This is a genomic window from Streptomyces sp. Y7, from assembly GCF_043195415.1.
Lineage (GTDB): Bacteria > Actinomycetota > Actinomycetes > Streptomycetales > Streptomycetaceae > Streptomyces.
Genome location: NZ_JBIDDQ010000044.1, coordinates 1 through 52205, shown reverse-complemented (window position 1 = coordinate 52205; position 52205 = coordinate 1). Strand labels below are relative to the sequence as shown.

Annotated in this window: 52 protein-coding genes and 1 pseudogene; 32 read left to right on the top strand and 21 right to left on the bottom strand. The window is 71.1% G+C overall.

Annotated features, from left to right (window positions below; all coding sequences use genetic code 11):
- Positions 1 to 112: 112 nt before the first annotated feature.
- The 3 genes from ACGFW6_RS44110 to ACGFW6_RS44100 all read left to right on the top strand — a co-directional run bounded on the left by ACGFW6_RS44110 (position 113) and on the right by ACGFW6_RS44100 (position 2777).
- Positions 113 to 1024, top strand: coding sequence for a sortase (locus ACGFW6_RS44110; protein WP_393523144.1), 912 nt, complete (start codon positions 113 to 115; stop codon positions 1022 to 1024).
- 44 nt (positions 1025 to 1068) lie between these two features.
- A complete protein-coding gene (pstB, locus tag ACGFW6_RS44105; RefSeq protein WP_393523141.1) occupies positions 1069 to 1983 on the top strand; it encodes a phosphate ABC transporter ATP-binding protein PstB in 915 nt (304 codons plus the stop codon).
- Positions 1984 to 2348: 365 nt separating this feature from the next.
- Positions 2349 to 2777 carry a hypothetical protein gene (locus tag ACGFW6_RS44100; RefSeq protein WP_393523138.1) on the top strand — a complete coding sequence of 143 codons (429 nt, stop codon included), beginning with the start codon at positions 2349 to 2351 and terminating at the stop codon, positions 2775 to 2777.
- 199 nt (positions 2778 to 2976) lie between these two features.
- On the opposite strand, the gene ACGFW6_RS44095 is transcribed toward ACGFW6_RS44100, so the two are convergent.
- From ACGFW6_RS44095 to ACGFW6_RS44080, 4 genes are all read right to left on the bottom strand, one after another.
- Positions 2977 to 3201 (bottom strand): hypothetical protein, encoded by a 225-nt coding sequence (locus ACGFW6_RS44095; protein ID WP_393523135.1) that lies wholly within the window; start codon positions 3199 to 3201, stop codon positions 2977 to 2979.
- Between the two features lie 212 nt (positions 3202 to 3413).
- Positions 3414 to 5045 carry a phospho-sugar mutase gene (locus tag ACGFW6_RS44090; protein WP_393523132.1) on the bottom strand — a complete coding sequence of 544 codons (1632 nt, stop codon included), beginning with the start codon at positions 5043 to 5045 and terminating at the stop codon, positions 3414 to 3416.
- 524 nt (positions 5046 to 5569) lie between these two features.
- The gene (locus ACGFW6_RS44085; RefSeq protein WP_393523129.1) at positions 5570 to 6394 is read right to left on the bottom strand and encodes a purine-nucleoside phosphorylase; all 825 of its coding nucleotides are present in this window, start codon (positions 6392 to 6394) and stop codon (positions 5570 to 5572) included.
- A 131-nt stretch (positions 6395 to 6525) separates the two neighbouring features.
- Positions 6526 to 6963, bottom strand: coding sequence for a gamma-glutamylcyclotransferase (locus ACGFW6_RS44080; RefSeq protein ID WP_393523127.1), 438 nt, complete (start codon positions 6961 to 6963; stop codon positions 6526 to 6528).
- A gap of 90 nt (positions 6964 to 7053) precedes the next feature.
- Here ACGFW6_RS44080 and ACGFW6_RS44075 point away from each other — a divergent pair.
- Both ACGFW6_RS44075 and ACGFW6_RS44070 read left to right on the top strand, forming a co-directional pair.
- A pseudogene (locus ACGFW6_RS44075) lies at positions 7054 to 8508 on the top strand (NAD(P)H-quinone dehydrogenase); the annotation flags it as partial.
- Positions 8509 to 8674: 166 nt separating this feature from the next.
- Complete coding sequence (locus ACGFW6_RS44070) at positions 8675 to 9631, top strand: DeoR/GlpR family DNA-binding transcription regulator (RefSeq protein ID WP_093747101.1); 957 nt, start codon at positions 8675 to 8677, stop codon at positions 9629 to 9631.
- 79 nt (positions 9632 to 9710) lie between these two features.
- Here ACGFW6_RS44070 and ACGFW6_RS44065 read toward each other — a convergent pair whose 3' ends face one another.
- Entirely contained in the window at positions 9711 to 10259 is a 549-nt protein-coding gene (locus tag ACGFW6_RS44065; RefSeq protein WP_393523157.1) for a TetR/AcrR family transcriptional regulator, read from the bottom strand.
- A 185-nt stretch (positions 10260 to 10444) separates the two neighbouring features.
- Positions 10445 to 12217, bottom strand: coding sequence for an acetyl/propionyl/methylcrotonyl-CoA carboxylase subunit alpha (locus ACGFW6_RS44060; protein WP_393523124.1), 1773 nt, complete (start codon positions 12215 to 12217; stop codon positions 10445 to 10447).
- A gap of 395 nt (positions 12218 to 12612) precedes the next feature.
- Here ACGFW6_RS44060 and ACGFW6_RS44055 point away from each other — a divergent pair, with 395 nt between their 5' ends.
- Entirely contained in the window at positions 12613 to 13143 is a 531-nt protein-coding gene (locus ACGFW6_RS44055) for a hypothetical protein (protein WP_393523121.1), read from the top strand.
- On the opposite strand, the gene ACGFW6_RS44050 is transcribed toward ACGFW6_RS44055, so the two are convergent.
- Both ACGFW6_RS44050 and mmpB read right to left on the bottom strand, forming a co-directional pair.
- Positions 13112 to 13732 (bottom strand): Maf family protein, encoded by a 621-nt coding sequence (locus ACGFW6_RS44050; protein ID WP_393523119.1) that lies wholly within the window; start codon positions 13730 to 13732, stop codon positions 13112 to 13114. The two genes, ACGFW6_RS44055 and ACGFW6_RS44050, sit on opposite strands and share 32 nt — an antisense overlap.
- 31 nt (positions 13733 to 13763) lie before the next feature.
- Complete coding sequence (gene mmpB, locus ACGFW6_RS44045; RefSeq protein ID WP_093747104.1) at positions 13764 to 13892, bottom strand: morphogenic membrane protein MmpB; 129 nt, start codon at positions 13890 to 13892, stop codon at positions 13764 to 13766.
- A 120-nt stretch (positions 13893 to 14012) separates the two neighbouring features.
- On the opposite strand from mmpB, the gene ACGFW6_RS44040 reads away from it, so the two are divergent.
- A complete protein-coding gene (locus tag ACGFW6_RS44040) occupies positions 14013 to 15143 on the top strand; it encodes an SGNH/GDSL hydrolase family protein (RefSeq protein WP_393523117.1) in 1131 nt (376 codons plus the stop codon).
- 82 nt (positions 15144 to 15225) lie between these two features.
- Here the strand turns inward: ACGFW6_RS44040 and ACGFW6_RS44035 are convergent, their stop codons facing one another.
- Together ACGFW6_RS44035 and ACGFW6_RS44030 are read right to left on the bottom strand one after the other, a co-directional pair.
- Positions 15226 to 15435 carry an acyl-CoA carboxylase epsilon subunit gene (locus ACGFW6_RS44035; protein ID WP_393523114.1) on the bottom strand — a complete coding sequence of 70 codons (210 nt, stop codon included), beginning with the start codon at positions 15433 to 15435 and terminating at the stop codon, positions 15226 to 15228.
- 17 nt (positions 15436 to 15452) lie between these two features.
- On the bottom strand, positions 15453 to 17075 hold the full coding sequence (locus ACGFW6_RS44030) for an acyl-CoA carboxylase subunit beta (protein ID WP_393523111.1): 1623 nt from the start codon (positions 17073 to 17075) through the stop codon (positions 15453 to 15455).
- Positions 17076 to 17185: 110 nt separating this feature from the next.
- Between ACGFW6_RS44030 and ACGFW6_RS44025 the strand changes: the two genes are divergently transcribed.
- Together ACGFW6_RS44025 and ACGFW6_RS44020 are read left to right on the top strand one after the other, a co-directional pair.
- Positions 17186 to 18046, top strand: coding sequence for a biotin--[acetyl-CoA-carboxylase] ligase (locus ACGFW6_RS44025; protein WP_393523108.1), 861 nt, complete (start codon positions 17186 to 17188; stop codon positions 18044 to 18046).
- Between the two features lie 194 nt (positions 18047 to 18240).
- Positions 18241 to 19371, top strand: coding sequence for an adenylate/guanylate cyclase domain-containing protein (locus tag ACGFW6_RS44020; RefSeq protein WP_393523106.1), 1131 nt, complete (start codon positions 18241 to 18243; stop codon positions 19369 to 19371).
- A gap of 328 nt (positions 19372 to 19699) precedes the next feature.
- Here ACGFW6_RS44020 and ACGFW6_RS44015 read toward each other — a convergent pair whose 3' ends face one another.
- Positions 19700 to 20317: a hypothetical protein gene (locus ACGFW6_RS44015; protein WP_393523103.1), complete on the bottom strand. Its 618-nt coding sequence runs from the start codon at positions 20315 to 20317 to the stop codon at positions 19700 to 19702.
- 475 nt (positions 20318 to 20792) lie between these two features.
- Here ACGFW6_RS44015 and ACGFW6_RS44010 point away from each other — a divergent pair, with 475 nt between their 5' ends.
- The 3 genes from ACGFW6_RS44010 to hutH all read left to right on the top strand — a co-directional run bounded on the left by ACGFW6_RS44010 (position 20793) and on the right by hutH (position 24823).
- Entirely contained in the window at positions 20793 to 21602 is an 810-nt protein-coding gene (locus tag ACGFW6_RS44010; protein ID WP_393523100.1) for an enoyl-CoA hydratase/isomerase family protein, read from the top strand.
- A 428-nt stretch (positions 21603 to 22030) separates the two neighbouring features.
- The gene (locus tag ACGFW6_RS44005) at positions 22031 to 23179 is read left to right on the top strand and encodes a diguanylate cyclase domain-containing protein (protein ID WP_393523097.1); all 1149 of its coding nucleotides are present in this window, start codon (positions 22031 to 22033) and stop codon (positions 23177 to 23179) included.
- 105 nt (positions 23180 to 23284) lie between these two features.
- Positions 23285 to 24823, top strand: coding sequence for a histidine ammonia-lyase (hutH, locus tag ACGFW6_RS44000; protein WP_393523155.1), 1539 nt, complete (start codon positions 23285 to 23287; stop codon positions 24821 to 24823).
- A gap of 54 nt (positions 24824 to 24877) precedes the next feature.
- Here hutH and ACGFW6_RS43995 read toward each other — a convergent pair whose 3' ends face one another.
- Both ACGFW6_RS43995 and ACGFW6_RS43990 read right to left on the bottom strand, forming a co-directional pair.
- Positions 24878 to 25642: a hypothetical protein gene (locus ACGFW6_RS43995; protein ID WP_393523094.1), complete on the bottom strand. Its 765-nt coding sequence runs from the start codon at positions 25640 to 25642 to the stop codon at positions 24878 to 24880.
- A gap of 42 nt (positions 25643 to 25684) precedes the next feature.
- Positions 25685 to 25981, bottom strand: a complete 297-nt coding sequence (locus tag ACGFW6_RS43990; RefSeq protein ID WP_393523152.1) for a hypothetical protein — start codon at positions 25979 to 25981, stop codon at positions 25685 to 25687.
- A 190-nt stretch (positions 25982 to 26171) separates the two neighbouring features.
- On the opposite strand from ACGFW6_RS43990, the gene ACGFW6_RS43985 reads away from it, so the two are divergent.
- The 6 genes from ACGFW6_RS43985 to ACGFW6_RS43960 all read left to right on the top strand — a co-directional run bounded on the left by ACGFW6_RS43985 (position 26172) and on the right by ACGFW6_RS43960 (position 34815).
- Positions 26172 to 26486 carry a hypothetical protein gene (locus ACGFW6_RS43985; protein WP_393523092.1) on the top strand — a complete coding sequence of 105 codons (315 nt, stop codon included), beginning with the start codon at positions 26172 to 26174 and terminating at the stop codon, positions 26484 to 26486.
- A gap of 220 nt (positions 26487 to 26706) precedes the next feature.
- On the top strand, positions 26707 to 27948 hold the full coding sequence (locus ACGFW6_RS43980) for an Ig-like domain-containing protein (protein ID WP_393523090.1): 1242 nt from the start codon (positions 26707 to 26709) through the stop codon (positions 27946 to 27948).
- Between the two features lie 158 nt (positions 27949 to 28106).
- Positions 28107 to 29582: an ABC transporter permease gene (locus ACGFW6_RS43975; protein ID WP_393523088.1), complete on the top strand. Its 1476-nt coding sequence runs from the start codon at positions 28107 to 28109 to the stop codon at positions 29580 to 29582.
- 116 nt (positions 29583 to 29698) lie between these two features.
- Positions 29699 to 30382 carry an ABC transporter ATP-binding protein gene (locus tag ACGFW6_RS43970; protein ID WP_393523085.1) on the top strand — a complete coding sequence of 228 codons (684 nt, stop codon included), beginning with the start codon at positions 29699 to 29701 and terminating at the stop codon, positions 30380 to 30382.
- Between the two features lie 268 nt (positions 30383 to 30650).
- Complete coding sequence (locus ACGFW6_RS43965; RefSeq protein WP_393523149.1) at positions 30651 to 33902, top strand: S8 family serine peptidase; 3252 nt, start codon at positions 30651 to 30653, stop codon at positions 33900 to 33902.
- Between the two features lie 142 nt (positions 33903 to 34044).
- Complete coding sequence (locus ACGFW6_RS43960) at positions 34045 to 34815, top strand: group II truncated hemoglobin (protein WP_393523082.1); 771 nt, start codon at positions 34045 to 34047, stop codon at positions 34813 to 34815.
- A 31-nt stretch (positions 34816 to 34846) separates the two neighbouring features.
- Here the strand turns inward: ACGFW6_RS43960 and ACGFW6_RS43955 are convergent, their stop codons facing one another.
- The gene (locus ACGFW6_RS43955) at positions 34847 to 35230 is read right to left on the bottom strand and encodes a VOC family protein (protein WP_393523080.1); all 384 of its coding nucleotides are present in this window, start codon (positions 35228 to 35230) and stop codon (positions 34847 to 34849) included.
- A 243-nt stretch (positions 35231 to 35473) separates the two neighbouring features.
- Positions 35474 to 36514 carry an NAD(P)-dependent alcohol dehydrogenase gene (locus ACGFW6_RS43950; RefSeq protein ID WP_393523077.1) on the bottom strand — a complete coding sequence of 347 codons (1041 nt, stop codon included), beginning with the start codon at positions 36512 to 36514 and terminating at the stop codon, positions 35474 to 35476.
- A gap of 181 nt (positions 36515 to 36695) precedes the next feature.
- Here ACGFW6_RS43950 and ACGFW6_RS43945 point away from each other — a divergent pair, with 181 nt between their 5' ends.
- On the top strand, positions 36696 to 37613 hold the full coding sequence (locus tag ACGFW6_RS43945; RefSeq protein WP_393523075.1) for a helix-turn-helix domain-containing protein: 918 nt from the start codon (positions 36696 to 36698) through the stop codon (positions 37611 to 37613).
- Positions 37614 to 37623: 10 nt separating this feature from the next.
- Here the strand turns inward: ACGFW6_RS43945 and ACGFW6_RS43940 are convergent, their stop codons facing one another.
- Positions 37624 to 38088 (bottom strand): SRPBCC family protein, encoded by a 465-nt coding sequence (locus ACGFW6_RS43940; RefSeq protein ID WP_393523073.1) that lies wholly within the window; start codon positions 38086 to 38088, stop codon positions 37624 to 37626.
- Between the two features lie 180 nt (positions 38089 to 38268).
- Between ACGFW6_RS43940 and ACGFW6_RS43935 the strand changes: the two genes are divergently transcribed.
- From ACGFW6_RS43935 to ACGFW6_RS43905, 7 genes are all read left to right on the top strand, one after another.
- The gene (locus ACGFW6_RS43935; RefSeq protein ID WP_393523071.1) at positions 38269 to 38688 is read left to right on the top strand and encodes a YciI family protein; all 420 of its coding nucleotides are present in this window, start codon (positions 38269 to 38271) and stop codon (positions 38686 to 38688) included.
- A gap of 5 nt (positions 38689 to 38693) precedes the next feature.
- Positions 38694 to 39848, top strand: a complete 1155-nt coding sequence (locus ACGFW6_RS43930; protein ID WP_393523146.1) for an RNA polymerase sigma factor — start codon at positions 38694 to 38696, stop codon at positions 39846 to 39848.
- A 115-nt stretch (positions 39849 to 39963) separates the two neighbouring features.
- On the top strand, positions 39964 to 40182 hold the full coding sequence (locus tag ACGFW6_RS43925) for a hypothetical protein (RefSeq protein WP_393523068.1): 219 nt from the start codon (positions 39964 to 39966) through the stop codon (positions 40180 to 40182).
- A gap of 33 nt (positions 40183 to 40215) precedes the next feature.
- Positions 40216 to 40773, top strand: coding sequence for a DUF6233 domain-containing protein (locus ACGFW6_RS43920; RefSeq protein ID WP_393523066.1), 558 nt, complete (start codon positions 40216 to 40218; stop codon positions 40771 to 40773).
- Between the two features lie 153 nt (positions 40774 to 40926).
- Positions 40927 to 41370, top strand: coding sequence for a hypothetical protein (locus tag ACGFW6_RS43915; protein ID WP_393523063.1), 444 nt, complete (start codon positions 40927 to 40929; stop codon positions 41368 to 41370).
- 23 nt (positions 41371 to 41393) lie between these two features.
- A complete protein-coding gene (locus tag ACGFW6_RS43910; protein WP_393523060.1) occupies positions 41394 to 41888 on the top strand; it encodes a MerR family transcriptional regulator in 495 nt (164 codons plus the stop codon).
- Positions 41889 to 42048: 160 nt separating this feature from the next.
- Complete coding sequence (locus ACGFW6_RS43905; RefSeq protein WP_393523058.1) at positions 42049 to 42891, top strand: hypothetical protein; 843 nt, start codon at positions 42049 to 42051, stop codon at positions 42889 to 42891.
- Positions 42892 to 42987: 96 nt separating this feature from the next.
- On the opposite strand, the gene ACGFW6_RS43900 is transcribed toward ACGFW6_RS43905, so the two are convergent.
- A complete protein-coding gene (locus tag ACGFW6_RS43900; RefSeq protein WP_393523056.1) occupies positions 42988 to 43509 on the bottom strand; it encodes an AAA family ATPase in 522 nt (173 codons plus the stop codon).
- A gap of 344 nt (positions 43510 to 43853) precedes the next feature.
- Here ACGFW6_RS43900 and ACGFW6_RS43895 point away from each other — a divergent pair, with 344 nt between their 5' ends.
- The 6 genes from ACGFW6_RS43895 to msrA (ACGFW6_RS43870) all read left to right on the top strand — a co-directional run bounded on the left by ACGFW6_RS43895 (position 43854) and on the right by msrA (ACGFW6_RS43870) (position 47522).
- Complete coding sequence (locus tag ACGFW6_RS43895; RefSeq protein ID WP_393523054.1) at positions 43854 to 44078, top strand: hypothetical protein; 225 nt, start codon at positions 43854 to 43856, stop codon at positions 44076 to 44078.
- Positions 44079 to 44151: 73 nt separating this feature from the next.
- Complete coding sequence (locus ACGFW6_RS43890) at positions 44152 to 44430, top strand: hypothetical protein (RefSeq protein ID WP_393523051.1); 279 nt, start codon at positions 44152 to 44154, stop codon at positions 44428 to 44430.
- Positions 44431 to 44559: 129 nt separating this feature from the next.
- Complete coding sequence (locus tag ACGFW6_RS43885; protein WP_393523048.1) at positions 44560 to 44964, top strand: amphi-Trp domain-containing protein; 405 nt, start codon at positions 44560 to 44562, stop codon at positions 44962 to 44964.
- A 143-nt stretch (positions 44965 to 45107) separates the two neighbouring features.
- A complete protein-coding gene (locus ACGFW6_RS43880; RefSeq protein ID WP_393523045.1) occupies positions 45108 to 45725 on the top strand; it encodes a hypothetical protein in 618 nt (205 codons plus the stop codon).
- A gap of 332 nt (positions 45726 to 46057) precedes the next feature.
- Positions 46058 to 46864, top strand: coding sequence for a DUF1963 domain-containing protein (locus ACGFW6_RS43875; RefSeq protein WP_393523043.1), 807 nt, complete (start codon positions 46058 to 46060; stop codon positions 46862 to 46864).
- 145 nt (positions 46865 to 47009) lie between these two features.
- Positions 47010 to 47522 (top strand): peptide-methionine (S)-S-oxide reductase MsrA, encoded by a 513-nt coding sequence (msrA, locus tag ACGFW6_RS43870; RefSeq protein ID WP_393523041.1) that lies wholly within the window; start codon positions 47010 to 47012, stop codon positions 47520 to 47522.
- A 323-nt stretch (positions 47523 to 47845) separates the two neighbouring features.
- Here the strand turns inward: msrA (ACGFW6_RS43870) and ACGFW6_RS43865 are convergent, their stop codons facing one another.
- From ACGFW6_RS43865 to ACGFW6_RS43850, 4 genes are all read right to left on the bottom strand, one after another.
- A complete protein-coding gene (locus ACGFW6_RS43865; RefSeq protein ID WP_393523038.1) occupies positions 47846 to 48445 on the bottom strand; it encodes a hypothetical protein in 600 nt (199 codons plus the stop codon).
- A gap of 109 nt (positions 48446 to 48554) precedes the next feature.
- On the bottom strand, positions 48555 to 49481 hold the full coding sequence (locus ACGFW6_RS43860) for a hypothetical protein (RefSeq protein WP_393523036.1): 927 nt from the start codon (positions 49479 to 49481) through the stop codon (positions 48555 to 48557).
- A 604-nt stretch (positions 49482 to 50085) separates the two neighbouring features.
- Positions 50086 to 50748, bottom strand: coding sequence for a peptide-methionine (S)-S-oxide reductase MsrA (gene msrA, locus ACGFW6_RS43855; protein WP_393523034.1), 663 nt, complete (start codon positions 50746 to 50748; stop codon positions 50086 to 50088).
- Positions 50749 to 50893: 145 nt separating this feature from the next.
- Positions 50894 to 52012: a hypothetical protein gene (locus ACGFW6_RS43850; RefSeq protein WP_393523031.1), complete on the bottom strand. Its 1119-nt coding sequence runs from the start codon at positions 52010 to 52012 to the stop codon at positions 50894 to 50896.
- Positions 52013 to 52205: the final 193 nt, after the last annotated feature.

Here is a 52205-nt window from a genome sequence, read left to right as displayed (position 1 = left end):
GGCCCCCCCCGGGCGCGGCCCCGACCCACCCCCACCCCGCAGGCGCTACCCGCACCCCCACCCAAACCCGCACAGGCCGCCGCAGGCATCCAGCCCCCCCCCCGGAGATCCCGTGACCACACTCGCCCCACCCCCGGCCGTCGCCGCCCCACCGGAACCCCCGCATGAGCCGACCGCCCGCCCCGCCCTCGCGCTCGCCGGCGCGGCTCTCTGCGTGCTCGCCGCGGTCCTGCTCGGCTTCGCCGCGAACCTCACCGTCGTCGGCCACCTCCAGCACGCCCGGGACCAGCAGACCGCCTACGACGAACTCCGCCGCCAACTCGCCCTGGGCATCGCCCCCGTGGGCCAGCGCGACTACGAGGGCAAGCCGCTGCGGACCGGCGCTCCCGTGGCCCTTCTCCGCATCAGGGCGCTCGACATCAAGGAGGTCGTCGCCGAAGGCACCACCTCCGAGGTGCTGATGTCGGGCCCGGGCCACCGCCGCGACACCCCCCTCCCCGGCCAGGCCGGCACGGCCGTCGTCATGGGCCGCCAGTGGGCCTACGGCAGCCCCTTCAACGACCTGCACAACCTCCCCACCGGCACCCGCATCGAACTCACCACCGGTCAGGGCAAGGCGGTCTACGAGGTCACGGGCCTCCGCCGAGCCGGCGACGAACTGCCCGCCCCGGTCACGGGTGGCCAGGGCCGGCTCACCCTCATCACCGCGACCGGAGCGCCGTACACCCCCAACGGAGTGCTCCGCGTGGACGCCAAGCTGATCACCCCGGTCCAGCCCAACCCGCCACGCGACCTGCGCGCAGGCTGGATCACCTCGGCCGAAGAGGCCCTCGGCACCGACGACGGAGCCTGGCTGGCCGTCTTCCTCTGGACCCAGGGCCTGCTGCTCGCCGCTCTGCTCACCGTGATCGCGTACCGGGTCTGGGGCCGCTGGCAGACCTGGATCTGCGCGGGCCCCCTCCTCGCCGCACTCGGCATCGCGGACGCCCAGGCCATCACCGCGCTACTGCCGAACCTGCTCTGACCACCCGGAAGTACCCCACCTCACAAGGGAGTTGACACCACCTCATGTCCAGCCCCGACGTCACCCCCACCCTGCCGCTGCCCCAGCCCGAACCCGAGCCCGAGCCCGAGACCCAGACCCGGTCCCAGATCCCACGCGGCCACATCACCGACCGGATCCCCGCCGGGCGGCCCGGCACGGGCGCCGCCGCCACCCTCCGGGCCGACGCCGTCTCCGCCTGGTTCGGCGACCACAAGGTCCTCGACCGGGTCTCGCTCAGCATGCCCGCCAACCAGGTCACCGCCCTCATCGGCCCCTCCGGCTGCGGCAAGTCGACGTTCCTGCGCATTCTCAACCGCATGCACGAACTGATCGCCTCGGCCTCCCTCGCCGGACGCGTCCTGCTCGACGAGGAGGACATCTACGACCGCGGCCGCCGCATCACCCACGCCCGCAGACAGATCGGCATGGTGTTCCAGAAGCCGAACCCGTTCCCGGCCATGTCGATCTACGACAACGTCGTCGCCGGTCTGCGGCTCAACGCCATCAAGGCCACCCGCGACGGCAAGGACGACCTGGTCGAGGAGTGCCTCACCAAGGCCGGCCTGTGGAACGAGGTCAAGGAACGCCTCCGCCAGCCCGGCGGCGCGCTCTCCGGCGGCCAGCAGCAACGCCTGTGCATCGCCAGGTCGTTGGCCGTACGACCCCGGGTGCTGCTCATGGACGAGCCGTGCTCGGCGCTCGACCCGACCTCCACGCGCCGTATCGAGGAGACCATCGCCGAGCTGAGGTCCGAGGTCACCATCGTCATCGTCACCCACAACATGCAGCAGGCGGCCCGAGTCTCCGACACCTGCGCCTTCTTCCTCGCCTCCCAGGGCACACCGGGCGTCATCGTCGAGCACGGCGCCACCGATGCGATGTTCAACTCCCCGCAGGACGAACGCACTTCGGACTACGTGAACGGGCGTTTCGGGTGACCCGGGGAACCCTCGCAGCCGTACCGATCGCACTGGCCCTGCTCACCGGCTGCGGCAGCGACGGCCCGATGCCGGCGGCCGGATCCTCCCCACCCGCGCCCCACCCCTCCGCGCCGACGACCCCGACCACCTCGACGCCCACGGCCCCGGCCCCCGCTCACCCGACCCCCTCCACCCCCGCACACGCACCCGCACCCCTCACGCCCACCTCACCCGACCGCCCACCCGCTTCCACCACCCCTGGCGGCCCAGTCACCTCGGCCACCCCTCCGCCCGCCGATCCCTCGACCGCCCGCCTACGCGGCCCCGACCTCTCCCGACCCCCGGCCCCCTCCGCCGAGGCCGGCCGCACGGCCAGGCACTCCGTGCCCACCACCCGCCCCCCGAATCCGGCGCGGACGCCCCGGCGGGAGCGAGCGGACCGCCCCGCGCGCACGACGATCCGTATCGGCACCTGGTCCGCGCAGGTCGTGCGCGGCGGGCAGGACGAGGTCGACGCCTGCCGGGACGCCGTGCAGTGGGCCGGGCCCGAACTCGGCACGGAGAACGGCTACGAGATGCGGACGGCCGTGATCGTCGGCCACGACTACTGCGGGTTCGACCGCTTCGCCACCCTGCCCGTCGGCACCACCGTCAGCATCAGCGGCCCGCGCGGCACCTGGCGGTACGAGGTGTACGCCCACTACGTCACACCCGGCCGTGGCGCCCCGTCCGCCGGGCTCTACTGGGGCGACCTCACCCTTCAGTCGTGCGTGGGACCGGACACGGGGTTCAGCTACCTCACGCGGATCTGATCCCGTGCCCGGCCCGTACGCGGCATCCCGCTTCGTGGGTGAAGGGGGCGCGGGACACCCGGAGGGGCGGATGCCTCCGAGGGGGGACAAGGAGCGCATCCGCACTGCCCGTCCAGCATGCGGCGCACGGGACGGAAGCAGGCAGCCGGGAAGCGTGCGACAGCCCAACTCGCCGTGAACCGGCCCGGCTCGCCGTGCTTCAGGGCGCTCTGGACCACACCGGCGCCATGTACGCGCCCCCGTACGCCGAGTCGGCCACCGCCACCGCCACCGTCAGCGCCGGCGCGCGGCAGCGGCGGGAGGCCCGGGACAGCTGCAGGGCCACCGGCAGCAGCAGCGGAAAGGCGGGCAGGAGGAAGCGGGCGCGGGGGAAGTAGACGCCGCCGCTGCCCAGGACGATCGCCAGCAGTATGGAGGTGGTCACCGGGCGGGGCGGTCGCTCGGGGGTTCGGCCGGGATGCGGTCGTGGACACGGCGCGGCTCCGGGCGGTTCGGCGCGGACGGTCCCGTCCACCGTTGCCCGGGGGCCCGGGCGGGCCGTGGAGCGCGGGTCGGCCGGCCCGGGGAAAACGCCCGAAAGGGTGCCTCCGTATGGGGGCACCCTTTCGGGAACGGGTCACGGCGACGGCGTACGGCTCAGATGCCCGCCGCAGCCGACAGGTCGCGCTTGATCGCCGCCAGCAGGCCGGCCGCCTCGGTGCGGGCGGCCGGGAGACCGGCGTGCTCGGCCACCGGCACGACGACCTCCAGGTAGCACTTCAGCTTGGGCTCGGTGCCGCTGGGGCGGACGATGACGCGGGCGCCTTCGAGGGTGTAGCGCAGGCCGTCGGTGGGCGGGAGCGTCTCGGTGCCCCGGGTGAGGTCCTCGGCGCGGGTGATGGCCAGGCCGGCCAGCTCCGTCGGCGGCTGCTCGCGCAGCCGGCGCATGGCGTCGGCGATGACCGACAGGTCCTCGACGCGCACCGAGAGCTGGTCCGTGGCGTGCAGGCCGTGCTCCACCGCGAGGTCGTCCAGGAGGTCGAGGAGCGTGCGGCCCTCGGACTTGAGGACGGAGGCCAGCTCCGTGATCAGCAGGGCGGCCGTGATGCCGTCCTTGTCGCGTACGCCCTCGGGGTCGACGCAGTAGCCGAGGGCCTCCTCGTAGCCGTAGCGCAGGCCGTCGACGCGGGCGATCCACTTGAAGCCGGTGAGGGTCTCCTCGTAGGGGAGCCCCGCCTTCTCGGCGATCCGGCCGAGGAGGGAGGAGGAGACGATCGACTCGGCGAAGGTGCCGCGTGCGCCGCGCTCGACCAGGTGGGCGGCGAGGAGAGCGCCGACCTCGTCGCCGCGCAGCATGCGCCACTCGTCGTTCTCCTTCACGGCCACGGCGCAGCGGTCGGCGTCGGGGTCGTTGGCGATGACGAGGTCGGGGTCCGTCTCGCGGGCCTTCGCGAAGGCCAGGTCCATCGCTCCGGGCTCTTCCGGGTTGGGGAAGGCGACGGTGGGGAAGTCCGGGTCGGGGTCGGCCTGCTCGGCGACGAGGGCGGGGGCGGGGAAGCCGGCGCGCTCGAACGCGGCGAGGAGGACGTCCTTCCCGACGCCGTGCATCGCGGTGTAGACGGTGCGGGCGGTGCGGGGGGAGTCGGGGGCGAGGACCTCGTCGGTGCGGGCGAGGTAGGCGCCGAGGACGTCGTCGCCGAGGGTCTGCCAGCCGGACTCCGGGCGGGGGACGTCGTTGAGGGACCGTACGGCGTCGATCTCGGCGGCGATGTCGGCGTCGGCGGGCGGGACGATCTGGGAGCCGTCGCCGAGGTAGACCTTGTAGCCGTTGTCGCGGGGCGGGTTGTGGCTGGCGGTGACCTCTACGCCGGCCACCGCGCCGAGGTGCCTTATCGCGTACGCGAGGACCGGGGTGGGAAGGGGGCGGGGGAGTACGGCCGCGCGCAGGCCGGCGCCGGTCATGACGGCGGCCGTGTCGCGGGCGAAGTCCTCCGACTTGTGGCGGGCGTCGTAGCCGATGACGACGAGGCCGTCGGTGTGGCCCTGCTTCCTGAGGTAGGCGGCGAGGCCGGCCGCGGCGCGGATGACGACCGTGCGGTTCATACGCATGGGGCCGGCGCCGAGTTCGCCGCGCAGGCCGGCGGTGCCGAACTGGAGGGTGCCGCTGAAGCGGGCGGTGAGCTCTTCGACGTCGGCCTTGTCGATGAGGCCGGCGAGCTCGTCGCGGGTCTCCGGGTCGGGGTCCTCGGCGAGCCATGCCTGGGCCCGGGCGATGAGGTCGTCGTGCACGTCGGGGTCAGCCTCTCGTTGTCGGTCGTGATGCCTGCGGCGGCCTGTGGGGGTTGGGTGGGGGCTTGTGTAGCGCCTGCGGGTGGTGGGTGGGTCGGGGAGGGGGGGGGGGGGGGGGGGGGGGGGGGGGGGGGGGGGGGGACGTGCCGGGGGGTGTCCGTCCTCGGTCGGGCGGTGCTCTCTCGCAAGAGGGTGCCCTGCGTTGACGCCCGCCGCTGCGGGCGGACACCCCCCGGCACGTCCCCTTCTCGCCGTCGGCGACCGCAGGTGCTTCGTGGCCCACCTGCTTTCAGGGGCGCGGGGAACTGCGCGAACGGTTGCTACGGTGGCGGTCACGTGGCGCGACCCCCTTCTTTCAGGGGCGCGGGGAACTGCGCGAACGGTCGTGGCGGCCGCGTTCACGGCTTGGCGCAGCTCCGTTGCAACCCCCTTCTCTGGGGGGCGCGGGGAACTGCGCGATCAGCCGCTGCGGACCCGCAGCCGCCGGACGACAGGCCGAGGCACCCCCGTGGGCGCGGCGCCCCCTACAGGCGGCCGAGGACCTGCGCCAGCAGCGAACCCATCTGCGTCGCACTGTCGCGGCCCGCCTGGAGGACCTCCTCGTGGTTGAGGGGCTCGCCCGTCATACCCGCGGCGAGGTTCGTCACCAGGGAGATGCCCAGAACCTCCGCGCCCGCCTCACGCGCCGCGATGGCCTCCAGGACCGTCGACATGCCCACCAGGTCCGCACCGATCACGCGGGCCATGCGGATCTCGGCCGGCGTCTCGTAGTGCGGGCCGGGGAACTGGGCGTAGACGCCTTCCTCGAGGGTGGGGTCGATCTCCTTGCACAGGGCGCGCAGGCGGGGGGAGTAGAGGTCGGTGAGGTCGACGAAGTTGGCGCCGATGATGGGGGAGGTGGCCGTGAGGTTGATGTGGTCGCTGATCAGGACCGGCTGGCCGGGGCGCATGCCCTCGCGCAGGCCGCCGCAGCCGTTGGTGAGGACGATCGTCTTGCAGCCGGCCGCCACCGCGGTGCGCACGCCATGGGACACGGCGGCCACGCCGCGGCCCTCGTAGTAGTGGGTGCGGCCGAGGAAGACCAGGGCGCGCTTGTTGCCGATCCGGTACGAGCGGATCTTGCCGCCGTGCCCTTCCACCGCCGGCGGGGGGAACCCGGGCAGCTCGGTGACCAGGAACTCGGCCTCGGGTGCGCCGAGGGCGTCCACGGCCGGAGCCCAGCCGGAGCCCATCACGAGGGCGACGTCGTGGGTCTCGGCGCCGGTGAGTTCGCGCAGGCGCGCGGCGGCGGCGTCGGCGGCGGCGTGGGGGTCGCCCTGGATGTCGTCCGGAAGAAGAGATGCGTTCACGCGACTGAGGGTAGCCGGTTTGGGCCTACGCGCGTAGATGACAGAGCTCACGGGATGGCGATCGTTGTCTTGTCGTTTCCAACGAAACCTGTGAACGCGGGGACTGGAGGGATGGGGGTGACCGGTGAGCCTCAGCAGGGGCGCTTGCGCAGCTCCATCACGTAGTCGTGGGGCGCACCGGCCGACTCGGCGGCGTCCGCGATCTCGCCCAGATAGCGGGCCGACGGCAGCCCGCCCTCGTAGGCGTTCAGCACGTACGCCCAGGCCGGCTCCTCGCCCTCCAGCGTGTGCACCCGGACCCGCAGCCGGCGGTATATCCCGAGGCCGACGCCCTCCCAGCGGTCCAGGGACTCCTCGTCCATGGGCGCGATGTCGTACAGCGCGACGAAGACCTGCTCCAGGGGGTCCTCGACGAGTGTCGCCAGCGCACCCTCCCAGCCGAGCTGCTCGCCGCCGAACGTCAGCCGCCACCCGTTCAGCCAGCCGGTGGCACGCAGCGGCGAGTGAGGGGCGCGGCGGGTCATCAGCCGCGCGTCGAGATTGCCGGCGTACGCGGCGTAGAGCGACATGGAGAGAGGGTACGGCAGGGACATCGTGTGCCCCTCCCGTAACGGTGGTGTCTCGGGCGGGCCCCCAGGCGGTACCACGGTCAGGCGTGCGGGACAATGGAGTACGTGACTCGGATCGTGATCATCGGTGGCGGACCCGGCGGATACGAGGCGGCCCTGGTGGCCGCCCAGCTCGGCGCGGAGGTGACCGTCGTCGACTGCGACGGTCTGGGCGGGGCGTCGGTGCTCACCGACTGCGTGCCGTCGAAGACTCTCATCGCCACGGCCGAGGTGATGACCACCTTCGACTCCTCCTACGAGGAGCTGGGGATCATCGTCGCCGACGACACCCCGCACATCGACACGCCCGCCCGGGTGGTGGGCGTCGATCTGGGCAAGGTCAACCGGCGTGTGAAGCGGCTCGCCCTGGCGCAGTCCCATGACATCACCGCCTCCGTCACGCGCGCCGGTGCGCGGGTGATGCGGGGCCGGGGCCGGCTGGAGGGCATGCAGGGCCTCGACGGGTCGCGCAAGGTGGTCGTGCGGGCCGCCGACGGGAGTGAGGAGACGCTCGTCGCGGACGCCGTTCTGATCGCGACCGGCGGTCATCCGCGTGAGCTGCCCGACGCCCAGCCCGACGGCGAGCGCATCCTGAACTGGACCCAGGTCTACGACCTCGACGAGCTGCCCGAGGAGCTCATCGTGGTCGGCTCCGGTGTCACCGGTGCCGAGTTCGCCGGTGCCTACCAGGCCCTCGGGTCGCGGGTCACCCTCGTGTCGTCGCGGGACCGCGTGCTGCCGGGTGAGGACCCGGACGCCGCCGCCGTTCTGGAGGACGTCTTCCGGCGCCGTGGCATGAACGTCATGGCGCGCTCGCGTGCCGCCGCCGCCAAGAGGGTCGGCGACCGGGTCGAGGTCACCCTCGCCGACGGACGCGTCATCAGCGGCAGCCACTGCCTCATGGCCGTCGGCGCCATCCCGAACAGCGAGGGCATGGGCCTGGAGGAGGCCGGCGTCAAGCTGCGCGAGTCCGGGCACATCTGGACCGACAAGGTGTCCAGGACGACCGCGCCGGGTGTGTACGCGGCCGGTGACGTGACCGGAGTCTTCGCGCTGGCGTCGGTCGCGGCGATGCAGGGACGTATCGCCATGTACCACTTCCTGGGTGACGCGGTGGCTCCGCTGAACCTGAAGACCGTCTCGTCGAACGTGTTCACCGACCCCGAGATCGCCACCGTCGGCTACACGCAGGCCGACGTGGACGCGGGCAAGATCGACGCCCGGGTCGTCAAGCTGCCGCTGCTGCGCAACCCGCGCGCGAAGATGCAGGGCATCCGGGACGGCTTCGTCAAGATCTTCTGCCGTCCGGGCACGGGCATCGTGGTGGGCGGTGTGGTCGTCTCGCCGCGCGCCTCGGAACTCATCCACCCGATCTCGATCGCGGTCGACAACAATCTGACGGTCGAACAGATCGCGAACGCCTTCACCGTGTACCCCTCCCTTTCGGGCTCGATCGCCGAGGTCGCGCGGCAGCTCCACACGCGCAAGTCCGGCGGCGAACTCTGACGGCCGGAACCGATTCCTCGCTGGTCACGGGGAGTTGTCGAGCATGCGTACGGCATAGGCGGCGCGACTAGGCCCTATACCACTTCTCGCCCTTGCGTGCGAACAACTTCTGTTATTCGGCGCAAACTGCTGAAACCAGACGGTCGTTGGGGTTACTGTCAGTTTCGTGTTCGCTGCAGAACGTCGCCAATTGATCCTCGAAATGGTGCGAGCGAACGGGGCCGTGTCGCTCCGTGAGCTCGCCCGCGTCGTCCAGACCTCCGAAGTGACCGTACGGCGGGACGTGCGCGCACTGGAGGCAGAAGGACTCCTCGACCGCCGGCACGGCGGTGCGGTATTGCCGGGCGGGTTCACGCGGGAGTCCGGCTTTCCGCAGAAGTCACATCTCGCGACCGCCGAGAAGACGGCCATCGCCGACCTCGCCGCGAACTTCGTGGAGGAGGGCGAGGCGATCGTCGTCGGGGCGGGGACCACCACGCAGGAGCTGGCCCGACGGCTCGCCCGCGTGCCCGGACTGACCGTCGTCACCAACTCCCTCCTGGTCGCGCAGGCGTTGGCCCATGCCAACCGGGTCGAGGTCGTCATGACCGGCGGCACGCTCCGGGGCTCCAACTACGCCCTCGTCGGCAGCGGCGCCGAGCAGTCCCTGCAAGGGCTGCGGGTGTCGCGTGCCTTCCTCTCCGGCAGTGGTCTGACCGCCGAGCGCGGGCTGTCCACGTCCAACATGCTCTCGGCGTCCGTCGACCGGGCGCTCGTCCAGGCGGCCGCGGAGGTCGTCGTCCTCGCCGATCACACCAAGCTCGGCACGGACACGATGTTCCAGACGGTGCCCACGGATGTCATCACTCGGCTCGTCACCGACGAACCGCCGGCCCATGACGACCGCGCCCACACCGAGTTGCAGGCCCTTGCCGACCAGGGGGTGCAGATCGCCGTGGCCGGGGCGAGCGGGGCGTCGGGGGGTGACGAGGTCCCGGCGCGGCGTCAGCAGCGTGCGCTGCCGGGACCGCGACGGGGGCCCTCCGGAGGTGGGCCGGGGTTGCGGCCGGCCGGTGCGGCGGTGCTCGGTGAGCAGGGGGCCGAGCGGGAGCGGGCGCGGGTCGCCGATCTGCGGCGGCGTTAGGCCGCCCGTTCGCCGTAGGGCTTGCTGTGGTCGCGCGAGCGCCGGTCGGGTGTGGCTGGTCGCGCAGTTCCCCGCGCCCCTAGCTCGGTTTCAGTCCTCGCAGTGTCAAGTGCAGCAACCGGTCCGCCAGGTCCGGGTCGTCCGGTGTCTCCTCCGCCGCCAGCGCGATCGCGTGGGTGAGCTGGAGCAGGTCGGTGATGGCCACGTCCGGGCGGACTGTCCCGGCCTCCTGGGCCCGTGACAGCAGTGCGCCGCCCGCTTGTCTGATGGGGTCGCTGCACCGGGCCAGGGCCGAGGTGCCGTCGTAGGAGACGGACATCAGGGAGCGGGCCAGCCCGCGGTACTCGCCCGCGTGCGTGACCATCTCGCGCAGCCATGTCACCAGTGCCGAGCACGGTTCCGGTGAGCGCAGGAGTTCCCGTGAGCGGGCCAGCAGATCGCCGACCGCCTCCTCGAAGACCGCGCTCAACAAAGCGTCGCGGTTGGGGAAGTGGCGGTAGAGGGTGCCGATGCCGACCCCTGCCCGGCGGGCGACGTCCTCCAGGGACGCGTCCGTGCCGTGCTCGGCGAAGGCGGAGCGGGCCTCGGTCAGCAGGCGTTCGTGATTGCGGCGGGCGTCCGCCCGCATGGCACGGGGCGGGGCCGGAGCTGCCACGCCGCCGCTTTCCGCAGCCTCGCTCGACGTCCCGCCCACCATCGCTCTCACCTGCTCTCTCGCCCGCCCGGTGTGGCTCCAGAATGCCACCGAGCATAGAACGAGGCGCCCGGTGGACCGTCTCTCCGGTCCACCGGGCGCCTCGGCTGTCGTCTGCGTCAGTCCTTGATCTCGCAGATCGCGGCGCCCGAGGTGAGGGAGGCGCCGACCTCGGCCGACAGGCCCTTGACGGTGCCGGACTTGTGGGCGTTGAGAGGCTGTTCCATCTTCATCGCCTCGAGGACGACGATCAGGTCGCCCTCCTTGACCTCCTGGCCCTCCTCGACGGCGACCTTGACGATGGTGCCCTGCATGGGGGAGGCGAGGGTGTCGCCGGAGGCGGCCGGACCGGACTTCTTTGCGGCGCGGCGCTTGGGCTTGGCGCCGGCGGCGAGGCCGGTGCGGGCGAGGGTCATGCCGAGCGAGGCCGGCAGGGAGACCTCCAGGCGCTTGCCGCCGACCTCGACGACGACCGTCTCACGGCCCGTCTCCTCCTCCGCGTCGGCATCCGCGGGGGCGGCGAAGGGCTTGATCTCGTTGACGAACTCGGTCTCGATCCAGCGGGTGTGGACCGTGAACGGGTCGGCGGAGCCGGTCAGTTCCGGTGCGAACGCCGGGTCCTTCACGACCGCGCGGTGGAAGGGGATGGCGGTGGCCATGCCCTCGACCTGGAACTCCTCCAGCGCCCGGGCGGCGCGCTGGAGCGCCTGCTCGCGGGTGGCGCCCGTGACGATCAGTTTCGCCAGCAGCGAGTCCCAGGCGGGGCCGATGACACTGCCGGACTCTACGCCCGCGTCCAGGCGCACGCCCGGACCCGACGGCGGGGCGAACAGGGTGACGGTGCCGGGAGCGGGCAGGAAGTTGCGGCCCGGGTCCTCACCGTTGATACGGAACTCGAAGGAGTGCCCGCGCAGCGGCGGGTCGTCGTAGCCGAGGGCCTCGCCGTCGGCGATACGGAACATCTCCCGGACCAGGTCGATGCCGGCGACCTCCTCGGTGACCGGGTGCTCGACCTGCAGACGGGTGTTGACCTCCAGGAAGGAGATCGTGCCGTCCATGCCGACGAGGAACTCCACCGTGCCGGCGCCGACGTAGCCGGCTTCCTTCAGGATCGCCTTCGACGACGAGTACAGCTCCGCGACCTGCGCCTCGGACAGGAACGGCGCCGGGGCCTCCTCCACCAGCTTCTGGTGGCGGCGCTGCAGCGAGCAGTCACGGGTGGAGACGACGACGACGTTGCCGTGGGTGTCGGCCAGGCACTGCGTCTCCACGTGGCGGGGCTTGTCGAGGTAGCGCTCGACGAAGCACTCGCCACGGCCGAACGCGGCGATGGCCTCACGGACGGCGGAGTCGTAGAGCTCGGGGACCTCTTCGAGGGTGCGGGCGACCTTCAGGCCGCGTCCGCCACCGCCGAAGGCGGCCTTGATCGCGATCGGCAGGCCGTGCTGCTCGGCGAACGCCACGACCTCCTCCGCGCCCGAGACGGGGTCGGGGGTGCCCGCCACGAGGGGGGCGCCGGCACGCTGGGCGATGTGCCGGGCGGCGACCTTGTCACCGAGGTCGCGGATGGCCTGCGGCGGCGGGCCGATCCAGATGAGGCCGGCGTCCAGGACGGCCTGGGCGAAGTCGGCGTTCTCCGACAGGAAGCCGTAGCCGGGATGGATCGCGTCCGCGCCGGACTCGCGGGCGGCGTTCAGCACCTTGTCGATGTCGAGGTAGCTGGTCGCCGGGGTGTCACCGCCCAGGGCGAACGCCTCATCCGCGGCGCGGACATGCAGAGCGTCACGGTCCGGATCCGCGTAGACGGCCACGCTCGCGATCCCGGCATCCCGGCAGGCCCGGGCCACGCGGACAGCGATTTCGCCACGGTTGGCGATGAGCACCTTGCGCACGATTGAGGCTCCCTCCTTGAAACAAGCCGAGTTTAGGGACTGCCGACACGACACTTCGACCCGTCCCCAGTGGTGAGCTTGCCCACACGGAGCGTGATTCCAGGCTCGCCCGACCTGCGAAATCCCTTGTCGCGCCACGGTACGCAGGTCTCTCCCGGGAAACCCTAGCTCTCCTCTGTGGTCAAGGTCTCTGTCATCACGTGCTGCGGGCCACTCGGTTTCTTTGTGGAATCCCTACGAATGGCCCAATGCATCTTTGCCATCTCCCGAACCCTTGTCCCGGGGTTTACCCGTTAGTAGCGTTCGCGATGTCTCGAACGTACTTGGGGTAACCGTCGTCGTGGTCGAATGCGGCTCGAACGGCGCTCGAAGAGCTCGGAAGTGGGTGGGGACCGGTGGTGCGCAGGCCGGTGGCGTGGGTCGTGGCGGTTGTGCTCCTCGTGGAGGCGCTCGGGATCGCGGCGCTGAACTGGTTCCTCGGGGTCGTCGTCGACCGTCAGGACATGTCCCTGGCGGGGCTGGATCCTGACGTGATGTCGGTGTCCTCGAAGGTCGGCGGTCTGGTCTTCGGCGGCTACTTCGCGCTGTGCGGTCTGGTCGCGCTGCTGGTCGCCCTGCGCGACCGCGCCCCGGCCGGCCTCGGGCGCATCCTGCTGATCAGCGCGGCCGTGGTGCACGGCCTGCTGGGCGCGTTCGCCTGGGGGCTGGTGGGCTGGACCGCGTTCCTCTTCATGATCGTCGTGCTCGGCCTGATCGTGCTGCTGCTGATGACCTACGACGGCCAGGCCGCGCCCGGGCGGCCCGCCGACGCCGCGCCCGACGGCGGCAAGGGCGGCGACGGCTCCCAGGCCGGCGGTTCCCCGGCGGAGGGCTCCCCGGCGGGCGGCTCGCCCGTCACTTCTCCGCCGGCGCCCACAACTCCGTGATGCCGATGCCCAGTTGCGCCAGCAGCCGCCGCACCAGCGGCAGGCTGATGCCGATCACATTGCCGTGGTCGCCGTCGATGCCGTCGATGAACGGGGCGGAGCGGCCGTCCAGGGTGAAGGCCCCGGCGACGTAGAGGGGCTCGCCGGAGGCGACGTACGAGGCGATCTCCTCGTCCGTGGGCTCGCCGAAGCGGACGACCGTGGAGGCGGTGGCGGAGGTGTACCGGCCGCTGGCCGTGTCGTAGACGCAGTGGCCGGTCTGGAGTGTGCCCGCGCGCCCGCGCATCGACTTCCAGCGGGCGGTGGCCTCCTCGGCGTCGGCCGGCTTGCCGAGGGCCTGGCCGTCCAGGTCGAGGACGGAGTCGCAGCCGATCACGATCGCGCCGCTGACCTCGGGCCGTGCCGCCACGACGGAGGCCTTCGCCTCGGCCAGGGCGAGCGCCAGCTCGGCGGGGGTGGGTGCGCTCACGGCGTCCTCGTCGACGCCGCTCACGATGACCTCGGGGGTCAGCCCGGCCTGCCGGAGCAGATTGAGGCGGGCGGGGGACTGGGAGGCGAGGACGAGCCGGCGGCGGGGCTGATCAGTCATGCCGTCAGCGTATCGGCGGGCCCGGCCGGTCTCACCTCAGTCCGAGCACGATCATCGTGAGCACCATGGCCAGCGCCATGAGAACGCCCAGCCGCCGCAACATCTCCTGCATGTCACGCAGTTCTTTGGGCGGCTCGTTCTCGGGGTCGGACCACAGCATGCCTTCCATCGTCGGTCGGGTGCCCGCGGCGGCGCCTGAGTACGCATACTCAACTTCTCTCTAAACGGTGCTACGGTTTCATTAACTAAAGGGACTTCAGTTCCGTTTGGAGGATGTGTCATGTTCACCGCTTCCTGGACCGCGTCACCCCAGCGCCCCAGCGAGGGCTTCACGCCCAACTGGTCCCGCGAGGGCTTCTGGCGCCAGTCGCTACGTCAGGTCGTCCGGCTGTCGGCGGCCGGTGGCCGGGTGCGGGTGCGGCTGTCCCACGCATACGGCGCCTCGCCGGTCCGGGTCGCCGGCGCGAGCGTGGGGCGCGCGGCAGAAGGGGCGGCCGTGCGGCCCGGGTCGCTGACCCGGCTCACCTTCGGGGGCGCCGACGGGGTCGCGATACCCGCGCGCGGGGAGGCCGTCAGCGACGCCGCCCACCTCGCCGTGGCCGCCGGGGAGTCGGTCGCCGTCACGCTGTACTTCGACGCCGCCACCGGTCCCGCGACCTTCCACGCCCAGGCCTTCACGGTCGGCCACCGGGGCGAGGGCGACCTGTCGCAGGCGTCCGGCGGCGAGGGCTTCGACGCCGAGACCGAGTCCTGGTACTTCCTGTCGGCCGTCGAGACCGACGCCGGCCGCACGGACGCCGTCGCGCTCCTCGGCGACTCGATCACGGACGGGTTCGGCTCGACGGTGGGCGCGGACCGGCGCTGGTCGGACGCGCTCGCGCAGCGCACGGGACGGCCCGTCCTCAACGCCGGCATCGGCGGGAACCTGCTGCTCAACGACTCGGCCTGGTACGGCGACGGGGGCGTGGGCCGGCTGCGCCGGGACGTCCTCGACCTGCCCGGTGTGGACACGCTCGTCGTTCTGCTCGGGCTGAACGACATCGGCTTCAGCGAGACGGACGAGCAGCCCACGTACAAGCCCGCGCCGGTGGTGGAGGCGGCGGAGCTGATCGCCGGGCACCGGGAGGTGCTACGGCAGGGCAGGGCGGCCGGGCTGCGGGTGATCGGCGGCACCCTGCTGCCGTTCGGGGGCTCGGACCACTGGGGCGAGCACGCGGCCGAGGTCAGTCACGAACTCAACGAGTGGATCCGGAGCTCGGGGGAGTACGACGCCGTGGTGGACCTGAACCGGGCGCTGGCCGATCCGGAGAACCCGGACCGGCTGCGACCGGCTCATGACTTCGGGGATCATCTGCACCCCAATGACGCGGGGTACGCGCTGATGGCGGAGGAGACTGCGCGCCGTTTGTGACCGCGGGTGCGTCGCGGCCGGTCGCGCCCGCGCGGCGGAGCCGCATAGCGATGCAGCCCCGCCCCTCAGGCGCGCGCTCCGGTCAGCCCGGCCAGTAGGTGCGTGCCCACGTCGCCGGGCCCGGCTGGGGCAGGCGTTGGCGCGCGATGCGGGACGGGTCCGACCACCCGTCCCGCGGCCTGGGTGCGCCGGGCGGGAGGGCTGCCTCCGCCGCGGCGCGGGCGCGGACCACCGCCAGTGCGGCGGCCAGCTCCTCCGGTGTCGGGTTGCCCCGTAGGACCTTGATGTTCATGGCGGCTCCCAGCAGGCCTAGAGGGGGATGTTGCCGTGCTTCTTCGGAGGCAGGGATTCCCGCTTCGTACGCAGCTGACGCAGCCCGCGCACGACATGGCGGCGCGTCTCGGACGGCATGATCACCGCGTCGACGTAACCGCGCTCGGCCGCGACGTAGGGGTTGAGGAGGGCGTCCTCGTACTCCTGGATCAGCCGCGCGCGCACCGCCTCCAGGTCCTCCCCGCTCGCCTCGGCCTCGGCGAGGGTGCGCCGGTGCAGGATGTTGACCGCGCCCTGGGCGCCCATGACGGCGATCTGGGCGGTGGGCCAGGCGAGGTTGATGTCGGCGCCCAGGTGCTTGGAGCCCATGACGTCGTAGGCACCGCCGAAGGCCTTGCGCGTGATGATCGTGATCAGCGGGACCGTGGCCTCGGCGTAGGCGTAGATCAGCTTGGCGCCGCGCCGGATGATGCCGGTGTGCTCCTGGTCGACACCCGGCAGGAAGCCGGGCACGTCGACGAAGGTGAGGACCGGGACGTTGAAGGCGTCGCAGGTGCGCACGAAGCGCGCGGCCTTCTCGGAGGCGTCGATGTCCAGGCAGCCGGCGAACTGCATCGGCTGGTTGGCGACGATGCCGACGGGGCGCCCCTCGACCCGGCCGAAGCCGGTGATGATGTTCGGCGCGAACAGCGGCTGCGTCTCGAAGAACTCGGCGTCGTCCAGCACGTGCTCGATCACCGCGTGCATGTCGTACGGCTGGTTCGCGCTGTCCGGCACGATCGTGTCCAGCTCGCGGTCCTCGTCGGTGAGGGAGAGGTCCGCCTCCTCCTCGAACACCGGGGGCTCGGAGAGGTTGTTGGACGGCAGGTACGACAGCAGCTGCTTGACGTACTCGATGGCGTCCTTCTCGTCCCCGGCCATGTGATGTGCCACACCGGAGGTCGAGTTGTGGGTGCGGGCACCGCCCAGCTCCTCGAAGCCGACGTCCTCGCCGGTGACCGTCTTGATGACGTCCGGGCCGGTGATGAACATGTGCGAGGTCTGGTCGACCATGACCGTGAAGTCGGTGATGGCCGGGGAGTAGACCGCGCCGCCCGCACAGGGGCCGACGACCAGGCTGATCTGCGGGATGACGCCGGAGGCGTGGGTGTTGCGGCGGAAGATCTCGCCGTAGGCACCGAGGGAGGCCACGCCCTCCTGGATGCGGGCGCCGCCGGAGTCGTTGATGCCGATGACCGGGCAGCCGGTCTTCAGTGCGAAGTCCATCACCTTGACGATCTTCTGCCCGTAGACCTCGCCCAGGGCGCCGCCGAAGACGGTGAAGTCCTGCGAGAACACGGCGACCGGACGGCCGTCGACGGTGCCATACCCGGTGACGACACCGTCGCCGTACGGGCGGTTCTTCTCCAGGCCGAAGTTGGTGGAGCGGTGCCGCGCGAACTCGTCGAGCTCGACGAAGGAGCCCTCGTCGAGGAGGAGCTCGACCCGCTCACGGGCCGTCAACTTGCCTTTGGCGTGCTGCTTTTCGACGGCGCGTGCGGAGCCGGCGTGCGTCGCTTCCTCGATACGGCGCTGGAGATCCGCGAGCTTGCCCGCGGTGGTGTGGATGTCGATCCCAGGGGTCCCTTGGATCTCGTGACGCTCTTCCGGCTCGGACATCGGGATGTGGCTCCCTGCCTGCTCAAAAGGGGGGACGGTTACTCATCCGTAGAGTAGTGGGGTGCCTACCAATCGGCAGTGCGGCGTTTACCACACCTAGGGTGGGTTGCATGACGCCGCGAGATGCATCAGACGACAGCCGTTGGTCGGATCTGGAACGGCCACCGCTCAACATCGCCGCGCTGCGGCGTGGGCTCGTGCGGGAGGGCGGACTGTGGCGCCGGGTGGAGGTGGTGGGGCGCACCGGCTCCACCAACACCGACCTGGTGGACCTGGCGACGGCGGGCAAGGCGGAGGAGGGCACCGTCCTGGTCGCCGAGGAGCAGACGGCGGGCCGGGGCCGCCTGGACCGCAACTGGACCGCCCCGCCCCGCTCCGGGCTGTTCTTCTCCGTGCTGCTGAACCCCGCAGAGGTGCCGGTGCCCCGCTGGGGATGGCTGCCGCTGCTCACCGGGGTCGCCGTCGCGACGGGGCTGTCCCGGGCGGCGGGCGTCGACACGGCACTCAAGTGGCCGAACGACGTGCTGGTGACCGTCGGCGGCGAGGAACGCAAGACCGGCGGCATCCTGGCCGAGCGCGCCGGGGAGGCCGGAGTGGTCATCGGGGTCGGCATCAACGTCACCCTGCGCGCCGACGAGCTCCCGGTGCCCCAGGCGGCCTCACTGGTGCTCGCCGGCGCGGCGAGCACCGACCGCGATCCGCTGCTGCGGGGAATGCTGCGGTCCCTGGAGGAGTGGTACGGGCGTTGGCTGGCCGCGGCGGGGGACCCGTTGGTCAGCGGGCTCCAGGAGACGTATGCGGCAGGGTGCGCGACGCTGGGGAAGATGGTGCGGGCCGAGCTGCCGGGCGATCGGTCGATCACCGGGGAGGCCGTCGCCATCGACGGCGACGGACGGCTCGTGCTGGCGACGGAGGAGGGCGTCCAGGAACCGGTGGGGGCGGGAGACATCGTGCACCTGCGTCCGGCGTGAGGAGGGACCGGCGTGCGGACACCGGCGGTGGCACGTCCCGTGACCGGGAACGCGGCCCGCACCGGCGTCAGGCACCTCACCAGCGGTAGTACGGCATTGTCGGCTTTCTCTTACGGAGTGAGCTGGCGCACACCTGCCGTAAAGTGAAGGGCCGGTCGATGACCGACCGCGGCAGATCGGAAGGGCAGCTAGGCGTGACCGTCGACGACACGGGCTCCGGCACGGGCGCGGACGGCCGGGTGGACCCCAACGCCGCCGACCCCGGCGACGACCCGCTCGCCCTGCGTCTGGAGCAGCTCATCCTCGGCGCGGAGCGGCGCTACACCCCGTTTCAGGCGGCACGCAGCGCCGGGGTCTCCATGGAGCTGGCGTCCCGCTTCTGGCGGGCCATGGGCTTCGCCGACATCGGGCAGGCCAAGGCGCTGACCGAGGCCGACGTCCTGGCGCTGCGGCGCCTGGCCGGTCTCGTCGAGGCGGGCCTGCTCAGCGAGGCCATGGCCGTGCAGGTGGCGCGGTCCACGGGGCAGACCACCGCCCGGCTGGCGGAGTGGCAGATCGACTCGTTCCTGGAGGGCCTGACCGAGCCCCCGGAGCCCGGGATGACGCGCACCGAGGTGACGTACCCGATCATCGAGCTGCTCCTGCCCGAGCTGGAGGAGTTCCTCGTCTACGTCTGGCGCCGTCAGCTCGCCGCCTCGGCGGGCCGGGTCATCCAGGCCGCCGACGACGAGGAGATGGTCGACCGGCGTCTCGCCGTGGGCTTCGCCGACCTCGTCGGCTTCACCCGGCTGACCCGGCGCATGGAGGAGGAGGAACTCGGCGAACTTGTCGAGGCCTTCGAGACCACGGCGGCCGACCTGGTGGCCGCGCGCGGCGGACGGCTGATCAAGACGCTCGGCGACGAGGTGCTGTACGCGGCCGACGATGCCGGGGTCGCCGCGGAGATCGCGCTGCGACTGATCGAGACGATGGCGGGTGACGAGACGATGCCCGAGCTGCGCGTCGGCATCGCCTTCGGCACGGTGACCACCCGGATGGGCGATGTGTTCGGTACGACCGTGAACCTCGCGTCCCGGCTGACGTCGATAGCGCCTCGGGACGCCGTGCTCGTCGACAGCGCGTTCGCGGAGGAGCTCATCCGAACGGGTGAGGCGCCGGCGTCCGAGGCGGAGGCGGCGGAGGCCGCGGCCACCGCCGAGAAGGAGGGCGAGGAGCCTCCGGTGTACCGGTTCGCACTCCAGCCGATGTGGCAGCGGCCGGTGCGTGGACTGGGCGTCGTGGAGCCGTGGCTCCTGACGCGGAGGGCTTCCGCCGACGAGGAGTGAGCGATGCCTCGCGGGGGGCCGGTGGTCGGCCGCGGGTGCGTTGTAGCCGGTTGCGCAGTTCCCCGCGCCCCTGGGGGTTTTGGTGTGGGGGTTGTTGCGTGGCCGGGTGGGGCGTCTGGGGTTGAGGTGCGGCTGCGGGTGGTCGTGGCTGGTTGCGCGGTCCCCCCGCCCCTGGGGGTTTTGGTGCGGGGGTTGTTGTCGGGGGCGGGGCGTCCGGGGTCGTGGGACGGCCGCGGGTGGGTTGTGGCTGGTCGCGCCGTTCCCCGCGCCCCTGGGGGGTTTCAGTGAGCGGGTTTGTCGGGGTGGTCCCCCGTTGCTGTGGGGTGTTTCAGTGGCGGGCGGACAGGGGGTCGACGCACAGGCCGATGATCGGGATGCAGACGGAGTTGTCGTCGGGGTGAGTCGGCTGGGCGGGCGGGGGGCTCGTCGGGGGTCGGCCGGGCGTTTCCGCCGGGGGTGAGGTCGGCCGAGGAGCCTGGGGCGCTGTCGTCGCTGGTTCGGGCGCCGGTGTGTCCGGCTGGGTGCCGGGTGCCGTGGGGGCCGTGGCGCCGCCCGGGAAGCGCGGTGCGGTCGTAGCGTTCCGAGTCGGGGTCGGTACGACGATCGAGTCCGTCGTCGGCGCCGTGCCCAGGCCGCCCATGGCCGAGGTCGCCGACGGCGTCGCCCTCGGGTTGGTCGGCGGCAGGGTGGCCGCGGCGTTCGTCGAGCGGTCCGGTTCCGCGTCCGAGCCCGGTGCCGCGGCGGGGTCGGACTCCGTCGCGCCCAGGCCGCCGACTCCGGAATCGGGCGCCATGCGTACGAGGCTCAGGGCGCCTGCCGCCAGAGCCAGCCCGCCGGCCGCGAGGAGAACCTTGCGGGGGCGGGGACGGCGGTGCCGGCCACGGGGACCGAAGAGCCGGGTGACGGCGGGGACGCCCGCGGGAACCTCCGCAGCGGACTCCAGCACCTCCCGCCGCCCCTCAGCGGCGGCCCCGTTCCCTTTCCGTCGAGCTGCGGCGGTGGTCTCCTGCGCTTGCCGTCGCGACTCCGAGGCAGTGCCCTGTGCCTCCGCAGCCGCCCCGGGCTCTCCGCGTCGGGTCTCCGCAGTGGCCTCAGGGCCTCCCCGTCGGGGCTGTGGAGTCGCTTTTGTCTTGGTTCCTTGTGGGGCCGTGCCTTCTGCTGCCCCCGTTGCGCCGTTCTTCTCCCGTGTTCTCGGACCTCGCGCCGTCCCGCTCATCTCGACCCTCCCCATGCGCTCGCGCCCCCAATGCGCCGTGGCGTGGCGCACGTTATGCGGTGCGATGGGCGGTCGGGCGGGATGTCACTCGAACGGGGTGTCGGACCTGGACACGGGAACCGCTCGTGGTGGCCCTTTCCCCGGCGGGGCCCGGCCTGCGATGATCGGGGCGAGTGTTGTTAACCCGCGTTAACCGGAGGGTGTCATGAGTGAGGAGCGGTACGGGGAGTTCGTGCTGGTGCGGCGGCACGGCGACGGAGGTGCCCGGCACGTCGCGGAGCTCGCCCTCGACCGGCCCAAGGCCATGAACGCCGTCTCGACGGAGATGGCCCGCTCGATCGCGGCGGCGTGCGCCGCGCTGGGCGCCGACCGTGACGTACGGGTGGTGGTTCTGACCTCGACGCACGAGCGGGCGTTCTGCGTCGGGGCTGACCTGAAGGAGCGGAACTCCTTCAGCGACGCGGATCTGGTCCGCCAGCGGCCGGTGGCGCGGGGTGCGTACACCGGCGTGCTGGAGCTGCCGGTGCCCACGATCGCGGCCGTGCACGGCTTCGCGCTGGGCGGCGGCTTCGAGCTGGCCCTGTCGTGCGATGTGATCGTGGCCGACGGTACGGCCGTGGTGGGGCTGCCCGAGGTGTCCGTCGGGGTGATCCCGGGCGGCGGCGGCACGCAGCTGCTGCCCCGCCGGGTGGGTGCGGCCCGGGCCGCGGAGCTGATCTTCACGGCACGTCGGGTCGAGGCCGCCGAGGCCCGGGAGCTGGGGCTGGTGGACGTACTCGTGGACGACGGGCGCGACCGGGAGGAGGCCCTCGCCCTGGGCGCCCGGATGGCGGCGAACTCGCCGGTGGGCCTGCGATCCGCCAAGCGCGCCCTGCGTCTGGGGCACGGGCTGGATCTGCGGGCCGGCCTGGACGTCGAGGACGCGGCGTGGCGCGCCACGGCCTTCTCCGGGGACCGGGCGGAGGGCGTGGCGGCCTTCAATGAGAAGCGGAAGCCGGAGTGGCCGGGGGAGTGAGGGGGCGTACTTCTCGGCGAGGGCCTTCGGTGCCGGCGGACGACGCCGCTCGGCTTCTCGGTGAGGGCCTCTCGGCTTCTCGGTGACGGCCGCTCGACTTCTCGGCGAGGGGCCTCTCGGCTTCTCGGGCGGAGGTGCGGTGAGCCTTCGCGACGGGCGCTGTGAGTGTGCGTGAGCGTGCGGTGCGGGAGGGGGCGGCGGGGGCGCGGCGAGTTCCTGCTCGGGCCCCGCGAGTTCTTGCTCGGGCCCCGTGAGTTCTTGCTCGGGCCACCCGCAAGTTCTTGCTCGGCCCCCCGCGAGTTCCTGCTGAGGCGCTCCGCGCGTTCGCCGTCCCGCGTTCGCCGTCCCGCGTTCGCCTGATCCCCCTTGACCTCCCCGTTCGCCACGCCAACGTCCCAAATCCGGGCAAAACTCCCTAGCCTGGGGTGATGGGTGAGGACAGACGGCTCACGGCCGTGGTGGCGCTGGCGCAGGGGATGGCGGCGGCGCACACTCCGCGCGAGTCCTGGCGGGCGGCGGCGCTCGGGGCGTGCCGGGCGCTCATGGGGAGCTTTGCCGCGCTGTCGGTGTGGGAGCGGGACCTCGGGCGGCTGCGGGTGCTGGTGAACGTGGGGGACCGTGCCCAGGGGGAGGAGGAGTTCCCGGGCGGGGAGACCTATCCCGTGCACCAGTTCCCGGAGATCACCGAGTTCCTGCACGAGCGGTGGGTCGCCGGCGGTGAGCCCAACGCCTGGGTCGAGACGGCCGAGGGGCCCGCCGCCGGGCACCCCGGCTACTGCCATCAGCGGGTCGCCGCCCTCCGCCGCCGTGGCCGGGGGTGCTGTGTCGTCGCTCCGATCGTGCTGAACGGGCGGGCCTGGGGCGAGCTGTACGTCGCCCGGTCCGCCGGAGCGCCGGTCTTCGGCCGCGGGGACGCCGACTTCGCGACCGTGCTCGCCTCCGTCGTGGCCGCCGGGCTGGCGCAGAGCGAGCGGCTGGAGGAGGCCCGGCGGCTGGCGTTCACCGACGCGCTGACCGGGCTCGCGAATCGCCGTGCCGTCGATGTGCGGCTGGAGGAGGCGATCGAACGGCATCGCGACCGGGGTGTCGTCGTCAGCCTCGTGGTCTGCGACCTCAACGGGCTCAAGCATGTCAACGACACCCGCGGCCACGCCGTCGGCGACCGGCTGCTGGAGCGGTTCGGGTCGGTGCTGTCGCTGTGCGGCGCGATGCTGCCGGGGGCCCTGGCGGCCCGACTCGGCGGTGACGAGTTCTGTCTGCTGGTCGTCGGGTCGCCGGCCGACGACGTGGTGAAGGCCGCGGACGAACTGTGCCGTCGCGCCGGTGAGTTGGAGCTCGGTGAGGGGGTGGCGTGCGGGGTCGCGTCGACGGAGGACCCCATCGGGCCCGTGCGCTCCGCCCGGCGGCTGTTCCGGCTCGCCGACGCCGCGCAGTACCAGGCCAAGGCGGTGCGCGCGGACCGGCCCGTGGTGGCCGGGCGGGCGGGGGAGGACGATCCGGTGGTGCGGCTCGCCGACGCCGAGCCGTCGGGGGAGGGAGCCGTGGAGCGGCGGCGCTTCAGGGGCCGGCGCCCGTGACGCCGCCCGGACGCCCGTGGTCGTGCGCCCCGGCGCGGTAAGGGGTGTACCGCCCACCCACTAGTGACATCTTCGTCTTCACTGCGTACGCTCCTGAATATGGATATGCACACTGTGGTGGTGGGGACGTCCGGGGTCACCGCGTCCGACGTTCTTGCCGTGGCGCGGGGCGGGGCCCGCGTCGAGCTGTCGGCCGAGGCGGTCGCGGCGCTCACCGCGGCCCGCGAGATCGTGGACGCGCTGGCGGCCAAGCCCGATCCCGTCTACGGCGTCTCCACCGGCTTCGGCGCCCTGGCGACCCGGCACATCAGCCAGGAACTGCGGGCCCAGCTGCAGCGCAACATCGTCCGTTCGCACGCCGCCGGCATGGGGCCGCGCGTGGAGCGGGAGGTCGTACGGGCGCTGATGTTCCTGCGGCTGAAGACCGTCTGCTCGGGACACACGGGCGTGCGGCCCGAGGTCGCGCAGACCATGGCCGACGTGCTCAACGCCGGCATCACGCCGGTCGTCCACGAGTACGGCTCCCTCGGCTGCTCCGGAGACCTCGCCCCCCTCTCGCACTGCGCGCTGACGCTGATGGGCGAAGGGGACGCCGAAGGCCCGGACGGAGTCGTGCGGCCCGCCGGCGAGCTGCTCGCCGCGCACGGCATCGCGGCCGTCGAACTGCGCGAGAAGGAGGGCCTCGCCCTCCTCAACGGCACCGACGGCATGCTCGGCATGCTGATCATGGCCCTCGCCGACCTCGACACCCTCTACAAGTCCGCCGACATCACCGCCGCCCTCAGCCTCGAAGGTCTGCTCGGCACGGACAAGGTGCTCGCGCCCGAGCTGCACGCCATCCGGCCGCACCCCGGCCAGGGTGCCTCCGCCGCCAACATGCTGGCGGTGCTGGAGGGTTCGGAGCTGACCGGGCACCACCAGGACGACGCGCCCCGCGTGCAGGACGCGTACTCGGTGCGCTGCGCGCCGCAGGTCGCCGGTGCCGGGCGAGACACCATGGCGCACGCCCGGCTCGTCGCCGAGCGCGAGCTCGCCGCCGCCGTCGACAACCCGGTCGTCCTGCCCGACGGCCGCGTGGAGTCCAACGGCAACTTCCACGGGGCGCCCGTCGCCTACGTGCTCGACTTCCTCGCCATCGCCGCCGCCGACCTGGCCTCCATCGCCGAGCGCCGCACCGACCGGCTGCTGGACAAGAACCGCAGCCACGGGCTGCCGCCGTTCCTGGCCGACGACGCCGGTGTCGACTCCGGGCTGATGATCGCCCAGTACACGCAGGCCGCCCTGGTCAGCGAGCTGAAGAGGCTGGCCGTGCCCGCCTCCGCCGACTCGATCCCGTCGTCGGCGATGCAGGAGGACCACGTCTCCATGGGCTGGTCCGCCGCCCGCAAGCTGCGCACGGCCGTGGACAACCTCACCCGCGTCCTCGCGATCGAGCTGTACGCCGCCACCCGCGCCATAGAACTGCGCGAGGGGCTCGCCCCGGCCCCGGCCTCCCGGTCGGTCATCGACGCCGCGCGGGCCGCCGGTGTGCGGGGCGCGGGACCGGACCGCTTCCTGGCGCCCGACCTCGCCGCCGCCGACGCCTTCGTGCGGGCCGGGGAGCTCGTCACCGCCGCCGAGAAGGTCACCGGCCCGCTCCAGTGACACGGAAGGGGCCCTGTCGTACGGCCGACAGGGCCCCGATACGGCGGATACGGGTTACTTCAGCTTGGCGGCCTGCGCGTCGACGACCGCGGCCGGGACGTCGTACGGCTTGTCCGTGATCATCAGGCCGAGGTTCATCGTGTAGTACGTGGCGATGGTGCTGCCGTGCCGCACCACCTCGACGTGCGTGGTGGCCACGTCGCCGTCCTCCGCGTCGCTCTTCGCGGTGAACCCGACGGACTCGTCACCGCTGCCGGACGCCTTCTCCGCGGTGATCCCGGTGACCTTCTGGTCCGTGCCCTGCATGGTGACCGGGAAGCCCCCGGAGCAGCTCTCCACCGCGTCCGACACGGACTTGAAGGTCGCCTCGGCGCCGTCACCGTCGTACGAGGAGAGCCCGACGACCGTCAGGGTCATGTCCATCGCGTTGGTGATCGAGTCCTCGATCTCGCTCTCCGTGAGGTCCTCGATGGACTTGGAGGCGTTGTCGGTGGGCTTCTTCTTCTCCTGCGTGACCATGACGGACGCTTCCGAGGCGGCCTCGCCCGGAGCCTGGCCGCCCATGGCGTAGGCCAGCGGAGCGCACTTGTCGTCGCCGCTCTTGACCTGGTCCTTGGACTTCGGCAGCTGCTTGCCGGAGGCGTCCACCTTGTAACCCTCGACATCGCCCTGGGCAATGATCGACTTCTTCAACTCCGCGGCGCTGAGGGCCTTCGCGTCGGCGCCGCCGGAGTCACCCCCGCAGCCCGTGACAAGGGCGAGCGACAGCGCGCTCACGGCAACCGTGGCGGCTACACGCACGCCCGATGATCTCTTCATGGGCGGACTATGAAGCCCAGGTCAACGGGGCGTCAAACGAATTTAAAAACCGAGGCGTTCGCGGCGGACCGAGTAGGCGATGAAGCCCGCCCCGAGGGTCAGGAAGAGCGTGCCGCCCACGACGTACGGCGTGGTGTCGAAGCTTCCGGTGTCGGCGAGCCGGGTGGCGTCCGCGGTGGTGCCGTCCGTACTCTCCGAGGCGGCCCGTGCCTGCTGGGTGACCTGCGAGGTGGGCGTCGCCGAGGGCTCGGTTCTCGCCGGTTCGTCGCCCGTCGCGTTGGCGGAGGGCACGAACCACAGAGCGCCCAGCAGGGCCCCCGCGGCGGTGGCGGTCAGCAGCGATCGGCGTGCGGTGGACGACGATCGGTGAGCGGCGGACACGGAATATCGATCCCCTTGTGGTGCTGGCGAATTGGCCGTGTGGGGCGATGTTAGTGAAAGTCGCGGGTCACGGGAAAGTCACGGGAGAAATGCGCCGTACTCTCCGGGCATGAGTACTCCAGAAACATCACGTTTTGTGCGGCTTCGCGTGGAACTCGTCCTGGAAGTGGACGACGCGGATGCCGTCACGAAGGCCGCGCTGCTGCGGATCGCCGGCGACAGCACCGTGCCGGTCGACGAACGCGTCCACGCCGAGAGCGCTGTGACGCAAGACACTGCGGAGGCCCTCGCGTATCTGGTCGATCCGTTCGACCTGGTCAGCGAGGTGCCGGGGGTGGAGCTCGCCCAGGCCTCCTGGTCCAGCGAGAGCATCGAGTACGACCCGGATTCGCCGGACTGGGACCTCGACGAGGATGATGGCGAGGAGGACTTCGACGGCGAAGGGGCCGTGCGGGCCGGCTGAGGCGTCTTGGGGAATTCGTGACCCTGGGCGGCAACCGCCGCCCGGGGTTTCGTCGTCTCATGGGGCGCACTGACCGACATCCGCACCATCCGCCCCGGCGAACGTGGTGTGCCCCACACATGCAAGGCATGGGGAACGGGACGAACCGGTCGTAGCGTTGAAGATTCTTACGGGGACTCTCGGGCGTTTTGGGGATTCGGGAAAGATGGAGAAGCGTGTGATGACGAACAGTAGGCGGCGCAAGGGCCTGACGGTCGCGTCCGCACTGCTCGGCGGTGTCCTGGTGCTCTCGGCCTGCTCCAGCGGCGGTGACGCCTCCGCGAGCGACGACGACACCTCGCAGGCCAAGGTCGACGAGGCGGCAGCCAAGAAGACCTCCGAGGCGCAGATCAAGATCACGCCAGAGGACGGCAGCGACAACGCCTCCATCAACAGCTCCGCCGTCACCGTGAGCAAGGGCACGCTCACCGAGGTGACGATGGCGACCGCCGACGGCGCCGCGGTCGAGGGGGAGATATCCGCCGACAGGACCAGCTGGAAGCCCAGCGCCCAGCTGGACCGCTCCACGACCTACAAGGTCGCGGTCACGGCGAAGGACTCCAAGGGCCTGGAGGCCCACGAGAACGCCTCCTTCACCACGGTCTCCCCGGACAACAGCTTCCTCGGCTACTTCACGCCGGAGGACGGCTCCACGGTCGGCGTGGGCATGCCCGTCTCGATCAACTTCGACAAGTCGATCAGCAACAAGGCGGCCGTCCAGAAGGGCATCACCGTCACCTCGACCAGCGGCCAGGAAGTCGCCTGCCACTGGTTCAACGAGACCCGCATGGACTGCCGGCCCGACGAGTACTGGCAGGAGGGCTCGACCGTCACCCTGAAGATGGCCCTGGACGGCGTCGAGGGCGCCAAGGGCGTCTACGGCGTCCAGGAGAAGACGGTCACCTTCAAGATCGGCCGCAACCAGGTCTCCTACGTCGACGCGAAGACCAAGCAGATGAAGGTCACGCAGGACGGCAAGACCGTCAAGACCATCCCGATCTCCGCCGGGTCCCCGGAGAACAAGACCTACCAGGGCGTCATGGTGATGTCCGAGAAGTTCAAGGAGACGCGCATGAACGGCGCGACCGTGGGCTTCACGGACGACGACGGCAAGGGCGAGTACGACATCAAGGACGTGCCGCACGCCATCCGCCTGTCCAGCTCCGGCACCTTCATCCACGGCAACTACTGGGGTGCCAAGTCCATCTTCGGCAGCGTGAACACCAGCCACGGCTGCGTGGGCCTGTCCGACACCAAGGGTGCCAACGACAAGGGCACCGCGGGCTACTGGTTCTTCAACAACTCCATCGTCGGTGACGTCGTGGTCGTCCAGAACACCGGCGACAAGACGATCGCGCCGGACAACGGCCTCAACGGCTGGAACATGGACTGGGCGCAGTGGAAGGCCGGTTCGGCCGTCTGACCCGTCCCGGGAGCCCAGCAGCCCCACAGTCGGCGCACAGCTGACCGATGCCGCCCCCAGGGGCGGCATCGGTGTTTCCGGGGGCCGTCCCAGCCTTCTCATCCATCTCTTATTTCGGCCTTATCCCTTCATCACACGCCGTCCCTACTTTGCGGCGCATGTTCTTCACCTACCTGAGGCGCGAGCTGCGCCGCCGCAGAAAGGCGGCCCTCGTCGTCGCCTCCGGACTCGCGCTGGGCATCGCGCTGGTCATCGTGGTCAACTCCGTGTCCTCGGGCATGAGCAAGGCCCAGGACAAGGTCCTCCAGTCGCTGTACGGCCTGGGCACGGACATGACCGTCACCAAGGCCGCCGAACCGGCGGCGAGCTCCTCCGAGCGACCGCGCTTCCAGTTCGACGCGCAGGCCGACGGCTCCGACGAGGAGCAGTCCACCGACCGCGTCATGGTCCAGGGCTTCCAGACCCTGTCGAGCTCGACCGTCACGAAGGTCGGCTCGCAGAGCGGGGTCTCCGACGCCGTCGGCGGGCTGAGCCTGCAGGTCATCAAGGTCAGCGGGCAGTTCACCCGCGGTCAGTTCCAGCAGGACCAGAGCGGCGGCGGCCAGCAGGGCGGCCCCGGGCAGGGCAGCGGCGGCACCGGCCAGCCGCAGGGCGAGGTGCGCGGCGGCGGCGCCGACTTCGACGTCAACAACTACTCCGTCTACGGCGCCGACGTCACCAAGCCGGCGCTCGGCCCGCTGACCTCGTCGAAGATCACCAGCGGCCGTACGTTCAAGACGTCGGAGACGAACGCGAAGGTCGTCGTCGCCGACACCTCGTACGCCAAGGAGAAGAAGCTCAAGGTCGGCTCGACCGTCACGGTCAAGGGCACCAAGTTCAAGGTCATCGGCATCGCCACGCCGGACAGCGGGGACGCGGCCGCCAACCTCTACATCCCGCTGAAGCAGGCGCAGACGCTCGCCGACGCCAAGGACAAGGTCACCACGATCTACGTCAAGGCGACCGACTCCCAGCAGATCGACGCCGTCAAGTCGACCATCCAGAAGAACATATCCGGTACGACGGTGACGACCTCCGCGGACCTCGCGGACACGGTGTCCGGCTCCCTGTCCACGGCCTCCTCCCTCGCGGCGAACGTCGGCAAGTGGCTGTCGATCGCGGTGCTCGTGGCCGCGTTCCTGGTCGCCGGACTGCTCACCTCCTCGGCCGTCTCCCGCCGGGTGCGCGAGTTCGGCACGCTCAAGGCGCTGGGCTGGAAGTCGGGCCGGGTGACCCGGCAGGTGGTCGGCGAGGCGGTCGTGAACGGGCTGCTGGGCGGGGCGCTGGGGATCGCGCTCGGCCTGGCCGGTGCCTATGTCGTGACGGCGATCAGCCCCACGCTGGAGGCGCAGTTGGGCGGCGGCGGGGGCGGCACGGGTGGCGGCCCCGGTGGTGGCGGCGGCTTCGGGGGCGGTGGGCCCATGCGGCAGACGGCGTCCTCGACGCTCGACGTCGCCCTGACGGCACCGGTGAGCCTCACGACGGTCGCGCTGGCGGTTGGCCTGGCGGTGGCCGGCGGCCTGATCGCCGGAGCGTTCGGCGGCTGGCGCGCGTCGCGTCTGCGCCCGGCGGACGCACTGAGGCGCGTCGAGTAGCGGACGCGTTGCCGCAACGCCCCAAGGGGCGCGGGGAACTGCGCGACCAGCCCCCACTCACCCGCGGCCGGACAGCAACTCCCACCACCCCGAACCCCACCCAGGAGCCACCCACCATGTACGAACTCAGAAACGTCACCAAGCGGTACACCCGGGGCAAGGACACCGTCCACGCCCTGGACGGCGTCGACCTCACCATCGCCGACGGCGACCGTCTCGTCATCCAGGGCCCCACCGGCGGCGGCAAGTCCACCCTCCTCCAGATGCTCGGCGGCCTGGACCGCCCCACCTCGGGCGAAGTCGTCCTCGACGGCACCGACCTGGCGAAGCTCTCCGAGACCCGGCTCACGAAGGTCCGCAGTGAGAACATCGGCTTCGTCTTCCAGTCCTTCAACCTGATCCCGACCCTCACCGCCCAGGAGAACGTCGAGACCGCCCTCGTGCCCCTCGGCATGAAGACGAAGGAGCGGCGCGAACGAGCCGCCGAGGCGCTGAAGTCGGTCGGCCTCGGCGAACGCCTCGCGCATCTGCCGTCCGAGATGTCCGGCGGCCAGCAGCAGCGCGTCGCCATCGCCCGCGCGCTCGTCAAGGAACCGAAGGTGCTGCTGGCCGACGAACCCACCGGAAATCTCGACGAGTCGATGCGCGACGAGATCATGGACGTACTCGAACGCATGTGGAAGGAACTGGGACTGACCTTCATCATGGTCACCCACGACTCCGCGATCGCGAAGAAGGCCCCGCGGCTGGCCACCATCCGCAAGGGCCGCATCAGTGTCAAGGAGAACGCGGGGGCGTAACCCGGCGACTGCGTAACGGAGTTCGCGCGGGCGCGTAACAGACGGCAGGCGCGCTTCTTACCTTCCTCTCATCTCTTGAGGGGCCTGATCACCCCTCGGCATACTGCGTATTCCGGGGGGTGACGCGCATGCGTACGGGACCACCCCCGGCCGGGTGAACGGGGAACTTCACCCGGACCTTCTGCAAGGGGGAAACTTGCGCAGAAAATTCAATAGAGTCGGCGCGGCCACGGTCGCCACAGCCGCCGCCGTCGCCCTCGCCGCGGGAATGACCAGCCCGGCGTCGGCCGAACCGGAGCAGCGCCCCACCGGCGCCGCCGCCTCGCTCACGTCCCCCCACCGCATCACCCTGATCACGGGTGACCGGGTCTCCGTCGACTCCAAGGGCCGCGTCGTCGGCCTGGAGCGGGCGGAGGGGCGCGAGCACATACCCGTACAGATACGTCAGGCCTACGGGCACACCCTCGTGATCCCTGCCGACGCGGCCCGGCTGCTCGCCGGCGGCAAGCTCGACCAGCGTCTCTTCGACATCACCGAGCTGAGCAAGTCCGCGACCCGCACCTCCCAGGCCAAGGGCCTGAAGGTCATCGTCGGCTACCAGGGCGCCGCGGCCGGCGCCAAGGCCGACGTCCGTGACGCGGGCAAGCTGCGCCGGACCCTGAAGTCCCTCAACGCGGACGCGGTGCAGACCCCGCACCAGGACACGCCGGAGCTGTGGGACGCGGTCACCAACGGCGACCGGGCGGCCTCCGGCATCGCGCACGTCTGGCTGGACGGCGTCCGCAAGGCCAGCCTCGACAAGTCCGTCCCGCAGATCGGCGCCCCCAAGGCGTGGGCGGCCGGCTACGACGGCAAGGGCGTCAAGATCGCCGTCCTGGACACCGGCGTCGACGCGACCCACCCGGACCTCAAGGACCAGGTGATCGCGGCGAAGAACTTCACGCCGGCCGCCACCGCCGAGGACAAGGTCGGGCACGGCACGCACGTCGCGTCCATCGCGGCCGGCACCGGCGCTGGAACTCCCGCGGGGTCCCGCGGCAAGTACAAGGGCGTGGCGCCCGGCGCCGACATCCTCAATGGCAAGGTCCTCGACGACACCGGCTCCGGTGACGACTCCGGCATCCTCGCCGGCATGGAGTGGGCCGCCGAGCAGGGCGCCCAGGTCGTCAACCTCAGCCTCGGCGGCATGGACACCCCGGAGATCGACCCGCTGGAGGCGGCGGTCAACAAACTGTCCGCCGACAAGGGGATCCTGTTCGCCATCGCGGCGGGCAACTCCGGCCCGGAGACGGTCGGTTCGCCCGGTAGCGCCGAGGCCGCGCTGACCGTAGGCGCCGTCGACGACAAGGACGCGCTCGCGCCCTGGTCCAGCACCGGCCCGCGGGTCGGCGACGGAGCGATCAAGCCGGACGTGACCGCGCCGGGTGTGGCCATCACGGCCGCGTCCGCCAAGGGCAGCCTCATCGCGCAGGAGGTCGGGGAGAACCCGCCCGGCTACGTGACCATCGAGGGCACGTCCATGGCCACCCCGCATGTCGCGGGCGCCGCGGCGATCCTCAAGCAGCAGCACCCGGACTGGACGTACGCCGAGCTGAAGGGCGCGCTCACCGCTTCCGCCAAGGGCGGCAAGTACACGCCGTTCCAGCAGGGTTCGGGCCGCATCCAGGTCGACCAGGCCATCAAGCAGTCCGTGATCGCCGAGCCGGTGTCGGTGAGCTTCGGGACCCAGCAGTGGCCGCACACCGACGACAAGCCCGTCACCAAGCAGCTGACGTACCGCAACCTCGGTACGAAGGACGTCACGCTGCAGCTCTCCGCGACGGCCACCAACCCCAACGGCCGGCCGGCTCCCGCGGGCTTCTTCAAGCTCGCGGCGACGAAGGTGACGGTCCCGGCGGGCGGGAAGGCCTCCGTCGGCTTCATCGTCGACACCAGGCTGGGCGGCACCCTCGACGGCGCCTACTCCGCGTACGTCACGGCGAGCGGCGGCGGCCAGAGTGTCCGCACCGGCGCGGCGGTGCAGCGTGAACTGGAGTCGTACGACGTCACGGTCAAGCACATCGGCCGCGACGGCAAGCCGGCCCCCGAGTACAACACCGCCCTGCTCGGCTTCGCGGGCCTGGCGGCGAACCGGGGCTACCAGGTTCCGCTCGCCGAGTCCGGCGTCACCAAGATGCGGCTGCCCAAGGGCTCGTACCTGCTGGACGCCTGGATCGCCAAGGACTGGGTGAACCTGGAGGGCGGCCTCGACTGGCTGGTCCAGCCGAAGCTGAACGTCACCAGGAACACCTCCGTGACGATCGACGCCCGCACCACGAAGTCGGCCGACATCACCGTGCCGGACGCGCAGGCCAAGCAGGTCATCGCCGGCAGCAACTACTTCTACGACCCGGCCGGCATCGGCATCGGCGTCGGCCTCGACTCCTACGCCAACCTGCGCATGGCACACCTCGGCCCGGAGGTCCCGACCGGTCTGACCCAGACCTGGAACGGCCAGTGGACCAAGGGCTCCACCGCCGAGTACGACGTCGCCACCACCGCCAAGGTCAAGAAGATCCAGGGCGACAAGGTCCGCCACTTCAAGGCGGGCGAGCTCGCCAAGGTCACCAACCACCTGGGTGCCTCGGCGTCGAACAAGACCGGGGCGCTGCTCCCGCTGGGTGTCTTCCCCGACGACATCGTGTTCGGCTCGCCCATCGAGCAGAAGCTGCCCGGGGCGCGGACGCTGTACCTGTCGACGTCCGAGAAGATCCAGTGGACGTACGACTTCGAGCAGCACGCCGGTGTGGACGCAGAAGGCTTCCCGATCATCGACGCGTACTACACGCTCGGTGTTCCGCAGACCTTCAAGGCGGGCCAGAGCTACTCGAAGACCTTCAACCGGGCTGTCTTCGGCCCGCACGTCAACAAGGACTTCGGGCTCTTCCGCGAGGGCAACGACATCTACGGCTTCCTGCCGCTGTTCGCCGACGGCAGCAAGCACGCCGGCTCGTCCGCGTTCAGCGCGGTGACCACGAGCCTGTACCGCAACGGCACCAAGCTCGCCACCAACGCGGACCCGCTGTTCGGCGAGGAGATGTTCCGTGTCCCGGCCGGGGACGCCGAGTACAGGCTGACGACCTCGGTCAAGCGGAGCGTCAAGGTCGCGGCGGCCTCCACGCGGATCGACGCGAGCTGGACCTTCCGCTCCAAGAAGCAGGCCGCGGAGCAGGTCAGGCTCCCGGCCTCCACGGTCCGCTTCGACGCGAGGACCGGGCCGGACAGCCGGGTCGAGGCCGACAAGAAGGTGACGTTCCCGGTCACCGTCGTGGGCCCGGCCGCGGGCGCGGGTCTGAAGTCGCTGCACGTGTACGTGTCGTACGACTACGGCCAGACCTGGAAGAAGCTCGAGGTCAAGGACGGAAAGATCACCGTGAAGAACCCGGCGAAGGGCAAGGGCATCTCCTTCCACGCCAAGGTCGCCGACAAGAAGGGCAACAAGGCGACCGTCTCGATCTACAACGCGTACTACGGCAAGTAGGCCCTGAGCGGATGCTGATCGCGTCCTGAGCAGGCCCTGAACAGGGAAGCCCCGCCGGAGGTACCGCCTCCGGCGGGGCTTTCACGTGGGCCGGGACAGCGGAGGACGAGCGTCCGGTCGGTTTTCGTGTTTCGGTGAGGCCATGACGGCTCACACGGTCGAATACATCAGGTACCGCATCCCCGAGCAGAAGTCGGCGGAGTTCCTCGCCGCCTACACCCGCGCCGCGGCCCAGCTCGCCGCCTCGCCGCATTGCACGGACTACGAACTCGCCCGCTGCGAGGAGGACTTCGAGCACTTCATCCTGCGCATCACCTGGACGTCGACGGAGGATCACCTCGAGGGCTTCCGCAAGTCGGAGCTGTTCCCCGACTTCCTCGCCGAGATCCGTCCGTACATCACGCACATAGAGGAGATGCGCCACTACAAACCGACGACGGTCCGCGGCGCCGGTGCCTCGGTGCCCACGCTGTACGCCTGGGCGGGCGGCGCCGAGGCGTTCGCCCGGCTGACGTCGGCCTTCTACGACAAGGTGCTCAAGGACGACCTCCTGGCCCCGCTGTTCGAGGGCCTGGACCCGCATCACGCCGAACATGTGGCGCTGTGGCTCGGTGAGGTCTTCGGCGGCCCGCCCGCCTACTCCGAGACCCAGGGCGGTCACGGCCACATGGTCGCCAAGCACCTGGGCCGCGGCATCACCGAGCCGCAGCGCCGCCGCTGGGTCAACCTCATCCAGGACGCCGCCGACGAGGCGGGCCTGCCGACGGACGCGGAGTTCCGCTCGGCGTTCCTGGCGTACGTGGAGTGGGGCACGCGGCTCGCGGTGTACTTCTCCGGCCCGGACGCGGTGCCGCCCGCGGAGCAGCCCGTGCCGCGGTGGAACTGGGGGGCGGCTCCGCCGTACCAGGGCTGACGGTCCGCCGGGCAGCGGCGGCATGGATGCCTCAGCCGCCGCTGCCGTACGGCCTCGTCAGGATCTCCAGGTTGTGGCCGTTCGGGTCCTCGAAGTAGGCGCCGCGGCCGCCGTCGTTGCGGTTGATCTCGCCGGGACGGCGGTGGTACGGGTCGGCCCAGTACGTCAGGCCGGCCTCCCTCATCCGGTCGAAGATGGTGTCGAAGTCGTCCTCCGAGACCAGGAACGCGTAGTGCTGTGGCGTGATCGCGCCGGGGGAGTCGAGGTAGTCCAGGGTCACACCGTTCGGGATCGCGACCGGGACGAAGGGGCCGTACTGCGGGCTCACCTCCAGGCCCAGGAGGTCGGCGAGGAACCGGGCCGACTCCTTCTTGTCGTGCGCGGCGACGATGGTGTGGTTGAGCTGGACGGTCATCGGGGCTGCCTCCTCGTGTGCGCGGTGCGGACTGGCTCCTTCGCCCTTCACGCTAGGCAGCGCCGCCGCACGGCACATCGGTCGCAGGGCGGGACCCGCGCTACTCCTGCGGTACTCGGCCGCGGGTCCCGGGCGTACCGGGCCGCCGCAACGGTGAGGGCCCCGGAGCAGTGCGGCTCCGGGGCCCTCGGTCCTGACTCCCGTCACGGGAGCGCGGCTGCTGCCGCGGCGGCAGCGCCGGGATCAGATCGTGGCGGTGTCGATCACGAACCGGTACCGCACGTCGCTGCCGAGCACCCGCTCGTACGCGTCGTTGATCTCGCTCGCGCCGATCAGCTCGATCTCGGCGCCGATGCCGTGCCCGGCGCAGAAGTCCAGCATCTCCTGGGTCTCGCGGATGCCGCCGATGCCGGAGCCGGCGAGGGTCTTGCGGCCCATGATCACCGAGAACAGGTTGAGCGCGACGGGCTCCTCCGGGGCGCCGACGTTCACGAAGGCGCCGTCCGTCTTGAGGAGGGACAGGTACTGGTCCAGGTTCAGCGGCGCCGACACCGTGGACAGGATCAGGTCGAAGCTGCCGCGCAGTTCCTCGAAGGTCTTCGAGTCGCTGGTGGCGTAGTAGTGGTCGGCGCCCAGCTTCAGGCCGTCGTCCTTCTTGCGCAGGGACTGCGACAGCACCGTCACCTCGGCGCCGAGCGCGTGCGCGAGCTTCACGCCCATGTGCCCGAGACCGCCCATGCCGAGGATCGCGACCTTCTTGCCGGGGCCGGTGTTCCAGTGGCGGAGCGGGGAGTACGTGGTGATGCCGGCGCAGAGCAGCGGCGCGGCGACGTCCAGGGACAGCCCGTCGGGGATGCGCAGGACGAAGCTCTCCGTGACGACGATCTGCTGCGAGTAGCCGCCGTAGGTCGGCTCGCCGTCCCTGCCGACGCCGTTGTAGGTCTGGACGTTGCCCTTGAGGCAGTACTGCTCCAGGCCGGCCCGGCAGTTCTCGCACTCGCGGCAGGAGTCGACCATGCAGCCGACGCCCACGCGGTCGCCGACCTCGTACTTCGTGACACCCGGGCCGACCTCGGCGACGATGCCCGCGATCTCGTGGCCGGGGACCATCGGGAAGGTCGCCTCGCCCCAGCCCTCACGGGCCTGGTGGATGTCGGAGTGGCAGATACCGGCGAACTTGATGTCGATCAGGACGTCGAACTCGCCGACCTCACGGCGTTCGATGGTGGTGCGCTCCAGCGGAGCCTTGGCGGCGGGTGCTGCGTATGCGGCGACGGTAGTCATGCCGGGGTTCTCCTAGCGGGGGTTTCGTGCCCGGCTGCCTTCTGTCCTGCTTTCCGTCCGGGCACGACTTCAGCCTGCCGAGATCGCCGGCGGTCACCCAGCCCTCAGTCGTTCGTACGTCGGCCGGTCCTACCACTGACGGGGACAGGCTCGTGGGCGTACGAACGGGAATACTTGAGGCATGGAAGAACAGCCCCCCGCCACGACAGGACCCGCAGCCGACGCCCGGGGCCTGGACCCGCGTGCCGAGCTCAGCGAGTTCCTGCGCACCCGGCGGGCCCGGCTGAAGCCGGAGGACGTGGGCCTGCCCGACTTCGGGCGGCACCGCAGGGTGCCGGGGCTGCGCCGCGAGGAGCTGGCGCAGCTGGCCGGGGTGTCCGTGGCGTACTACACGCGCCTGGAGCAGGGCAACGGACGCAACGTCTCGGCGGAGGTCCTCGACGCCATCGCGCGGGCGCTGCGCCTCAGCGACGCCGAGCACGCGCACCTCACGCACCTGGCGAAGCCGAAGCGGCACAAGAAGAAGCCGGCGGCCCGCACGGAACAGGTACGGCCGGTGCTGCGGCAGCTCCTGGACTCGTTCGAGGGCGTCCCCGCGTACATCTCCGGCCGGCGCTCCGACATCCTCGCCTGGAACGGGATGGCGGCGGCCGTCTTCGGCGACTGGTCGGAGCTGCCGGTCGCGGAGCGCAACTGGGCGCGGCTGGTGTTCCTGCGCCCGGAGTACCGCGAGCTGTTCGTGGAGTGGGACCAGAAGGCGTCCGACATGGTCGCCTTCCTGCGCATGGACGCCGGCTGCCACCCGGACGACCCGCGCCTGTCCGCGCTCGTCGGGGAACTCTCCGTGAAGAGCGAGGAGTTCCGGCGGCTGTGGGCCATCCACGACGTCAAGGAGAAGAGCTACGGCGTCAAGCGGCTCCGGCACCCCCTGGTGGGGGAGCTGACCTTGAACTTCGAGTCGTTCCGCCTGACCGACGGCACGGAACAGACCCTGATCACGTACCACCCGGAGCCCTGCTCGCCGTCGGCGGAGGCACTGCGGCTGCTGGCGAGCTGGGGAGCGGACGCGACGAAGGCGGGGACGAACGCCTCGGCCTGAGGCGGCCGCGTCAGGCGGCCCGGCCCTCGACCGCCGCGGCGATGTCGTCGAGGTCCTTCGCGATGGCCTTGGACACGGCCCGGGAGCCGATGCCGGCGAGAATCTTCGCGAGCACTCCCGCGACGCCCCCGGAGGTCACGCCGGTGAACGTCATCCGGACCGTCGTCGTGGACGGCCCCTCCGGCCGCAGCGCCCACTCCGACACGTAGTGGGTGCCGTGCGACTCGGCCTCCACCACATAGCGCCCGGGCGGCTCGCAGAGGGTCACCCACATCTCCTCGGTGGCCTCCTTGCCGAACATCCGCCGCGTCTCCCGCCACCGCGTGCCCACGCCGAACGCCCCCTCCGTGAGGACCTCGACGCCCGACACGCCACTGAGCACGTCCACCATGCCCCTCAGATCGGTCAGGGATTCCCACACCCGTCCCTGCCCCGCGGCGATACGCCGCTCCACGACGACGCTGGTTCTGGCCATGCACCCATGGAAGCAGCAGCCACTGACAACCGCCCGCCGATCGGACGCCACCGGCCGGAGACGTCGGCTGACGGAATCTGCGGAAGGAAATCCGCGAGCGATGTCGAGAACCCGCGCCCGGCTCCGTCCCGGGGGTGAACGCGACCACAATGGGTCGCACCCGCACCCAGGAGAAGGACGATGGCCAAGTACCTGCTGCTGAAGCACTACCGGGGCGCTCCGGCGTCGGTCAACGACGTGCCGATGGACCAATGGACGCCCGAGGAGATCTCGGCCCACGTGCAGTACATGAACGACTTCGCGGCCCGCCTGGAGAAGACCGGCGAGTTCGTCGACAGCCAGGCGCTCGCGCCCGAGGGGTCGTGGGTCCGCTACGACGGCGAGGGGCGCCCGCCGGTCACCGACGGCCCGTTCGCCGAGACCAAGGACGTCATCGCCGGCTGGATGGTGATCGACGTCGACAGCCACGAGCGCGCCCTCGAACTCGCCGGGGAACTGTCGGCGGCCCCCGGTGCGGGCGGCAAGCCGATCCACGAGTGGCTCGAGGTGCGCCCGTTCCTGACCGCCGAGCCCGGCATCACGGAGTGCTCCTTCAAGTGACGCGGATGAACGAGGCCCTGCTCAGGAGCCTCACCCCGAGCGTCCTCGGCGTCCTCGTCCGCCGCGGAGCCGACTTCGCGGCGGCCGAGGACGCCGTGCAGGACGCGCTTGTCGAGGCGGTGCGCGTGTGGCCGGCCGACCCGCCACGGGATGCGAAGGGCTGGCTGGTCACCGTGGCCTGGCGCAAGTTCCTCGACGCGCGACGCGCGGACACCGCCCGCCGTCGGCGCGAGGACCTCGTCGACGAGGAACCGGCGCCCGGGCCCGCCTCCGGGGCGGACGACACGCTCCAGCTCTACTTCCTGTGCGCCCACCCCTCGCTGACCCCGTCGTCCGCGGTCGCGCTCACGCTGCGCGCCGTCGGCGGGCTCACCACCCGCCAGATCGCCCAGGCCTACCTGGTACCCGAGGCGACCATGGCGCAGCGCATCAGCCGGGCCAAGCGCACCGTCTCCGACGTACGGTTCGACCAGCCCGGCGACGTCGCCACCGTGCTGCGCGTCCTCTACCTGGTCTTCAACGAGGGCTACTCCGGCGACATCGACCTCGCCGCCGAGGCCGTCCGGCTCACCCGGCAGCTCGCGGCCGCCATCGACCACCCCGAGGTGGCGGGGCTGCTCGCCCTCATGCTGCTCCACCACGCCCGGCGGGCCTCGCGGACCGCGCCCGACGGCGGCCTCGTACCGCTCGCCGAACAGGACCGCGGCCGCTGGGACCGCGCCCTGATCGCCGAGGGCATCGGGATGCTCCAGGCCGCGCTCGCCCGCGACCGGCTGGGCGAGTTCCAGGCCCAGGCCGCCATCGCGGCCCTGCACGCGGACGCGCCCACCGCCGGGGAGACCGACTGGGTGCAGATCGTCGAGTGGTACGACGAGCTGCTGCGCCTGACCGACAGCCCCGTCGTCCGGCTCAACCGCGCGGTCGCCGTGGGCGAGGCCGACGGTCCGCGCGCCGGCCTGGCGGCACTGGCGCCCCTGGACGCGTCACTGCCCCGCCACACCGCGGTCGCGGCCTACCTCCACGAACGGGACGGCGACCTGCCGACGGCGGCGCGCCTGTACGCCGAGGCCGCGCGGAAGGCCTCCAACCTCGCCGAACGTGACTACCTGACCCGCCAGGCGGCGCGGCTCAACACGCGCGGGGGCGGGGGAGGCGGGTAGTCGGCCGACCGCGGCCGATCAGAGGCCGATCAGAGTCCGACCGGTGGTGGCCGTCGCGGGGGCCGGCGTGGGTCGGCGATGGCGCAAAAAATCGAACACATGATTGAATCGGGGTATGCGATCGTTCCCCGACGACCTCGTCCAGGCACAGCAGGAGTGGAGCGCCACGTACCACCGGCTGGCCGACGGGCCGGGCCGAACCGAGCTGCGCCGGCGCCTGTACCGGCTCTCGACCGAGGTGCTGTTCCACCCCTATTGGCGCCAAGGCGGCCGTACGCCGGAGGCCTGGGCGGAACTGCGGAAGCTGGGGCGGGGAGGAAGGAGCTGGAGGTGACCGGCTGCATCCCGCACGAGGACGCTGCGGGCCATGGCCGAGCTACCGCCTGACGCACGACGGCTGCGGGCGATCCTCGCGTACCTCGACGAACAGATCGCCGGTCACGAGACCGTCGGCATCTACCTGCGCCTGCAGCGCGAAGCCGTCCGGGCGGCACTGACGCGCGCCGAGAAACGGCAGGTCCCCGAGGCGCCGAACTCCTCCCAGCCGCCGAAGACCCCTCAGCCGCCGATGACTTCTCAGCCGTCGGAGTCCTCCCGGTCGCCGATGTCCTCCCAGCCGTCGGAATCCTCTCGGCGTTCGATGTCCTCCCAGCGTTCGAAGTCCTCCCGGGCGCGGCAGAAGCCCGCGGCCCTGTCGCCGTTCGCGCCCTCGCGCGAGATGCGGCAGTCGACGGGCTTCGTCGTCCAGCAGAAGCGCACGCCGAACGGTCCCGAGCCCGCCGTGATCCACACCGGCGACTGCACGATGATCGAGGGCACGCCCCACCGGATCGGCGACCACGACGCCCGCGCCGCCCTCACCGACCCCAACATCGAGCCGTGCGCCTTCTGCCGCCCGGACAGCGAGCTGGGGATCCTGGACTAGGCGGCTCAGGTCGCAGGTCGCTTGCAAGCTGTACCCAGGTACAGGTTTACCGTCGGAAGTGCTCCCGGAGCGGGGACATGGACAGTGTTCCCGGGCCGGGGACATGGACAGTGTTCCCGGGCCGGGGACATGGACGACGACGGGAGTGACCTCGTGGCTTCTACGACCGGACCGGACTGGGTACCGCCGTCGTGCACCCTGCCGACCGAGGAGCAGCCGTTGCGGCTGGCCGAGTGGGACGCCCTGTTCGCCTCGCAGACGGCGGCCCCGCACCGGCCGGGACCGCTGCGGGTGCGCCTGGAGCTCCCGGCGGGGGCGGAGTGCGAGGAGCGGACCCGTGACCTGGCGGAACGTGAGAACGGCTGCTGCTCGTTCTTCGACTTCACCGTCACCGGCAGCCCGGAAGGGGTGGTGCTGGACATCGCGGTGGGCCGGGAGCACGAGCCGGTGCTGAGGGCCCTCACCGCGCGGGCGGATCGAGCGGTGCGGGCGGACCGGGTGGCGGGGGCGGATGGAGCGGTGCGGGCCGACCGGGTGGCGGGGGCGGATGGAGTGGCGGGGGCGGATCGAGTGGCGGGGGCGGGAGAGGGCGGGTGAGTGGTGTGGCTTCGGTGGGTGGTGTGACCGGTGGGTCTTCAGTGACCGGTGTGGCTGACGTGGCTGACGTGCGCGGCGGCGCGTTGCGTAGTGGGCAAGTGGCCCAGGAGGCCGGGGTGAACATCCAGACCCTGCGCTACTACGAGCGCCGCGGGCTGCTGCCCGAACCGGACCGCAGCCCGGGTGGTCACCGCCTGTACGGGGGTGAGGCCGTGACCACCTTGCGGATCATCAAGGCCGCTCAGCGCCTGGGTTTCACGCTGGACGAGGTGGCGGACCTGCTGGAGGCGGGCCGCCACCGTCACGGCCGTCCCGTCCCCGGCCTCCAGGAACGTGCGGCGGCCAAGCTCGCCGAGGTCGACGCCAGGATCGCGGACCTCACGACGATCCGTACGGCGCTCGTGGCCGCCGTGGACGCCGGTTGTGACGACCTGACGGAATGCGCCGCGAGTTCCTGCTGCCCGATCCCCTTCACCGACCTCGCCGCGGAGGACCGCCATGCCGGCCCTCGCCGCTGACCGGCGCCCTCGCCGGGGCCCAGCCGCTACCACGGCAGCCGCCGTCACGTCAGCCGCCGCTACGGCAGCCACGACAACGGCAGCCGCCGCCACGTCAGCCGCCGCCCTGGGCGGCGTTTCGCTTCGCGGGGCGGCCCGGTGGGCGATCTAGTCTCGGCGCGTGGGACAACCCGAGCAACGCGCCGAGGGCGCGGGACCGTTCACCACCCGGCTGACCTGGCATCTCCCCGGTGGCGGCACCGCCGTATGGGAGTCACGGCTCGCCCGTCGGCGTGGAGTCATCGCCGTCCGCCCGCCCGGCGCGCCCACCAGCCGGCACACCCGGGCCGACGAGATCGCACTCACCCGGCTGCGCCGGCTCAACGCCATGGCCGCGACGGCGTTCGTCATCGGCGGGGCCCTGTTCGCGGCGGGTGCCGGCGTCGCTCAGCTCGGCTCCGGTGACGCCACCACCTGCGCGTCGATCTACTTCGCCGGCGGTCTCTTCTTCAACACCGGGGGCTACGTCTCACTGCTCCAGGTCATCAACGCGCCGCGCCATGTGCCCGGCGGCGAAGGGCGACTCGTCACGCACCCCTGGCGCTGGTGGAGTTATGAGCCGGCACGGGTGGACTGGCTGAGCGCGGTCGTCCTCTTCGTCGGTACCGTGGTGTTCGCCGTCGACCTGCTGGACTCGTTCCTCCAGGGACTGAGCGTCCAGCAGATCAACCGGCTGGTCTGGGCGCCGGACGTGGTCGGCTGCGTGCTCTTCCTGATCTCGGGGCACCTCGCGTTCGTCGAGATCTGCCACGGCCGGCTCTGCTTCCGCCGCCGCAGCCTCGGCTGGTGGATCGTCGCCGTTAACCAACTGGGGTCGGTCCTCTTCATGGTCTCGGCGATCGCGGCGTTCACCCGCCCCTCCACCGGCAGCCAGATCAACGCGGACATCGCCAACTGGGCCACCCTCCTGGGCGCCACGTGCTTCTCCGTGGGCGGCGTGCTCCAGCTCTACGAACGCCCCTGACGTGCCGCGAGGCCCTTGGGCGGCGGAAGCCCGCAGCTGCCGCTGACGACGGGACGGCGCCCCGCCGACCGCCTGCGGCCCCCTGGCCTGCGGGCCTCAACCTCTGACGGCCGCCGCGATCCGTTCGGCGGCCTGGGGCGGCGTGAGGTGTGTGGTGTCGACGACCTCCGCCTCGGCGTGCAGCCAGGTGCGAGCCGCCTCGGCGTAGGGCTCGAGGTAGGTGAGGCGGAACGGGGAGGGGCCGAGCACGGTGTCGCCCTCGATGCGTCCGCGGAGGGTGTCCTGGTCGGCGTGCAGGACGAAGTGGCGTACGGGGATGCCGTGTTGGGCGAGCCCCGCGCTGATCTCGCGCCAGTACTGCTCGACGAGGACGGTCATGGGCACCACCAGGGTGCCGCCGGCGTAGTCGAGCACGTGGCGGGCGGTCTCGACGACGAGTGGCCGCCATGGCGGCCAGTGCTGGAAGTTGTCCGTCTCGGGCAGGCCCGGCCTGATGTCCATGAGTGTCTCGCCGACCTTCTCGGCATCGAACACCCGCGAATCCGGGATCAGTTGCTGGACGAGGGGGCTGGTCGTCGTCTTGCCCGCGCCGTGGGTGCCGTTGAGCCATACGATCATGGGTCCCGATGCTAGGCCCGGAGGTGCGGGCGGGGCAGGGACCCGGTGCGGCTTCGGTGGGCTCCGAGGAGGCGGCGTCGCCTTGTGGTCGCGCAGGGCCGTGAGCCGGCGACCGGCACTGCGTGCGTAAGGGCTCCCTCCGGCGGTGGTGGCCGAGAAAATCGAACACGTGCTTGAATTCGGGCCATGCAAACGTTCCCCGGCGACCTCGCCCCGGCCCGGCGGGAGTGGGGCGCCGCCCGCCACCCGCTCGCCCAGCGGCCGGGCCGCCGTACCCAGTCGCGACGGCGTCCTCGATGACGGGCTGGCATGCGGGGGCGTATGACCCGGATGATCCTGAAGGCATGTCCGGATCGATACGCGTGACCGTGCATCCGCCGTCGCCCACGGGCGGTCGGCGGGTGCGCGTGGACGGCGAGATCCTCGGCCTGGCCCACAACGTGGCCGATGTCGCGGAGTTCCTCCGCCGCGCCGGACTGGAGATCGACCCGGCGGAGGTCGCGGGGGTGCCGTGGATCGACTGGCGTGGCGTGGGGCCCGAGCGCTGGGGCCCGGAGGCGGGTGGCTGAGCCGCCCGGGGCTTCGCGGTCGCGGTCTGTGCTTCGGCGTGCGCTCGTTGCGGGGGAACGGGACATTGGAGCCGTGGCCTTGTGGATGACTTGGGAACTCGAAGAGGTCGGCAGAGCCGCGCAGGCCGTGGACAGCGTGGACGAGGCCGCTCGCTGGCTGGTCGGTTCGGCCGAGCGTTCAAAGCGGGCCTTCGATGTCGAGTGGCGCTGGCAGCGGCTGATGGACTCGGTGCTTCGGCTGCGCGCCCGGATGCTCGACGAGGGGCGCGAGAGTCTGGCCCGTGGGACGTCATGGAGTGGGGTGGACGAGGGCGTGGAGGTGCGGCTCACCGTCCGGCGCGGGAGGGGCTGAGCGCGTTCGGGGGAGGCCGCTGCGGCCGCGTGCTCGGAGGAGGGGATGTCACAAGTCCGTACGGCGGGTGAGAATGGGCTTTATTCGGTCTTTGTCCGGTGTGTCGCGTCCTGTCGGAGGGCAGCAGCCATGAAGGACCTCAAGTTCGAGCAGAAGCGCTCGCTGTCCCGCCACGAGGCCGCCGACCAGCTCACGGCCCTCGCGGACGCGCTGAGGGAAGGCGGGGACACCGAACTGGAACTCGGCGCGGGGACGCTGAGCCTGCGGATCCCCGACGACCTTCGCAGCGAGATCGAGGTCGAGATCGGTGGCGGGGAGATCGAGCTGGAGATCGAGTTCACGTGGTCGACCTCATCGACGCGGTCCGCGCCGGCGCCGGCGGGGACGGAGGCGGAGGCGGAGGCGGAGTCAGAGGCGTCCTCGTCCGCGAAGAAGGCCCCGCGGCGTAAGAGCGCGCCCGCCGGGGCGGGGCGAAGCGGCACGGTCACCAAGAAGGGCAGGAGCACGAAGCGGTCCGCCACGAAGACGTCCTGAGCGGAGGCCCGGCGCCGGTCGGGCCGACCGCCCGTGGGCGGAAGTCGGCGGCGGTGGGCGGCGATGAAGCGGTCATCGACTCCGTCCCCGAGCGCCGCCCGGTGCCCGGTGCCTGGTGCCCGGTGCCTGGCTATCATCCGCGCATGGACAGATCTGCCCAGGCGCTCGATCTCGATCGTTTCACCGTCACGGCGAAACGATGGGTCGTCGGCGCGGCGATCGGGATCTGGCTGCTGCTCCTGTTCGTGGTGATCCCCGAGATCTGGCAGCTCCTCGACCGCGCCGAAGTGCTCGGTGCGGCGGCCACCAGCGGTACGCCGTCCGAGGCGGCCGGCGACGCGGTGTACACGAAGCTCTACACGGCGGCCTACCTCGGTTCGATCGCACCGGCCGGCATCGGCGTGCTGCTGTACCTGCTGTGGCGCACACGCCATGGCGTGGAGGAGCGGCTCCCCACCGCCCTGCTCGTTTCCCTCGTGATCCTCGCGACCTGTCAGGCGGCGTCCGTGACCGCCGCGTGGGGCGACCAGTACACCGGGGCCGCGATCGGCGAGGAACTGGAAAGCGCCGGCATCAGTCTGTGGGGCCGCGCCGCCATAGAGCGGGGCTGGTACGTGGGATACGCGGCGCTGGTCGCGGGCGCGGCGGCCCTGGGGTTCGCCTTCACCCGGCCGTCTCGGCAGCAGATGTGGTGGGTCGCGGGCCTGACCCCGCCGGCCGTGGGCGTTCCGTGGGCGTTGCTCGGGGGCTCGTACCTCTGAAGGCACCTCGCGTCATGGCCGGACGCAACTGACCCGCCCACGCGCGGACGGCAGTTGATCCGGGCGACGCGGTCGGGCGGCCGAGCCCTACGGGACTGTCGGTGGTCGGCATTAACGTGCTCGCAGCGTCCTGTCGATCTTTGTACGTCGAGCCGGACTTTGTACGTCGAGCCGACCCCTCCGTCCGAGCCGACCCCTCCGTCCGAGCCGAACTCCTCCGTCCGAGCCGAACTCCTCCGTCCGAGCCGAACTCCTCCGTCCGAGCCGAACGTTGTCCGTCCGGCCCGAACGTTGTCCGTCCTAGCCGATCCTTATCTGTCCGAGGAGCCACGATGCCCGGAGTCCCACCCGAGTCGCCCGCGCAGGACCTGCGCACACTGATACCGGAGTACGCGGGCCTGGCCCGCAGAACCACCCTCCTCAACCCGGAGCCCGGCGAGCCCGGCGTGCGGGAGAGCTCGTTCGGGGGCGCGTTGCTGTGGCCCGCGGACGAGCCGTGGCCGTACTGCGCGCAGGAGGACCACTGGACGTTCGGCTCCGACTGGCGCAACCGCACCGAGATCGTCCCCGGGGCGGTGCCGATGGTGCCGATCCTGCAGCTCTTCGCCCGGGACGTGCCCGGGCTGGAGTTCCCGGCGGGGAAGGACCTGCTCCAGGTGGTCTGGTGCGCGCTGATCCACGAACAGGATCCCGGGCCGGTGCTGCCGCGGCTGTACTGGCGCAACGAGGCGGAGGTCCTGGCCGGCGGGACGCTGCCCGAGATCCCCGCGGTGAGCGAGGGGGAGTACGACGAGGAGAACATGCCGGAGCCGTCCACGCTGGCCCCGGCCACCGCCGACGACTATCCGAGCCGGCACGATCTGCCTCAGGACCTCCTGGAGACCTGGGAGCCCCGCTTCCGGTTGCCGACCGGCGGCGCCCTGTGGCCGCCCGACTCCAACGTCATCGCGACGAAGATCGGCGGCTGGCCCGCCTGGGTCCAGCCCTCTGCCTGGCCGGACTGCGACGGCGGTCACCGCATGGAGCACCTGCTGACCGTCACCGGCGACATCCAGCTCGGCGACTGCGGCGGCGTCTACTTCTTCCACTGCCGCCAGTGCCCCGGCCACCCCTGGGACTGGCGGTCCGACACCCACTGACGCGTGAGGCCGGTGCCCGCACGGATCGGCCGGCGGCCGTGGAATCGGCAGGGGCCCTCGAGCGTTGTGCAGGGTGGGCTTGGACGCCGGTGTGTGCGAGCGGAGTAGCCCGAGTGACCGAGCTGACTGGTATTGGAGGGCCGTGATGGCTGGGCAGACACAGAGGGCCGTGCTGGCGGGCGGATGCTTCTGGGGGATGGAGGAGCTGGTCCGCCGACTTCCCGGCGTGACGGCGACCCGGGTCGGATACACCGGGGGTGACGTGCCGAACGCGACGTACCGCAACCACGGTACGCACGCGGAGGCCATCGAGATCCTCTACGACCCCGCGCAGACCGACTACCGCGCGCTGCTGGAGTTCTTCTTCCAGATCCACGACCCGAGCACCAAGAACCGCCAGGGCAACGACATCGGCCTCAGCTACCGCTCGGCGATCTACTACGTGGACGACGAGCAGAAGCGGATCGCCGAGGACACGATCGCGGACGTGGACGCCTCCGGCCTGTGGCCGGGCAAGGTCGTCACCGAGGTGGAGCCGGTCGGCCCGTTCTGGGAGGCCGAGCCCGAGCACCAGGACTACCTCCAGCGCTACCCGGACGGCTACACCTGCCACTTCCCGCGCCCGGGATGGAAGCTGCCCGCCCGCGCCGAGGGCTGACCGCGGGGCGGCCCGGCGGACGCGGAGACCGGATGGACCCGGATTCCGCGCGCCGGGCCGCACGTGCGTCCGCGCACCTCGGGAGGGGGCGCGTCGGCGTGTGCCGCGCAGCTGAGAGAGCTGCGTGGCGGAGACGGCTTCGGCGCGCGTCGCGCACCTCAGAGGGGTGCGTGCTGGGCGGAGAGGGCTGCGACGTGCGTCGTCTGCGTCCTGCGCGAAAAGGTAGGAGACAGGCAGGCCGGAGGGATCCTGACAGATGTCAGGGCTCCCGAGCATGGGCACGGCGAGGCCCGGTGCGCTGCGCACGATGGTCACGGCAGTTCTCACTGCTCGGAGTCGGCCCAAGTCGCCACGAGTGCTTGCCGATCTGGGAAGCGGGGACCGGAGACCGTCTCCCGGATGGGTTCACCATTGAGCCAGCACACTTGCTCGGGAGCGCCGTCGCCGGTGTCGAACAGGCAGCACACTCCGCCGCTTTCTGCGGTGAGGTCGGTGAACACCCTTCTTACGTTGCTCGACCGCGCGAACAAGCGGCTCATCCCCGATGTCGCGGCCGAGAATTCCACCGAGGCGTAGCCGGGGTGCAGAAGGGACGCGAACCGGATCGTGGCGTAGATGTACCCGATCTGGAGGCGCCCGTCCGCCTGGGGTTCAGGGCCGCCCGTCTGCGCGTACTCGCGCAGTGCATCGTCGAGGTCGAACATGAGGGACGTGTCGAGCTCGAGCGTGCTGTTCGTGGAGCAATCGACCGGCTCGCTCTTGAACTGGGACGTGAACGGGAGGACGATCCGCCCACCGTCGGGCAGGGTGATCCCAAGCGGCGGCACGGCGCGGGTCGGCGGCGCCAACTCGGCCAGCTTTGCCAATGCGTTGGCGACATTCCGAGGGCGCAGATAGATGTCGTAGCTGTAGACCAGTCCCATATCTCCCCCTGTCACACTTCGAACCGCACCCTCCCACGCCCCGGCCCTGAGGGCATCTGGATTTAGAGGTGGCAACACGTTCATGAGATCAGTGATCGTTGCGCCTGTGTCAGGTTGTGGGTCCACCGGTTACTTGACGAATGGGACGAAGCCCGGCGCGTCCCCCTCGGGGTAGATGCCCCAGTTCATTTGCCAGGTGGCGGATCTTCTCGTCAGCCACCAGAACCTCGTCCTGAATCATGGTTACGCCCATGATGTAGGTGCCTTCGTCGATGTTGCAGTAGTAGAGGGCGCCCTGCTCGACATCGAAAACCACCCTGATCAGGATGCCCCCTGACAGGTGCTGCATGTAGACATCAAGATTCTCGATCAGCCAGTCGAGTTGCCGTCCGGACCGCTCGTATGCATGCCGCCGATCAGTACGGCTGCTTCGGCGAAAATACGGATTCAATGCCGGAGTATCAAGCGCATCCACATGAAATCGGCATCGGCCGTCGACGTAGTACCCGATGAATTGGAGATCTTGAGGGTCGAGTGCCTGCCGGCAGTGTTCCTCCACCTCTCGGTCGGCATCTTGATATTCGTCAAATCTATGGACCGTCAGGACTCTGTCCACATTGAACTGTTCGACCTCCTTCGGGTCGGGAGACTGTCGAGTGGCCAGGAGGAGAGCTGATCCATTTCTTGAAGCGACATGAGAATAGACGGCCAGGGTCACGACGAGTACTCCGAGGAAGACGATTCCCCACGCCTTTGCCAGAGCAGTGCTTCCCGCGCCCGCGGAATCAGCGACGTACGCAGTGCCCACCCCGAAGGTTGCGAGCCCTGCAAGAAAGAGACTTACGTCCAGGCTGGTGCGCAAGTTTCTTGCGCTGGTTCGGATCACCAGCAACACCAGTGCTGCCAGTGATATGACGCCGAGTACGATCAGCGCGCGGGCGAAGCTGTAGTTCTCGCCTTTGATGTACGCGATCAGTGCTTCCACGCTGATCGGAGCGATCACGCCGGTTGCCAGGCCCACCATGATCAGTCTCACACGTGACTGCAAGGTGCCCCCCACCTCAGGTCCAACAAGCTGCACCAGTATGGAGTCTCACTGGGCTCGGGAACAGGCGGAACGGCCGTTCCAGGGCGTCCAAGAGATGGTCGCGGCGGGTCGGTCTGCAAATTCCACGACCGACGTGAAAGCAATCGGACAGCCCCGACACCGACTACTGCTGGGTGGCCTCAGGCACCGCTGCAGTACCCCTCGAGTAGGAGGCTCCCCAACTCACCGCGACGGACTACTCAGCTTGACGTCCGTCCCGTCCGAGCCGCAGTAACCCGCCGGGTTCCTGTCGAGGTACTGCTGGTGGCGGGGCTCAGTGGCGAAGAGAGGCCGCCGTGGCGTATGCGATGAGGTTGGCGAAGCGCAGCCACGTGAAGAGACAGCTGTTCACAGGCGAGTAGCCCGGACGTACAAGGTGCTCGATTTCGAGGATCGTCTCGGTCAGGGCACATCGCGTCGGGCCGTCAAAAGGTGGCCCAGGTTCGTGACAGTAGTGCCCGACGGCACACCGCAGGGATGAGTGTCGTCGGGCCAGCGGGAACTGTTCGTTGCGCACCCGGCGTGCGTAGGTTCTGAAGCCCACCCGTCGACGTCAGCCTTCGGCCTTGGTGACGCCGATCGGGCAAGACACCCCGGTGCCGCCCACGCCGCAGTACCCGCCCGGGTTCTTGTCGAGGTACTGCTGGTGGTACGCCTCCGCCGGGTAGAACGGGCGGCCCTGGGCCGGGAGGAGCTCTGTGGTGATCGTGCCGTAGCCCGAGCCTGTCAGGACCTTCTGGTAGGCATCGCGAGAGGCCTCCGCTGTTTCGGCCTGGGTGGGGGTGTGTGGGTAGAGCGCCGAGCGGTACTGGGTGCCCACGTCGTTGCCCTGGCGGAATCCCTGGGTCGGGTCGTGGGACTCCCAGAAGGTCTTGAGGAGGCGGTCGTAGGGGAGGACGGCCGGGTCGTGGACCACGCGGACGACCTCCGTGTGGCCGGTGAGGCCCGAGCAGACCTCCTCGTAGGTCGGGTGCTCGGTGTAGCCGCCCTGGTAGCCGACCAGCGTCGTCCACACGCCCGGAAGCCGCCAGAACTTGCGCTCCGCGCCCCAGAAGCAGCCCAGCGCGAAGTCGGCCGTCTCCAGGACCTCGGGGTAGGGGCCCAGCAGCGGGTTGCCGAGGACCGTGTGGCGGTCGGGCACCGTGAAGATCGGTTCCGGACGTCCCTGCAGCGCCTGTTCGGGAGTGGGCAGGACGGGCGTTCGGCCGAAGAGCATGACGGTTCCTTCCTTGCGCTTCGCGGGCCCCGCGCACCTTGCGGAGAGCGGAGGGGTATGGCGGTGGCGCTGCGGTGCGTCGGTGAGGGCGCACCGCTGCAACGTACGGCCGGGTTCCCGGATTCCGCCCCGTCGCGGTACCGGCTCAGTGCGGCAGCGTTGCCGGGCTTCCGCCGTTCGCCTCGTAACCCGCCACCGCCAGCGCGCGGTAGACCGCGAACTCCGCGGCGGGGTCGGTGGACAGCGTCCACGGGAGGGCGCCGACATGGCCGTCGACGTGCAGCAACTGGTCCATCGCCTCCGCCCAGCGCTCGCCGCGCACCAGGAAGAAGACCAGCAGGTGGCGTACGTGCGCCAGCATCGGGTCGTCCGAGCGGGCCGCGTGCACCGCGAACATGCCGCCGTGGATCGCCTTCGTCACGACCTCGCTCTGGTAGAAGCCGCTGACCAGGTTCACCTCGGGCAGGTGCTCGAACACCGCGAAGAGGGGCATCGCGGCGAGGAGGGAACCCTGCGGAGCGCGGGCCGCTGCCGCTTCCGCGAACTCGTTGGCCAGCTGGCGGGAGCCGTGCCACTTCTCGCACCAGTAGTGCAGGGCCGCGAGGTGGGCGCCCATGTGGGACGGGGCGCGGTCCAGGATCTTCAGCCAGAGCTGCTCGAACTCCGGACGGGGGTAGGCCAGCCCGCGGGCCACCGACAGCTCGATGATGTACGGGATCGGGTCGCCGGGGGCCAGGAGGGCCGCCTCGCCGCACGCCGATCTCGCCTCCTCCATGATGATCCGGAACTCGTCCGTGCCGGGGGTCGCCGTGCGCCATGCCTGCTGGACCAGGAACTCCGCGTGGACGGCCGCGCCGCCCGCGTCCTTGGGCTGCTCGGTGCGCCACACTCGCAGCCACTGGCCGCCCGGCGCCTCGCTGACGCCACCCGGGCGCTGCTGCAGCTCCAGCGCGGCGGCGCCGGCGAAGGCCTGGACGCGCTGCCAGCGCTTCTCACCCTCCGCCTCCGTGCCGGCCAGCAGCTGTGAGGCGGCGCGGTAGTCCTGGGTGCGCTGCACCAGGTCCAGGACGTCCAGCAGGTCCTGGTCGGGGCCGGGCATGCGGATGTCCAGCTCCTCCTGCCGTACGAAGCCGTAGTTCGCCGGGTCCGCGGCGTCGGGGTGGCCCGGCGGGACCTGCTCGATCATGCCCCGCCTGCGGCGCATGAACGGCACCAGCACGAAGCCGATCATGACCAGCGCGACCAGGACCCAGAGAATTTCCATGCCTCCAGCGTTCCAGACGCCGCCGACAAATGGCCAACGAGGTGGGGTGCCTGTGGAAAAAGGGTTCTGCAGGGGAGGAGCGGGGATGCCCGCGGCGGCCCGTCATGGTCGGTGGGGTTGCGTTGCGCCTGGCGGGAGTGGGTGGGGGCGGGAGTGGGGGCGGGGCCGTGGCGGGGGGGGGGGGGGGCCCCCC

Bases quoted from the DNA above. Each gene is read 5' to 3' on its own strand.
- pstB (WP_393523141.1), top strand. From the start codon at position 1,069: ATGTCCAGCCCCGACGTCACCCCCACCCTGCCGCTGCCCCAGCCCGAA.
- ACGFW6_RS44080 (WP_393523127.1), bottom strand. From the start codon at position 6,963: ATGTCGCTCTACGCCGCGTACGCCGGCAATCTCGACGCGCGGCTGATG.
- ACGFW6_RS44065 (WP_393523157.1), bottom strand. From the start codon at position 10,259: ATGCGGGCGGACGCCCGCCGCAATCACGAACGCCTGCTGACCGAGGCC.
- ACGFW6_RS44050 (WP_393523119.1), bottom strand. From the start codon at position 13,732: ATGACTGATCAGCCCCGCCGCCGGCTCGTCCTCGCCTCCCAGTCCCCC.
- mmpB (WP_093747104.1), bottom strand. From the start codon at position 13,892: ATGCTGTGGTCCGACCCCGAGAACGAGCCGCCCAAAGAACTGCGTGAC.
- ACGFW6_RS44040 (WP_393523117.1), top strand. From the start codon at position 14,013: ATGTTCACCGCTTCCTGGACCGCGTCACCCCAGCGCCCCAGCGAGGGC.
- ACGFW6_RS44035 (WP_393523114.1), bottom strand. From the start codon at position 15,435: ATGAACATCAAGGTCCTACGGGGCAACCCGACACCGGAGGAGCTGGCC.
- ACGFW6_RS44030 (WP_393523111.1), bottom strand. From the start codon at position 17,075: ATGTCCGAGCCGGAAGAGCGTCACGAGATCCAAGGGACCCCTGGGATC.
- ACGFW6_RS44025 (WP_393523108.1), top strand. From the start codon at position 17,186: ATGACGCCGCGAGATGCATCAGACGACAGCCGTTGGTCGGATCTGGAA.
- ACGFW6_RS44010 (WP_393523100.1), top strand. From the start codon at position 20,793: ATGAGTGAGGAGCGGTACGGGGAGTTCGTGCTGGTGCGGCGGCACGGC.
- ACGFW6_RS44005 (WP_393523097.1), top strand. From the start codon at position 22,031: ATGGGTGAGGACAGACGGCTCACGGCCGTGGTGGCGCTGGCGCAGGGG.
- hutH (WP_393523155.1), top strand. From the start codon at position 23,285: ATGCACACTGTGGTGGTGGGGACGTCCGGGGTCACCGCGTCCGACGTT.
- ACGFW6_RS43995 (WP_393523094.1), bottom strand. From the start codon at position 25,642: ATGAAGAGATCATCGGGCGTGCGTGTAGCCGCCACGGTTGCCGTGAGC.
- ACGFW6_RS43980 (WP_393523090.1), top strand. From the start codon at position 26,707: ATGACGAACAGTAGGCGGCGCAAGGGCCTGACGGTCGCGTCCGCACTG.
- ACGFW6_RS43975 (WP_393523088.1), top strand. From the start codon at position 28,107: ATGTTCTTCACCTACCTGAGGCGCGAGCTGCGCCGCCGCAGAAAGGCG.
- ACGFW6_RS43970 (WP_393523085.1), top strand. From the start codon at position 29,699: ATGTACGAACTCAGAAACGTCACCAAGCGGTACACCCGGGGCAAGGAC.
- ACGFW6_RS43965 (WP_393523149.1), top strand. From the start codon at position 30,651: ATGACCAGCCCGGCGTCGGCCGAACCGGAGCAGCGCCCCACCGGCGCC.
- ACGFW6_RS43960 (WP_393523082.1), top strand. From the start codon at position 34,045: ATGACGGCTCACACGGTCGAATACATCAGGTACCGCATCCCCGAGCAG.
- ACGFW6_RS43955 (WP_393523080.1), bottom strand. From the start codon at position 35,230: ATGACCGTCCAGCTCAACCACACCATCGTCGCCGCGCACGACAAGAAG.
- ACGFW6_RS43950 (WP_393523077.1), bottom strand. From the start codon at position 36,514: ATGACTACCGTCGCCGCATACGCAGCACCCGCCGCCAAGGCTCCGCTG.
- ACGFW6_RS43945 (WP_393523075.1), top strand. From the start codon at position 36,696: ATGGAAGAACAGCCCCCCGCCACGACAGGACCCGCAGCCGACGCCCGG.
- ACGFW6_RS43940 (WP_393523073.1), bottom strand. From the start codon at position 38,088: ATGGCCAGAACCAGCGTCGTCGTGGAGCGGCGTATCGCCGCGGGGCAG.
- ACGFW6_RS43935 (WP_393523071.1), top strand. From the start codon at position 38,269: ATGGCCAAGTACCTGCTGCTGAAGCACTACCGGGGCGCTCCGGCGTCG.
- ACGFW6_RS43930 (WP_393523146.1), top strand. From the start codon at position 38,694: ATGAACGAGGCCCTGCTCAGGAGCCTCACCCCGAGCGTCCTCGGCGTC.
- ACGFW6_RS43925 (WP_393523068.1), top strand. From the start codon at position 39,964: ATGCGATCGTTCCCCGACGACCTCGTCCAGGCACAGCAGGAGTGGAGC.
- ACGFW6_RS43920 (WP_393523066.1), top strand. From the start codon at position 40,216: ATGGCCGAGCTACCGCCTGACGCACGACGGCTGCGGGCGATCCTCGCG.
- ACGFW6_RS43900 (WP_393523056.1), bottom strand. From the start codon at position 43,509: ATGATCGTATGGCTCAACGGCACCCACGGCGCGGGCAAGACGACGACC.
- ACGFW6_RS43895 (WP_393523054.1), top strand. From the start codon at position 43,854: ATGTCCGGATCGATACGCGTGACCGTGCATCCGCCGTCGCCCACGGGC.
- ACGFW6_RS43885 (WP_393523048.1), top strand. From the start codon at position 44,560: ATGAAGGACCTCAAGTTCGAGCAGAAGCGCTCGCTGTCCCGCCACGAG.
- ACGFW6_RS43880 (WP_393523045.1), top strand. From the start codon at position 45,108: ATGGACAGATCTGCCCAGGCGCTCGATCTCGATCGTTTCACCGTCACG.
- ACGFW6_RS43875 (WP_393523043.1), top strand. From the start codon at position 46,058: ATGCCCGGAGTCCCACCCGAGTCGCCCGCGCAGGACCTGCGCACACTG.
- msrA (WP_393523041.1), top strand. From the start codon at position 47,010: ATGGCTGGGCAGACACAGAGGGCCGTGCTGGCGGGCGGATGCTTCTGG.
- ACGFW6_RS43865 (WP_393523038.1), bottom strand. From the start codon at position 48,445: ATGGGACTGGTCTACAGCTACGACATCTATCTGCGCCCTCGGAATGTC.
- msrA (WP_393523034.1), bottom strand. From the start codon at position 50,748: ATGCTCTTCGGCCGAACGCCCGTCCTGCCCACTCCCGAACAGGCGCTG.
- ACGFW6_RS43850 (WP_393523031.1), bottom strand. From the start codon at position 52,012: ATGGAAATTCTCTGGGTCCTGGTCGCGCTGGTCATGATCGGCTTCGTG.